Source organism: Streptomyces sp. NPDC039480 (genome assembly GCF_055597165.1).
On the sequence record NZ_JBVITX010000021.1, the window covers coordinates 57,672 to 104,623 of the forward strand.

Consider the following 46,952-nt stretch of genomic DNA (forward strand, 5'->3'; position numbering starts at 1 on the left):
ACGACGCGCGGCCCCGGCTCCTCGGCGGCGAGCCGCAGCAGTCCGGTGAAGTCGTCCTCGTCGGAGATCTCGGGCCCCGCGCACTCGTGCACGGAGCCGATGCCGAGGGACGCGGCGCGCCGGAGTGCGGCGCGCTGGGCCTCCGTGCGCTGGTGCGGGGTGATCGCGCCGAGCGCCGCGGCGCGCACGCCGTGGTGGGCGTCGGCGGTCAGCGGGGCGTCCGGGTGGTAGCCGGCGCGCTCGGTGACGCCGGGCACCAGGTCGAGGAGCGCGGTCGTGACCACGGCCGAGTGGACGTCGATGCGGGAGAGGTAGAGCGGCCTGCCGCCGGTCGCCTCGTCGAGCTCCGCGCGTGTGGGCGGGCGGCCGCCGGGCCAGCGGGCGGCGTCCCAGCCGTGGCCGAGGAGGACGGTGTCGTGCGGGTGCGCGGCGGCGTGTTCGCGTACGAGAACGAGTGCGTCGGCCAGCGAGCGGGCCCCGGTCAGGTCGAGCCCCGTCAGGGCGAGGCCGGTGGCCGTGGTGTGCACATGGGCGTCGGTGAACGCCGGGGTGACCAGCGCGCCTTCGAGGTCGACGACTTCATCGACACCGTCGGCGAAGGAATCGGCGGCGCCCTCGGAGCCGACCCAGGCGACGTGCCCGCGCTCGACGACCATCGCGGTGGCGAACGGGTCGGCGGGGCTGTGGATGTCGCCGCCGCGCAGCAGCACGGTGCGGTGGCTCTGCGGATCCTGGGCAGGGGTGTGCCGAGGGTCCTGCGGGGTGTTCCCGGGGGTGGTGCTCTCGCTCATGGGACCAGTCTCGCCCCTGCCGGCGGCGGGCCGGCGCGGGGGTCACACCTGGGGCGGGCGGGCCTCGTACGGAGTCGAGAGGACGACCGTCGTGCGCGTGGAGACGCCCGCGAGGGCGCGCAGGCGGCTGAGCAGGTGCTCCAGCTCCAGCGGGGTGGCGACGCGGACCTTGAGGATGTAGTTCTCGTCGCCCGCGACGCTGTGGCACGCCTCGATCTCCGGGACACCCGCGAGCCGTTCCGCGATGTCGTCGGGGGCGCTGGGGTCGAACGGCTTCACCGAGATGAACGCGGTGAGCGGCAGCCCGACGGCCTCGGGGTCGACGACCGCGGCATAGCCGCGGATGACGCCCCGCTGCTCCAGACGGCGCACACGCTGGTGCACGGCCGACGTGGACAGGCCCGTGGCCTTGCCCAGGTCGGTGTAGCTCATCCGCCCGTCCTTGACGAGCAGCTGCACGATCTGTCGGTCCAGCTCCTCCATGCGCCGAACCTACAGGGCTCTTGATCTCGCCGGATACCTGAGGGCCCGTCTTTACGGGTGGGCAACTCCATTTGGCATGTGACGAACGCCACACTCTCGTGACCGTGTCCGAAGGGATGCAACGATTACCTCTACGACGGGACGGGAAGTGCTTGCTGTGGTCGAGGCCGCAGCGCCTTGTCGGCCCACCCGAGGGGGAGATTCCCATGCAGAATTTGAAGCGCCCCGGCCGGTCTGTCCGCGCCAAGCAGCAGCCGGCCGCAGAGCCCGAGCCGGAGGGTGTCGAACCGGCAGACGCCTTCCTGGACGCCTACGACACTTTCGAGATGTACCGGGTGAACTGCCCGGACTGCGAGCAGCCCATCGCGCTCCTCGCGGACGAGGACGTGCTGCCCGAGCACGCCCTGTGCCCCACTCCGTGGAATCCGTTCGGGCTGACGGTCTGCGCCGGCACCGGCCGCGCGGCCACCGACGCCACGCCCGCCGACGAGTCGATGGAGGTTCAGGAGCAGGACACCGCCCTGCTGTTGACGCTCCCTCAGGGACTCGACTGGCGGACCCAGCCGTTCTCGCACGTGGGCGGTCCCGGCTCGCAGCCGTTCCGCGTGCCGCGACAGCAGCGGCCCGCCGCCTGATTCACCAGTAGGTGCCCTGCACCATGGCGGCCAGGCTGTCGTGGTGCAGGATCAGCGCGTCCGCGGCCGCCGCGCTCCCGGGCACGGCGGCCTCGCCGAAGTGGACCTGGCGGTAGGCGACGCGCAGCATGACGATCGCGTGCCGCAGCGCCGCGTACAGCGTGTAGAAGTCCATGTCGCGCGGCGTGTACCCGGTGAGCCGGGCATACGCCTCCTCGACACGGTCGCGGCGCAGGAAGTCCGGCAGCCCCGGCTGGCCGAAGCTCACCGTCAGGTCCTGGAAGAAGCGGTGCAGATAGACCGCCCAGCCGAGGTCGACCTCGCGCGGGGCGAGCGCCGCCATCTCCCAGTCGAGGACCGCGGCGGGCTCGAAGCCGTCGTAGATGATGTTTCCGATGCGCGCGTCACCCCAGTTGAGGACGGCGTCGCCCTCGTCCCGTGGCCACAGTTCCTCAAGGCAGTCGAAAGCGCTCTCTATGAGGGGCGAGCGGGCCAGTCCGCTCACCACCCATGCGTAGTAGGCGCGTTGGGCCGCGACATGGCGGCGCAGCGGGCTGCCCTCGCCCGGCAGGGCGAGGAACTCCGCCGCTTCGGGCGGCACTTGGTCGTGCAGCCGTGCGATGACGCCGACCGAAGCCTCTTCGAGGTGCGCGCGCTCGGCGTCCGTGGCAGCGTGCAGCCAATTGCCCTCGTACGTATAGGGCATGACGTCGGGTGGGACGCGTCCCTCGACGCGCTCCATCACGAAGAAGGGCGCGCCGAGCGGGCCCGGGTCCTCCTCCAGCCACAGCACGCGCGGCACCGGCAGGTCGGTGTGTTCGGCGACGAGTCGCATCGTGCGGTACTGGCGCGGCATGTCGTAGACGGGGAAGATCGTGTACGCCGCCGGGTCGGCCGCCACGCGCAACGCGCAGCGTTCGATGGGTGGTTCGGGGTGCTCGACGGTGAAGAGCAGGGTCTCGCTCGACATGCCGTTGGACTCGGGCACGGTCACGTCGACGGCTTTGGCGCCGGGCAGCCGGGTGTCGAGCCAGGCGCCGAGGCGGCGGGCGAGGTCTTCCGGGTCGCGGGTGGTGGTGCGGGGGCGGGGTGCCGTTGCCATGTCCGTACTCCTTCCTCCGGCCCGGGTCCTCAGGGCGCGACGGAGTCGAATCCGGTGAAGCCGCTCGGGTCGTGGCGGCCGAAGCTGCCGTGCTCGAAGATCCCGTAGCCCGTGAGCCCGTCGAGGGTGAAGCGCGCGGCGTGGTCGATGACGCCGTACGCGGCGAGCGGGTGGGCGGCGGGGTCCGACAGGTCGTAGGTGCGGCGGTCGGTCCAGTCGCGGCCGCGCCAGGTGCCGTGCTGCCAGTCGTCGGCGGGCGGATAGCCGGCGCCCACCGCCAGGGGCAGTGAGGCGAGCACCTGCACGCCGAGTTCCAGGGGCTTGCGGCCGTCGGGGTCGGTGAGGTGGATGACGGCGCTTTCGGGGTGGCGGGTGCCGGAGCGGTAGGTGATGTCGGCCTGGGGCCAGCCCAGTTGACGGTCCCGCAGGCCCGGGCGGACGAGGGTGGCGTCGTTGAGGGTGCGGTAGCCGTCCGCGTCCTCCTGGGAGATGACCATGAGGAAGCGGTCGTCGAAGCGGACCGGGCACCAGATCCAGTGGAAGCCCTCGGTGGCGAACTCCTCCTCCAGGCGCCCGCGTTCCTCGCCCGGGGTGGGCCGCACGCCCCAGCTGCGGTCGCGGGTGGCGGTCCACTCCCCCGCCGTGACGGCGATCTCCTCGCCGCCCGCGCGGATCACCCCTGCGGGCCGGCCCGCCTGCACGAAGCGGCGCCCTTCGAGGGTGAGCCGGTCGCCTCGGCGCTGGACGTGGTGCGGCTCCCACAGGGCGGGGAAGTCGGCGGTCCAGGTGAGGTCGTACGAGAGGGAGGCGGGGTCGTCGGGATCGGCGGCGCACCGCAGACGGAGGCGGTGGAGCGGTTCGTCGACGGTGATGTCCAGCGGGCCGACGCGGAGGTGCATACGGTCCTCGCCGAGCGCGTCACTGGCGCGTACGGCATGGAGCGTGTCCCCTGTGCGCAGGGTCGCGTACGCGTCGATGACACCGGCGTTCGGGTAGACGCCGAGCCCGAGGATGAGCAGGGCGCGGCCCCGGTGGTCGAAGAGGTGGAAGATGCACCGGTCGTAGGCGTTGCGGTCGCCCGTCGCGACGTGCTTCATCGACAGGGGAACCTGGTGTACGGGGTATTCGTCGAGCGGGACCGGACGGTCGTCTGCCACGGCAAACCTCCCTGGTCGCACGGCAGTTCAGGGTGGCGGGAGGCGGCGGAGCCCTCCGGCGCGGAGTTGACGGTACGTCAGTTCGCGGGACGGAGCCAGAGACGTGCCGGGCCGTTCCGGGGACGGAACCGGAGACGCGCCGGGCCGCGCGCGGTTCGGAGCCGGAGACGTGCCGGGCCGCACGCGGGACGGAGCCGGATACGCGCCCGCCCGTTCGCGGGACACAGGTTCGCGGGACACAGGTCGCACACCCGCCCGACCCTTCACCGCCCCCACGGGCACGCCGTGAACAGACGCCCTATTCGCCCGGGCGGTGACTTCGCCACGACCGTGCGCGTTGCCCTGGTATGACCCCCATGGAAACGGGTGCGGGCACGGGCCCGACGCACCTTCCCGGCGGGCGGCGGCGGCACACACTGGTGACGCTGCCCGTCGCAGAATCGGTTCCCCGGCACCCCCCGGATCCCCGGCACCCCCCGGATCCCCCACAGCACCAGCCGTCACCCCAGCCACCGGGGCCGCCCCAGCCACAGCAGCACGTGTACCAGCAGCAGCCACCCCAGCACGTCCACCAACAGCCGCACCAGCAGTACGGGCAGATGTACCAGCCCTACCAGCCGCCGCACTTCCAGGACCCGCACTTCCCGGATCCGCACTACCAGGACCCGCCGATCTACCGCGCCCTGCTCCACCACTGGGCCGACCGCGGCCGGACGCTGCCAGGGCGCCACGACCCGGAGTGGGCCAGGCTCCTGGCGCCGCCCGTGCACCGCGGCCAGTTCAGCGCGAGTCGGGACCCGCGAGGTGACGTGCGATGACCATGCGCTGGATCTGATTGGTGCCCTCGACGATCTGCAGCACCTTGGCCTCGCGCATCAGGCGCTCCACGGGGAAGTCCGCGGTGTAGCCGTACCCCCCGAGGACCTGCACGGCGTCCGTCGTCACCTTCATCGCGGCGTCCGTGCACAGCAGCTTGGCCATGGCCGCCTGCTTGGCGAACGGCCGGCCCGTGTCGCGGAGCCTGGCCGCGGCCAGATAGAGCGCCCGGCCCGCCTCGATCTGCGTCGCCATGTCCGCGAGCATGAAGCGCAGCCCCTGGAAGTCCGCGATGGGCCTGCCGAACTGCTTCCGCTCGGTGGCGTACGCGACGGCCTCGTCCAGCGCCGCCTGGGCCACGCCGATCGCACAGGCCGCGATGCCGAGCCGCCCCGAGTCGAGCGCGGAGAGCGCGATGGCGAAACCCTGGCCCTCGTCGCCGATGCGGCGGGAGTCGGCGACGCGCACCCCGTCGAAGTGAATCTGAGCCGTGGGCGAGCCCTTCATGCCCATCTTCTTCTCGGGCGCCGCGGCGCTCAGCCCCTCGGCGTCGCCCGGCACCAGGAAGGCCGTGACGCCACGGGCGCCCTCGCCGCCCGTGCGGGCGAGCACGGTGTAGAAGTCGGCGACGCCGCCGTGCGTGATCCAGGCCTTGGTGCCGGTGATGACCCAGTCGTCGCCGTCCCTGACCGCCTTGGTGCGCAGCGACGCCGCGTCGGACCCGGACGCGGGCTCCGACAGGCAGTACGCGCCGAGCAGACCGCCGCCGAGCATGGCGGGCAGATGGTCGGACTGCTGCTCCTTGGTGCCGTAACCGGCGAGGGCGTGGCAGGACAGGGAGTGGACGCTGACGCCGAGGCCGACGGTCAGGCGCGCGGCGGCGAGCTCTTCCAGGACCTGGAGGTAGACCTCGTACGGCTGGTCGCCGCCGCCGAACTCCGAGTCGTACGCCAGGCCGAGCAGGCCGGATTCGGAGAGCAGCGTGAAGACCTCGCGGGGAAAGCGCCCGGCGTCCTCCTCCTCGGCCGCCCGCGGGGCGATCTCGCGCTGGGCGATGTCCCGGACCAGCGAGAGCAGATCCCTGGCCTCATCCGTGGGCAGCTGACGCTCCACCGACTGCGTGATGTGGTCGGGCATGACGCTCTCCTCCCTGTGGGGCTGCGGCGGACGCCCGCGCTGGGTGGGGCGGCGCCGCCGGGAAACGATGCCGAGCCGGGGTCTGATTCCGGGTCTCGGAAGCAGCTGACCAGCGGCTGTGGCGCGTTGAGTATGCCCGATCCGCGGCACCCCGTCACTAGTTAACGACCGCTTACTCAAAACATAACTGAAGATCGCCGCCACGGGCGGGATTGGTCCGAACCATTGACCGCACTGGTCTAGTCCTCCTACTGTTCTTTTCAACGACTTAACGCGTTCATGCCAAGTCGCACCCGTAGGTCCACGGCACCACTTCCCCCTCCCGGTTTCCCCCCACGAGGAGACACGATGCTCAGACCGCACTCCCCTCGCGCCTCCTTCCGGGCGCTCATCGCCACCACCTGTGCCGCCGTCCTCGGCGCGGGCCTGCTGGCCGGCGCGGGCACCGCCGCCGCCGAGCCCGACAAGGCCACCGAGCAGAAGGCCGCCGCCGGCTCCAAGGTCGTCGGATACTTCACCGAGTGGGGCGTCTACGGCCGGAACTACCACGTCAAGAACGTCGAGACGTCCGGCTCGGCCAACAAGCTCACGCACATCAACTACGCCTTCGGCAACGTCCAGGGCGGCAAGTGCACGATGGGCGACGCCTACGCGGCGACCGACAAGGCCTACACCGCCGACCAGTCCGTGGACGGCGTCGCCGACACCTGGGACCAGCCGCTGCGCGGCAACTTCAACCAGCTGCGCAAGCTGAAGAAGAAGCACCCGAACCTCAAGGTCCTCTGGTCGTTCGGCGGCTGGACCTGGTCGGGCGGGTTCACCGAGGCGGCGAAGAACCCCGCGGCCTTCGCCCAGTCCTGCTACGACCTGGTCGAGAACTCCAAGTGGGCCGACGTCTTCGACGGCATCGACATCGACTGGGAGTACCCCAACGCCTGCGGCCTGACCTGCGACACGAGCGGACGCGCGGCCTACAAGAACCTGATGTCGGCGGTCCGTTCGAAGTTCGGCGCCAACAACCTGGTCACCGCGGCGATCCCGGCGGACGCCTCGACGGGCGGCAAGATCGACGCGGCCGACTACGCGGGCGCGGCCCAGTACGTCGACTGGTACAACCCCATGACGTACGACTACTTCGGCGCCTGGGACGCGAAGGGCCCGACCGCCCCGCACTCCCCGCTGACCTCGTACACCGGCATCCCGAAGGCCGGCTACAACTCCGACGCCACCATCAAGAAGCTGAAGGCGCTCGGGGTTCCGTCCCAGAAGCTGCTGCTCGGCCTCGGCTTCTACGGCCGCGGCTGGACGGGCGTCACGCAGAAGGCGCCCGGCGGCACCGCGACAGGACCGGCCGCGGGCAAGTACGAGCAGGGCATCGACGACTACAAGGAACTGAAGACCAAGTGCCCGGTCAACGGCACGGTCGGCGGAACCGCGTACGCGCACTGCGGGAACAACTGGTGGAGCTACGACACCCCGGCGACCATCGCGGGCAAGATGAACTACAAGAACCAGCAGGGTCTCGGCGGCACCTTCTTCTGGGAGCTCAGCGGAGACACGTCCAACGGCGAGCTGATCAAGGCCATCAACTGACCTGACGTATCAGCTCTGTTGAGGGGCGGGAGCCGGCGGGCTCCCGCCCCTCGCGTGCTTCCGTTCAGGGGCGCACCGGCGCCGGGTACGACGGCTCGAAGTCCTCGATGACCCGCAGGGTGTCCCCGAGCGTCCGCACCAGGAGCGAGCCGACCGTCTCGCGCGACAGGCCCCGGCCGCCGATCCAGTCGAGGGTGATGCCCTCCACGCTGCACAGCCAGCCGAGCAGGGCCGTGCGCGCCAGCTCCGGTATGTCCTTGCGGCCGTACGCCCCCTCGGCGATCGTCCCGATCAGCGCCTCGCGCACGCCGTCGCGTATGGCGTGCACCTCCGTGTCGAAGCCGACGCCGCCGCTGATGATCGTGCGGTACGCCGCCTGGTGGTGCTCGGCGTAGCGCAGATAGCCGTCGACGGTGCGCTGCACGCGCTCCACGGGCGGGAGGTCGTCGTGGCGTCCGGCCCGCGCGACCAGGTCCGCGACGGAGTCCTCGATGATCGCCAGGTAGTAGCCGCGCTTCGACTTGAAGTAGTAGTAGATCAACCCCTTGGCGACGCCCGCCTGCTTCGCGATGTCGTCCATCGACAGGGCGTCGTAGGACGTGTCGGCGAACAACTTCCGTCCGATGGCGATGAGTTCGGCACGACGAGCCGCCGAGCGGTCCGTGCCGCGCTGTTGACTATTATTCAATTTCGGCCCTAGTCTCCAACTGCCTCGGGATCGTCCGCAGTATGGCAGACCACTGCCGCCCGCGGTCCGGCTCCCGACGGCCCCGCGCACTCCCCTTACGCACGCCTACGCACGCGGAACGACGTACGGGAGGAAACAGTGAACGCAAGCCGCACCGCGTTACGCGAGGGCAGAACCTCCTGGAAGAAGACGGCCGCGGTGGCCATGCCCGCCGTCCTGGCCGTCGGTGTGATGGCCTCCGTGATGGCCGAGGGCGCGCTCGCCGCGTCCTTCGCCGTCTCCGGCACCAGCTTCCAGGTGTCGTCCGGCAAACTGACCAGCCAGGGCCTGTCCTCGTACGTACAGACGGACCGGGACATCGACGGCAAGGGGCACCCGGTGGCGCTCCTCGGGATCGGTGACGCGACCCTCTCCGACATCTGCCAGGCCGCCGAGGTCAAGACCCCGCTCGGGACCGTCGTCTTCAAGCTGACCGCGGGCGGTGACGCGGGCAACGTCACCGCGAGCAACCTCATCATCGACGGCGAGGACCTGGTCGGCGACGCCCGCTTCGGCACCGCGCAGATCGGCCGGGACGCCTCGACGCTCGACGAGGTGCCCGGCATCAAGGGCGAGCGGGGCAAGTTCGGGCTGCAGGCCGGTGACATCACCGTCTCCGGGGTGAAGTCGAACGCCTGGTCGGCGACGGGCGGCAACTTCCGGCTCAAGGGCATGCGGGTCGACGTCAGCCTCGGCGGCAAGAAGTGCTTCTGACCGGCGGCGGCAGAGGGGGCGTAAAACCCTTCCGCGGGGACGGCGGCGGCTGGCTCGACCGGCGGCTGCCCTGGCCCGACCAGCGCCGGGTGGTCCGCAGATGGCGGCGCACCCGGCCGTTCTGGGGCGGCCTTCTGCTGATCCTCGGCGGCGCCGAACTGCTCCTGATCCCGCTCTCGCCGCTGACCGTGCTCGTCAGTCTCGGCCTCGGCGGGATCGCGGCGCTCGGCATCGGGATCGCGCTGGTCGTGGCGGGGCTCTTCCTGTGGCTGCTGCCCCACACGCACCACTACGTGAGCGTCAACGCGCTGATCCTGTCGGTGCTCTCGTTCGCGGCCACCAACCTCGGCGGGTTCCTCGTCGGCATGCTGCTGGGCATCGCGGGCAGCGCCATGGGGTTCGGCTGGACCCCGGTGCCCGAGGACGCCGAGGAGGATCCGGCACGCCCGAAGGTGCGGGACGGGCAGGGCACGCGGACGCTCGGGGTGCTGCTGCCCGTGGTGATCGTCGCGGGCATCGTGAACGGCAGCCCGGCGAAGGCGACACCCGCGCAGGCGCCGTCCGCCGGGGCGATCGTGGCCGCGCGGGTGCCGCCGACGATCACCACGACGCTCTTCGCGCCGGAGGGCTTCATCGTGGCGGGCGTCCGCGAGATACCGACCGCCGACGGGCCGCTGAAGGTCATGGTGCTGCGGATGAAGGCCGCCTCCCTGACCGACTACGAGCTCACGACGCGCGACGGGAGCAGGGAACTCGCCCTGGGCGCCGACACGTTGGACCTCAGTGGTCAGGTGACGCTGTATCTGACCAAGTTCAGGGGCTGCATCGAGGGCATCCTCTGCCTCACCTTCACACCCGACCGGCTGCCGGTGCCGCCTCTCGTGCCGCCGTTCATCTTCATGACGGACGTGAGCGCCGAGCAGGCCCTGGTCACCTCGGACTCGATCGTGGCGGGCGGGCTGACACTGAAGGCCACGGCGTGAAGGGCGCGGGCATGCAGGGTTCGGTATGAGGGGCTCGGCGTGAGGGGCTCGGCATGATCCAGATCCAGGCCGCCCTCTTCTGGGCGTACGCGGTCGGCGCGACGTTCGCCCTCGCGGCGGGGCGTCAGCTCCAGGTGTGGGAGCGGATCAACGCCGGCGAGGGCCCGCGCACCCGCAGCCGGGCCGCCAACCCCTATCTCGCGCTGACCGCGCTCTTCGCCGCCGTCCTGATGGTGCCGACGGGGCTCTTCCTGCTCTGGCAGAACCCGTCCTGGTCGACCATGCACGTGGCGGACGGCCACGAGGGCGTGTGGGCGGGGTTCGTGCTGTTCTACGCGGGCGGTATCCCGGTGGCCGCGATCCTGGGGTTCCTGGTGGCGCAGGGCCTGGTGCTCGTGGGGGCCGACTACTGGGCGTACCTCCAGTGCGTCGGCGGGTATTTCCTGCTGTTCGGGACGTTGATCCACGGGTGGGACGGCCGGGGGTACGAGCGCTTCCTCTCACCCGGCGCGGAGGATTTCGCCGACTGGTCGCGGGACAGCGTCGTCAACCACGTACTGGACTTTCTGACGTCCGGGACGTTCCTGGCGCTGCTGCTGTTCGGCGCCGCGGTGATCGGCACCATGCTGGTGACCGAGATCGGCTGGCTCATGGAGGGCTGGTCGCTGCCGGGCGCCGACGAGGACCGCAGGGTGCCGAGGTTCCTGGGCATCGCCATCGCGGCGGCCGGGATCTACGGGCTGCCCTTCGTGGGCGCGCTCTTCGCGAGCGTGCTGGTGCGCCTCGTCGGCGGGTGGCTCGGCCTCCCGCTGTTCGCGGTGGTGGCGGGCCTCACACTGCTGCACGGGCGCTCGCCGGTGCGGTGGCTGTACGGCCTGGTGGGCGTGCCGGGGCGACACTGGCGGGCCGGCCTCGACGAAGCCGACGGTCAGGAGAGCGGGGGCCCGGGCGGCCGGGAGAGCGGAGGCTCGGGCGGTCAGGAGAGCGACGTCACAGCAGACCGGTCTGGGTGACGAGCATCGCGAGGACGACGACGAGGGTCCAGCCGGCGAGGTGCTCCAAGAGGGTGGGCCCGTCTTCGTCGGGACCGCCGGTGCGGGCCTTGGCGCGGACGGCGGTGGCAGAGGTCGCGGTCATGTGTGTCTCACTGACGTGTCGTATGGCTGTACTCCCCCACGAGGTCCCGGGCAGTGCCTGCACCCCCGCGGGACCCCCTCCACCTTGCCAGCCGGAAGCCCTTTTGCGGGCGAGACCTTGGTCACCCCGCAACTCGGACGTCACGTCGCGCGTCTAACCCCGGACGGCGGGGTCGTCTCCCCCGTCCGTCCGCCCGTGCACCGTACGACCGAGAGGTTTCCGATGAGCACGAACCGGACGACGTCCCGCCCACGCCGCAGGGGCCGGCTCGCCCTCACGGCCGCGATCACCGCCGCGACCGCCCTCACCGCACCCGTCTCCCAGGCCGCACCCGTCTCACGGGGCACACAGGACTCCCCGGCCACACCGGCCACCGCCGAGAAGCCGTCGCCGGGCGCGCCCGGTCTCGGTGACCCGATGTTCCCGCTGGACGGGAACGGCGGGTACGAGGTGGAGCGCTACTACCTGTACTTCGACTGGCAGGCCCCCAGGACGCCCTTCGAGGCAACGACGACGATCAGGGCCCGGTCCACCCAGGCACTGTCCCGCTTCAACCTCGACTTCGGCGGCAACACCCTGCACAAGGTCACCGTGAACGGCTCCGCCGCGGGCGCCTCGCGCGCGGGCGACGAGCTCACCGTCACACCCAAGTCCCCGATCCCCCATGGCAGTTCCTTCACGGTCAAGGTCACGTACACCGCCGACCCGACGCAGACCCGGCACCGCGACGACGCGATCGAGGACTACGGCTGGATCCCCACGCCCGACGGCACGGTGGTCTACCCGCAACCGAACGGCGCCCGGTTGATCTTCCCGGCCAACGACCATCCGAGCCGGCGCGCGCCGATCACCTTCCGCATCACGACACCGGGCGACCGCACGGCCGTCGCCAACGGGAAGCTGGTCTCCCGCACCGAACGCCCCGACGGCCGGGTGCGCTGGACGTACGACTCCGAACAGTCCCTCTCCACCCAGCTGGTGCAGCTGGCCGTCGGCAAGTTCCGGCTGGTCGACAGCGAGGGGCCCGGCGGGCTGCCGCTGCGCGACGTCGTCCCGGAGGAGCTGGTCGAGCCGACGGCCGCGTACCGCGCACTCACCCCGGACCACCTCGAGTGGCTGGAGGAGAAGCTCGGCCCCTACCCCTTCAACCGCTACGGCCTGCTGGTCGGCGACACCGACCTCGGCGTGGCCCTGGAGACGCAGACCCTGTCGCTCATACCCAAGGCGGACCTGCTCGGCACCCGGGTCGACGCCGAGCGGAACATGGTGCACGAGCTGGCCCACCAGTGGTTCGGCGACAGCGTGGCCCTCAAGAGCTGGTCCGACCTGTGGCTGAGCGAGGGGCATGCCCGCTTCTACGAGCGGGAGTACTCCGAGCAGCACGGCGGGGACAGCTTCGAGGCCGCCATGAAGACCGCGTACCAGAACCACGACATCTGGCGCCGCGACTTCGGCGCGCCCGCCGAGCCGACCGAGCCGAACCTCTTCAAGCGCATGCGGTACGACGGCTCGGCCCTGGTCCTGTACGCGCTGCGCGAGCGGGTCGGCGAGGCGACGTTCCAGAAGATCGAGCGTGCCTGGGTGAGCGGTCTCGAGGGGCGCACGGCGAGCACGCGGCAGTTCGTCGACCTCGCGTCGAAGGTCGCGGGCGAGGACCTGGAGGGCTTCCTGCACCCCTGGCTGTACGGCTCGAAGACACCGCCGATGCCGGGGCACCCGGACTGGGTGGTCGACCCGGCAAGCGGATGAACTCATTCGGTCCCACGGCGCGCGTTCCGCACCTATGATCACGTCGATCTCCAGGGGGGAGATCGTGATCGAGGAGGGGAACGAACATGACCGGAGTTTCCAGACGTGCTCTGCTGGGCTACTCGGGCAGCGCCGCCGCGGGAGCGGCGCTGGCGGGCGCGGGGACCGCCGCGGCCGCCGACGGCGCGGCGGGCGAGGGGGCCGCGGCGGCCCAGGCGGCCGACCCGGCCGTCGACGTCGCCAACGGGACCGAGTTCCGCGGGGACGCCAGCATCGGTGACATCGACGCGAGGATGGAGATCTCATTCAAGATCAACATCGAGAACGCGCCGGCGGGGAAGCAGATCAGGCCCACGGAGATCGCGAACGCTCTCAACGAGATCGGCATGTCCCGCGGCTGGCCCAAGGTGACCTTTTACTACACCACCTCGGCCCCGCTGAACTGAGCACGCCGCACTCCTGAAGCGCCCGAGATGCGGCTTTTCGCCGCCCCTCTTAGCGTGGGGGCATCCCCGACCAAGAGGAGCCGTCATGGGCGACAGCGCCATGGACAAGGCAAAGGGCAAGGCCAAGGAGATGGTGGGCAAGGCCACCGGCAACGACCGCAAGGTCGCCGAGGGCAAGACCGATCAGGCCAAGGGCAAGGCCAAGGACGCCGCCGACGACATGCGCGACAGGGCCGAGGGCGTTCGCGACTCGTTCCGCGACGACCGCTGAGCCGACGCGTGTGCCCGTCCCCGTGCGGGGGCGGGCACACGCGCGTCACGGACCGCCCGAGCCGCTTCGACCACCTCTCCTACAGGTGGGATCGACATGAGATCGACATCCCCTATAGCCGCGGTGGGGCCACGGTCGCCCGGCCGCGCACGCTGGCTAGGCTTGTCGCACACGCGGTGATCGCGCTGGTGCCGACCTGCGGGCGACATGAAGGGGACGGGCAAGTGCAGCCGGACGGGCAGGACTTAAGGGGCCGGACGCCGATGGGCGCGGCCTGGCGGACGGTCGTCGAGGGCGTCACGGGCTCGATGGCCTACATCGCCGACGAGCACTGGAACGTCGTGGCCTGCAACGACGAGTTCAGGGCCCTCTTCCCGGACGGCCGGCCACCGGCCAACATCATGCGGTGGATGCTCCTCGACGACCAGGCCCGGCACGACGTCCTCATGAACTGGGCCGAGGACTGGGCGCGCGGCGCCTGCCCCGCGCTCCGGCGGGCCGTCACGAACCACCCCACCGACCCCGCGCTCATCGACCTGGCGGACGATGTCCGGCGCGACCCGCTCGCCGGCCCCATCTATCTGGCGACCGCGAGCTCGCACCCCCTGCACCCGGACGGTGCCGTGCGCCAGGTCAACCACGCCACGAAGGGGCCCGGCTGGGTGATCGCGTCCGCCGCCAGCCCTCTGCCGGAGACGGACGCGCTGTTCGTGATGATGCAGTACCGGCCGGGCACGACCCGCCCTCATCAGCCGCCGCCCCTCAGCACGAACGCCCGCTGACGGGCGCACCCCGAGGAGCGTCGGCTCAGCGGATTCCGACCGCGGCCAGCGCGCTCCGCTGGTGTTCGGACAGGGTCGTCGGGAAGTACAGGTAACAGACGCCTCCCGTGCCCGACACGACCTTTCCGGTGGAGTTGTAGCGCTTCGTCCGGAGCCAGATGTTCTCCCACTCGCGCCTCTTGTAGACGCGGCGCACCTCCGGGTTGCTGGGCGACGCCGGGTCGTTGGCGATCACGTCGCCGTCCGCCGTGAAGCCGATGACGGTCATGAGGTGGCCCGCCGTGCCGTAGCCCGCCCCCGTGAGCTCCTCCTTGAGGAACGACTGGGACGTTATGGCCGGGATGCCCGCGGCGATCAGCGACTCCAGCTCCGTCAGCGAGGCGAGCCGGGTCACGACGCCCTGGAGATCCTTGTACGTCGACGCGTACGCGGCGTTGAAGGGCCAGTTGCCGCAGCCGTTGTACTGGTAGTCGAACGTGAAGCGGGCCGCGTGGCAGACCTGCGGATCGGCGTAGGTGGGGTCGACCCAGGCCAGGTCCTCGGCCGTCGGCCCGCGCCCCCAGTACTCGATGATCATCTGCGAGGAGGTCGGGCTGCACCAGGCCTCGCCTCCGTTGTCGTACTCCGGATACTGGCCCTTGTGGATGTCCTGCGAGTAGCGCGGGACCGTCAGCTCCCCGGCGTGGCCCGGCTGCGACGCGGGGACCGTGAAGCGGTCGGGGACCGCCGAGGCCATCGCGCCGAGCCGCCAGACCGTGGGGGTCGCGGTGGTGCCCGGCTTGCGGTGGAGCGTCAGGCGCAGCTGGTACGAGACGACGCGCAGACCGGTGGTCGTGTCGTCCACGGAGAGCGTGTCCGTCCAGACCGTCGACTTGTCGTCCGTCTGGTCGTCGACCGAGGTCCGCCGGATGTCGGCCTCCGCGTCGTCGCCCGAGGCCCAGCGGCCCATCACGTACCAGGGAGTCTTCGTCTTGTCGGAGTACGTGCCGCGCAGCTCGACCTGGAGCCAGGTCCCGGCCGGGGTGTGGGCGTTCCAGGAGGCGATGAGCTCCGTGGCGGGGACGGTGGAGCGGTGTGTGGGCGAGGTCCACCTGGCGTACTCGTAGGTGGTCGTCCTGCCGGTGTGCGGGTCGGCGTAGTCGGTGCGGCCCGCGGACTCGGCGATGCGCAGGCCGGGGCGGCGGGCGCCGGTGACGAGGGCCGTGCCTTCCGCGGTGCCGGTGCGCCAGTCCTTCGACGAGCTCCAGAAACGGTTGTCCACGAAGCGGTCCTCGCGCGGGGTACGGCCCTGGGCCGCCGTCGGGCCCGCGGCCAGGGCGGGCGTGGCATGCGTGGCGGTCGCGGCGAGGGCCGCCGCCGCTGCGGCGGTGGCAGCGGTGGCGAGCACGGATCTGCGCGATACGCCGTCGGCGCGGCCGGCCGCGTCCGTACCGCCCGCCCTGTCGGGTCGCTCTGCTCGGCCGGCCTGGTCTGCTCGGCCGACGCGGTCTGCTCGGTCTGCTCGGTCTGCTCGGTCTGTCTTGTCTGCTCGGTCTGCTCGGTCCATGGGAGGGACCCCCAGTCGACATGGGTTCCGGCGGGATCCGGAAGGGTGGGTCAGGTGCACGGAAGTGGGCCAACTATGGCCGGTCCCGGCCGACTTCTGCCAGCGCTCGGGCACTGTCGCGCGCAACAATATTGGCCTCAACCAATGGCACGACCTGCGGCGGCGCGCGGAACACATCCTTCCGCGGTCGTACCCTTGCCGGTGATGACCGGACACCCGCCCACCCCGCTCCCCCGCCTCGCCGACACCCTGCGCCGCCTGCCGCCCTCCTGCGGCCCCGTCCGTCTGATCGCCGTGGACGGGCACGCGGGCTCCGGCAAGTCGACGTTCGCCCGGCGCCTCGCCGAGGCGGCCGGCGGCGCGCCCGTCCTGCGCCTCGACGACATCGCGAGCCACACGGAGCTCTTCGACTGGACGGAGCGGCTCGGGCGGCAGGTCATCGGGCCGCTCTCCCGCGGCGAGACGGCGCACTACGCGACGTACGACTGGCACGAGCGCCGCTTCGGTCCCGCCGAGGAGCCCCTGCCGCCCGCGCCCGTGGTGATCGTCGAGGGCGTCGGGGCGGGCCGCCGGGCGCTGCGGCCGCACCTCGCCGCGGTGCTGTGGATGGATGTGCCGCGCGAGGAGGCATGGCAGCGGGGCCGTCGGCGGGACGGGGCGGTCCAGAGTGACTTCTGGGACGGCTGGGAGCCCGAGGAACGCCGGCACTTCACCGAGGACCCCTCCAAGCCCTTCGCGCACTTTTTGGTACGACAGCGTCCAGAGGGATACGAGGTACTTCAGGGGCCCGGTGTGACGCTTACAGAGGCCTGAGCCGTCACGCAGAGTGAAGGGCCGTGGGCGGTCCGCTGAACCTCCGGAAAAGCGCTTCCAGTTGGCCTCACGAGTTTTCGCCAGTGCCCCAACTATGCTTGACCCAGGGCCCTTACAGGACTTACGTTCTGAATGTGCGGTGTTGCGACGCCGCCCGCAGACGCGAAGCCCCCGGTTGTTCCCCCGTGATCGGGGGCTTCGTTCTGCCTCAGGAGCCCGATTTCCGACCGCCGCGTGCCGCCATTCGCTCACCCTCGGTCACCGTCGGGCCACCCTTCAGCGGCCCTTTTCCGGCCGATCCGCCGGTGCGGCACCCTACGGCCCACCGCTCCCCCGCAGGTACGATGCATCTCGGTGCGCCTTTTCGGACGGCTGCTCTGCGCATCGAACCAACTCCCGTCCGCAGCACAGTGGTTCAGGCAGTGGTTCAGCGCGGTGGTTCAGCGCAGTCGCCGGCGGGCACCGGTCCGGCGGTACGCAAACGGGGGCACGGTTTGTGGGGGACCTGATGGACTTCGACGCGATGGGCTCACCCGCTCCGGCCGACCTCGCCTGGCTGAGGGGCGTCGACGCCTACACCATGGGCGCCTATCCGCAGGCGGAGGAGGAATTCCGGACGGCGGTGCGGATGGATCCCGGGATGGCCGACGGCTGGCTCGGGCTGCACGCGCTGCGCATCGACACGACGACGGCGCTGCTGCGGATGTTCCAGCACCGGGACCGTTTCGGGGAGCAGCGCACCCGGCACGCGCGCGCCCTCAACTCCTGGTACTGGCTGGGCTGGTGGGTGCAGCCCGTCCTGGAGAGCACCCGTGACCTGCTCCTCGCCCACGCCTCGCACTGGCTCGACGGCCGCCATGTCCCGGAGCTCGACCGGGCGTTGGCGGGCCTGCCACCCGTCGACGCGGACCCGCAGGTTCGCTTCCTGCACGCCTGCCGCTCCTATCTGGTCAAGGACTGGGAGCAGTTGGTGCGCCACACGGACCCGCTGATCGACGACCCGATGCTGGGCATCGAGGCCGGGCTCTTCGGCGGCATGGCCCGGGTCCGCCTGGAGACGTACGGCCAGGCGGAGCCGCTGCTGTCCGCAGCCCTCATGCGCTGCCGCAGCGAACAGCCGCAGCGCAAGGAGCTGCGCTACTGGCTGGCCCGCGCGCACGAGGGCACGGGACGCTCGGCGGCGGCCCTGCCGCTGTACCGCGCGGTGCACCGGGTCGACGCCTCCTTCATGGACACCTCGGCGCGGCTCGCGGCGATCTCCGAGGGCGACGGGTACGACGAGGCGGCCGACCTCGCCGCCGCGATCAGCCTGACCGGGGCGGGGCAGGACGTGCTGGAGGGGCCGGACGGCATCGACGTGCTCTTCGGTACGGAGGGGCGTGACGTGAAGGTCACCGACCCCGATCCGCCGTCGGGCGGCGGCTCCTCGACCACCGGCGGCCCCACCGGCCCCGGTGGCCCCGGCGGTCCCCCTGGGCCCGCAGGCCCCACCGGCTCCTCGAATCCCTCCGAGGCCGACGCCGTCCGCGAGAAGGCGATCATCCCCATCAAGGCGGGCCCCGCGCAGCTGCCCCCGGGCCCCACCGACCCCGCCCTCCTGGAGGCCGCCCTCTCCGAGCTGGAGGGCATGGTGGGTCTGGAACCGGTGAAGCGGCAGGTCAAGGCGCTCTCCGCGCAGCTGAACATGGCGCGGCTGCGGGCCGCGCAGGGCCTGCCGGTGCAGCCGCCGAAACGACACTTCGTCTTCTCCGGCCCCTCGGGCACCGGCAAGACCACCGTGGCCCGCATCCTCGGCCGGGTCTTCTACGCGCTCGGCCTCCTCGGCGGCGACCACCTGGTGGAGGCGCAGCGCGCCGACCTGGTCGGCGAGTACCTGGGCCAGACCGCCGTGAAGGCCAACGAACTGATCGACTCGGCGATCGGCGGCGTCCTCTTCGTGGACGAGGCCTACTCCCTCTCGAACTCCGGCTACGGCAAGGGCGATGCCTACGGAGACGAGGCCTTGCAGGTCCTCCTCAAGCGCGCCGAGGACAACCGCGACCACCTCGTCGTCATCCTCGCCGGCTACCCGGAGGGCATGGACCGGCTCCTGGCGGCCAACCCCGGCCTGTCCTCGCGCTTCACGACCCGCGTCGACTTCCCGTCGTACCGCCCGCTCGAACTCACCGCCATCGGCGAGGTCCTCGCGGCCGACAACGGAGACGTGTGGGACGAGGAGGCGCTCGAAGAGCTGCGCTCCATCAGCGGGCACGTCGTCGACCAGGCCTGGATCGACGAGCTCGGCAACGGCCGCTTCCTGCGCACGCTGTACGAGAAGAGCTGCGCCTACCGCGACCTGCGGCTCTCCGGCTACCCCGGCGAACCGGGGCGCGACGACCTGTCGACCCTGCGGCTGCCCGACCTGATGCAGGCCTACGGAGAAGTGCTTTCGGGGCGGGGACCGCAAGACGCCCCGGGGATCTGACCATCCCCGGGGCGCCCCTCAAGCGATCCGTGAAGCTCAGCCCACGCGGCTGCCGGCGAGCGCGGAGTCCCTGGCGTCCCCGGCGTCCTCCGGCGGCGTCCGCTGCACCGTGACCCGGTGCGCCGGGTCACGGACCTCGCCGACCAGCATTTCCAGGACGTCCTCCAGGGCGACCAGGCCGAGCACCTTGCCGGACGCGTCGGCGACCTGCGCCAGATGCGTCGCGGCGCGGCGCATCACGGTCAGGGCGTCGTCCAGCGGCAGTTCGGACCGCAGGGTCGTCATCGGGCGCCAGACCTGCTGCGGCACGGCGCGGTCGGTGTCCTCCAGATCCAGTACGTCCTTCACGTGGAGGTAGCCCATGAAGGCGCCGTTCTCCGCGCGGACCGGGAAGCGGGAGTAGCCGGTGCGTCCGGTGAGCTCGATGACGCGGGCCGGGGTGACCGAGGGGCCCACGGTCACCAGGGACGCCCGGTCGAGCAGGACGTCGGTGACCGGGCGCGAGCCCAGCTCCAGGGCGTCCTCGAGGCGCTCCTGCTCGACGGGGTCGAGGAGGCCCGCCTGGCCGGAGTCCTCCACGAGGCGGCCCAGCTGCACGCTGGTGAACACCGCCTCGACCTCGTCCTTGGGCTCCACTCCGAAGAGCCGCAGGACGACCCGGGAGCACGCCCCGAGCGCCGCGGTCACCGGCCGGCAGAGCCGCGCGAAGGCGACCAGGCCGGGGCTGAACCAGAGGGCGGTCTTCTCGGGGGCGGCCATCGCGAGGTTCTTCGGGACCATCTCGCCGATGACGAGGTGGAGGAAGACGACGACGGCGAGCGCGATCACGTAGCCGAGGGGGTGGATCATGCCCTCGGGCAGGTGGACCGCCTCGAAGACCGGTTCCAGGAGGTGGGCGACGGTCGGCTCGGCGACCGCGCCGAGCGTCAGCGAGCAGACGGTGATGCCGAACTGGGCGGCCGCCATCATCTGCGGCAGATGCTCCAGGCCGTACAGGACCTGCCGGGACCGCTTGGTGTCCAGGGGCTCGATCTGGCTGCGGCGCACGGACACGAGCGCGAACTCGGCGCCCACGAAGAAGCCGTTGGCGAGCACGAGCAGAAGGGCGAAGAGGAGTTGCAGCATGCTCATCGCAGGGCCTCCGCGGGGGCTGCGGCGACGGGGGTGCCCGCCGTTCTTGCGATCCTGACCCGCTCGGCGCGGTAGTGGCCGACCTGGCGGACCGAGAGCCGCCAGCCCGGGAGTTCGGCCCGGTCGCCGGGGGCCGGGATGCGGCCGAGCAGATCCGCGACGAGGCCGGCGACGGTCTCGTACGGGCCCTCGGGCACGGCGAGTCCGATGCGCTGGAGCGTGTCGACGCGGCAGCTGCCGTCGGCGTCCCACGTGGGCCTGCCGTCCTCGGCGGGTGCCACGCAGAGCTCGGGCAGGTCGAGGAGGTCGTGCTCGTCGCGGACCTCACCGACGAGTTCCTCGACGATGTCCTCCAGGGTGACGACACCCGCCGTGCCGCCGTACTCGTCGACGACGACGGCGATGGGCTGCTCGCTGCGCAGCCGCTCCAGGAGGGGCTGCACGGGCAGTGTCTCGGGGACGAGCAGCGGGGGCCGCGCGATGCGCCGCACGGGCGTCCTGAGGCGCTCGTGGGCGGCGACGGCGAGGGCGTCCTTGAGGTGCACCATGCCGACGACCTCGTCGATCCGCTCGCTGTAGACCGGGAAGCGGGACAGGCCGGTGGCACGGGTCAGGTTCACCACGTCCTCGGCGGTCGCCGACGACTGCAGCGCGCTGACCTTCACGCGGGGCGTCATGACGTGCTGCGCGGTCAGCTCGCCGAGGGAGAGGGTGCGGACGAACAGGTCGGCGGTGTCCTGCTCCAGGGCACCGGCTTGCGCCGAGTGCCGGGCCAGGGAGACCAGTTCGCCGGGGGTGCGGGCGGAGGCCAGCTCTTCGGCGGGCTCGACGCCGAGGGCGCGCACCAGCCGGTTGGCCACGGCGTTCAGGAGGGCGATCACGGGCCGGAAGAGCCGTGCGAACACGTGCTGCGGGCCGGCGACGAACCGCGCGACCTGCAGCGGCCTGGACACCGCCCAGTTCTTGGGCACCAGCTCGCCGATCACCATCTGTACGGCGGAGGCGAGCAGCATGCCGACCACTACGGAGACACCGCCCACGGCACCTTCAGGGACGCCGACCGCCGTGAACGGGCCCGCGAGCAGATGCGCGAGGGCCGGTTCGGCGAGCATGCCGACGACGAGCGAGGTGATGGTGATGCCGAGCTGGGTGCCGGAGAGCTGGAAGGACAGCTCCTTGAGGGCGCTGACGACCGTGGCGGCCCTTCGGTCGCCGTCGGCCGCGGCCTTCTCCGCGTCCGGCCGCTCGACGGTGACGAGGCCGAACTCGGCCGCCACGAAGAAGCCGTTGGCGAGAATCAGCAGGAATGCCGCCCCGAGAAGCAGCAGGGGCACTGTCATGCCGCCGCCTCTCCGGTCGTGCCGGTCCCGGTATGTCGGGAGGGGGCGGCGCAGGTACTACAGGACGATCCGTCCATCGCCGGAGGGAGTCACTCCTCGGATAGCAGGAGCCCCTGCGAGCCGGGCGGGCCCGTCAGGAGCGGGGCGGCACTCACGCACGCCCCGCCAACAGATTAATCAAGACCGGGCGCGGAACGTCCAGAGCCTAGGACTCGCGAGCCGTGCGGGCCTCGGCGAGGGCGCGGAGGCTGCGGGCGTCGGTGACGGCCTGCTGCCTGCCGATGCCCGGCTGGATGCCCAGGGCGGGCAGGCTGGTGCCGTCGCTGAGGTTGAGGAACACCCACGGGTCGCCGGGGCGGAGGTTGACCTGCACGATCTCGGCCCACACCAGACGGCGGCTCGTCGCGATGTTGACGACGGTCACGCCGGACTCGTCGGCGACGACCTTGGGCCTGCTGAGCAGCACGAGCACGCCGAAGAGGAGCGCGCCGGTGAAGACGAAGCTGGTCCGCTCCCCCGGGCTGAGCTTGGGCAGCAGGAAGGCGATCACCGTGATCACCACGAAGATCGTGGCGCCCGCGGTGAGCAGGACGGCCCGGGTCCGCGTCGGCCGGAAGGTGACGGGCAGCGCGGGGAGGGCGGGGCTTTCGGACATGCGGCGGGTGCTCCTGCCGGGTCGGGGGCCGGTCAGAGGCGGCAGGCGTGGATGGCCGTGGTCAGGATGGCCCGGGCGCCGATGGCGTACAGGTCGTCCATGATCCGCTGGGCCTCCTTGGCGGGGACCATGGAGCGCACGGCCACCCAGCCTTCGTTGTGCAGCGGGGAGATGGTCGGCGACTCCAGGCCCGGGGTGAGGGCGACGGCCTGCTCCAGGTGCTCGGCGCGGCAGTCGTAGTCCATCATCACGTACGACCTGGCGACGAGGACGCCCTGGAGGCGGCGCAGGAACTGCTGCACCTTGGGGTCGTCGGTGTCGGCGCCGGTACGGCGGATGACGACCGCCTCGGACTTCATGATCGGGTCGCCGAAGACCTCCAGGCCGGCGTTGCGCAGGGAGGTGCCGGTCTCCACGACGTCCGCGATGACCTGGGCGACGCCCAGCTCGATGGCGGTCTCGACGGCGCCGTCCAGGTGGACGACGGAGGCGGCGACGCCCTGCTCGGCGAGGTGCTTGGCGACGATGCCCTCGTAGGAGGTCGCGACGGTCTTGCCCGCGAGGTCCTTGATGTCGCTCGCCGTGCCCGGCTTCGCGGCGAAGCGGAAGGTGGAGCGGGCGAAGCCGAGCGGCAGGATCGCCTCGGCGTCGGCGCCGGAGTCGATCAGCAGGTCCTCGCCGGTGATGCCGATGTCGAGCCGGCCCGCCGAGACGTAGATCGCGATGTCCTTGGGGCGCAGGTAGAAGAACTCGACCTCGTTGTCGGGGTCGACGAGGACGAGCTCCTTCGACTCCTTGCGCTGCTGGTAGCCGGCCTCATGGAGCATCGCCGACGCAGGTCCGGACAGTGAACCCTTGTTGGGGACGGCAATGCGCAGCATGAGGTCAGCTTCCTTGGTGTCGGTTGATGCGAATCGATTGATACGGGGATGAGTCGCCGGTGCGGCTCAGAGGTGGGCGTAGACGTCGTCGAGGGAGATGCCGCGGGCGACCATCATCACCTGCACGTGGTACAGGAGCTGCGAGATCTCCTCGGCGGCGGCTTCCTTGCCCTCGTACTCGGCGGCCATCCAGACCTCGGCGGCCTCCTCGACGACCTTCTTGCCGATGGCATGGACGCCCTTGTCGACCAGCTCGGCGGTGCGGGAGGTCGCGGGGTCGCCGTTGGCGGCCTTGTGCTGGAGCTCGGTGAAGAGCTCCTCGAAAGTCTTCTTGGACATGATGGTCGCCACTCTACGCGGCCGGGCGGTCCCCCTCAGCGCCAGGGTTCGGAGACGGTGCGCAGCGTGGTCGCGGTGGCCACGGCGGCGGTGACCGCTTCGTGGCCCTTGTCCTCGCGGGAGCCCTCGATGCCCGCGCGGTCCAGGGCCTGCTCCTCGGTGTCGCAGGTCAGCACGCCGAAGCCGATCGGGACTCCGGTGTCCACGGAGACCTGGGTGAGGCCCTGGGTGACGCCCTGGCACACGTACTCGAAGTGCGGGGTGCCGCCGCGGATGACGACGCCGAGCGCGACGATCGCGTCGTAGCCGCGCCCGGCGAGGACCTTGGCGACGACGGGCAGCTCGAAGCTGCCGGGCACGCGCAGCACCGTCGGCTCGCTGATGCCGAGTTCGTTCAGGGCGCGCAGGGCGCCGTCGACGAGGCCGTCCATGACCTTCTCGTGCCACTGCGCGGCGATCACCGCGACCCGCAGGTCGCCGCAGTTCTTCACGCTCAGTTCGGGTGCACCCTTGCCGCTCACGCGCTTCTCCTCTGACTCACGGGACGTACTGGATCTACTGGTTTCCGCAGGCGGACACTTCGGTGGCGTCCAGCCAGGGCAGGTCGTGCCCCATCCGGTCCCGCTTGGTGCGCAGGTACCGAAGATTGTGTTCGCCGGCCTCGACGGGCATGGGCTCGCGCCCGGTGACCTTCAGGCCGTGCCGCAGGACCGCGTCGGTCTTGTCGGGGTTGTTCGTCATCAGCCGGACACCGCGTACCCCGAGGTCGCGCAGAATCTGCGCGCCCGCGCCGTAGTCCCTGGCGTCGGCGGGCAGGCCGAGCTCCAGGTTGGCGTCGAGGGTGTCGCTGCCCTGTTCCTGGAGGGCGTACGCGCGCAGCTTGGAGAGCAGGCCGATGCCGCGTCCCTCGTGGCCGCGCAGATAGACCACGACGCCGCGCCCCTCTTCCGTGATGCGCCGCATGGACGCCTCCAGCTGCGGGCCGCAGTCGCAGCGCATGGAGTGGAAGACGTCGCCGGTGAGGCATTCGGAGTGGAGGCGGGCGAGGACGTCCTCGCCGTCGCCGATGTCGCCGTGGACGAGGGCGACGTGTTCGACGCCGTCGACGGTGGAGCGGTAGCCGTACGCCGTGAAGTCGCCGAAGGCGGTGGGCAGGCTGACCTCGGCCTCGCGGCGGACGGTGGGCTCCGAGGAGCGGCGGTAGGCGATGAGGTCCTCGATGGAGATGATCGTCAGGCCGTGCTTGCGGGCGAAGGGGACGAGCTCGGGCAGCCGGAGCATCTTCCCGTCCTCGCCCGCGATCTCCACGATGGCCCCGGCGGGGCGCAGTCCCGCGAGGCGGGCGAGGTCGACGGCGGCCTCGGTGTGGCCGTCGCGGGCGAGCACACCGCCGGACTTGGCGCGCAGCGGGAAGATGTGCCCGGGGCGCACGAAGTCGTCGGGCACGGCACCGCCGCTCGCCAGGAGCTGCAGCGTGGTGGCGCGGTCGGCGGCGGAGATGCCGGTGGTGACGCCGTGCGCGGCGGCCGCGTCGACGGAGACGGTGAAGGCGGTGCTCATCGACTCGGTGTTGTGCTCGACCATCTGCGGGAGCCGGAGCCGGTCGAGTTCGTCGGCCTCCATGGGCGCGCAGATCAGGCCGCGGCACTCGCTCATCATGAAGGCGACGATCTCGGGGGTGGCCTTCTCGGCGGCGACGACGAGGTCGCCCTCGTTCTCGCGGTCCTCGTCGTCGACGACCACGACGGGGCGGCCCGCCGCGATGTCGCGGACGGCCTGCTCGACGGGGTCGAGGGAGAGGTCCAGGGGGTCTTCGTTGCTGGCGGTGCTGTGCCAGACCGGTGCCACAGTCATGCCGGGGCTCCTTCCATGACGGGCTGCGAGGCGGCCGCGCGGGAGCGCAGCCACCAGTCGCGCATGCCCCAGAGGACGAGGGCGAGGTAGACGACGTAGACGAGTCCGGAGAAGGCGAGGCCGCTGCTGAAGGCGAGCGGCACGCCGACCACGTCGACGAGCAGCCAGGCGAACCAGAACTCGACGAGTCCGCGGGCCTGGGCGACCATCGCGGCGAGCGTGCCGACGAAGATGTACGCGTCGGGCCAGGGGTTCCAGGACAGCGAGGGGACGGCGCTGAACAGGGCGCCGACCGCGAGGGTGCCGACCGCGGTGCCCGCGAGCAGGATCCCCCGCTCCCGCCAGGTGGCGAACCGGATGGCGATGGAGCCGTCCTGCGCCTGCTGCCTGCCGCGGGTCCACTGCCGCCAGCCCCACAGCGCGACGCCGATGACGAGGAGCTGCTTGCCGACGCCGCCGGAGAGCTGCGCGGAGGCGTACGCGGCGACGAGGATGACGCCGGAGAGGAACTGGGCGGGCCAGGTCCATATGGAGCGCCGCCAGCCGAGCGCGAGGGCGATGAGGCCGACGGTGTTGCCGATCATGTCCGACCACAGGATGTGCTGGTCGAAGGCCGTGAAGGCTTCGGAGTTGAGCCAGTTCACTTGGTGGCCTCCTGAGCGGGCACTTGAACGCGGTCGCCGAGCAGGCGCTCGACGTACTTGGCGATGACGTCGACCTCGAGGTTGACCGGGTCGCCGGGCTGCTTGATGCCGAGCGTGGTCAGCGCGAGAGTGGTGGGGATGAGGCTGATGGTGAAGTGGTCGGGGCCCGCGTCGACCACGGTGAGGCTGACGCCGTCGACGGTGATGGAGCCCTTCTCGACGACGTAGCGGGAGAGGCCGGCGGGGAGCGAGACCTTGACGATCTCCCAGTTGTCGGACGGCTTGCGCTCGACGATCTCGCCGGTTCCGTCGACGTGGCCCTGCACGATGTGTCCGCCGAGGCGCGCGCCGACCGCGGTGGGGCGCTCCAGGTTGACGCGGGAGCCGACCGTGAGCGCGCCGAGGCTGGAGCGGTTCAGGGTCTCCGCCATGACGTCGGCGGTGAACTCGTCGCCCTCGTGCTCCACGACCGTCAGACAGACTCCGTTGACGGCGATGGAGTCGCCGTGCTTGGCGCCCTCGGTGACCACGGGGCCGCGCAGACGGAAGCGGGAGGCGTCGGGGAGGTTCTCGACGGCGGTGATCTCGCCCAGCTCTTCGACGATTCCGGTGAACACTTCAGTGCTCCTTCGCTACGAGGGTCGCGGTGATGCGCAGGTCGGGGCCGATACGGACGGTCTCGCTCACGTCGAGCCGCAACGCTTCGGTGATCGTGGTGATTCCGCCGCCGGTCAGGGCGGCGGGCCCGGCGCCGAGCAGGACGGGGGCCAGATAGCCGACGACCCGGTCGACGGCGCCGGCGGCGATGAAGGCGCCCGCGAGTGTCGGGCCGCCTTCGAGGAGGACGGACCGCACGCCACGCGCGTGGAGCACGTCCAGGAGGGTTTGGATGTCCAACCCGCCCTCCGTGCGCGGGAGCCGGACGGTGTCCACCGCGAGCTGCGGCTGTACGTCGTCGGCGACGGCGATCAGGGTGGGCGCCGCGTCGTCCAGGACGCGGGCGCCCGGCGTGACGGCGGTGCCGTTCGTGTCGACGACGACCCGCAGCGGCTGCACGCCGCCGTCGATGCCGCGGGCGGCGAGGTGCGGGTCGTCGGCGCGCTGGGTGCCGGAGCCGACGACGACGGCGTCGCACTCGGCGCGCAGCCGGTGCACGTCGGCACGGGATTCGGCGGAAGTGATCCAGCGGCTGGTGCCGTCGGCGGCGGCGATGCGGCCGTCGAGCGTGGCGGCGTACTTCCAGGTGACGTGGGGGCGGCCGAGGCGCACGGAGGTCAGCCAGGCGGCGTTGACCTCGGCGGCCTCGGGCTCCAACAGACCCTGCTCCACCGCGATCCCGGCCGCGCGCAGGGTGTGCGCGCCACCGGTCGCGGCAGGGTTGGGGTCGCCGACCGCGTAGACGACGCGGGCGATCCCGGCGTCGATGAGGGCCTGGGCGCAGGGTCCGGTGCGGCCGGTGTGGTTGCAGGGTTCGAGGGTGACGACGGCGGTGCCGCCACGGGCCCTGTCGCCCGCCGCGCGCAGGGCGTGGACCTCGGCGTGCGGGCCGCCGGCGCGCTGGTGCCAGCCCTCGCCGACGGGCTCGCCGGAGGCATCGAGGACGACGCAGCCGACGACGGGGTTGGGGCTGGTGGAGCCGAGGCCGCGGGCGGCCAGCGTGATGGCGCGCCGCATGGCGGCTGCTTCGGCTGTGGCGGTGGCCACCGGGTCCTCCTGCCTCTTCGGGCACGGACTCCGGGGCCTGTCGATGACGACAGAAAGGACGGACAACGACATCCAGGGAACGCCTGCGCCGGATGACACCTGTCCCCGGGAAAACCCAGGAACCGTCCCTGACCGAGGCCAGGAACAAGCCATTACGGCGGCGTGCATGGATGCCCGCCCGCCGCGCACTGCCTCCCATCCGGACTTTCACCGTCGGTCCAGGAATTTCACCTGGTCAACCGGCCACTGGAGGTGGCCGGGTCGCGGACTGTAACCGCCGGTTCGGAATTACACCGACCCCGGAGTGCGCTGCTTCTGGTACGAGGCCAGTGTGCCATGGCTGGTTGCGGGCCATACGGGTGACTCACTGTGGGCTGGCTCACAACATCACCGTTCAACATCATGTTCAACCAACTTGGTCCAGACCTATTGACGCACTGGTCTAGTCCTCTTAATCTCTGCGTCACCTCCGAGGAGCCGGAGCCGACGGTGTGCGCACACCGGGGCCCCAGAACGATTCACATCTGTGCCAGTTGTGTTGTTCCGCCCCGTCTCTGCCCCGCACCCGCGTGCCGACCGCCCCCAGGAGGTCCCCTTGCCGTCCCTCATCCGCGCGAGACCCACGCTGCTCGCGTCCGGCGCGGCCGTCGCCGGCCTGCTGATCAGCCTCGTCTCCGGCGGGGCCACCCCGGCCGCGGCCGCCGACGACGCGTCCTGCCGCCCCGACGGCCTCTACAAGACGCCCGGCGTCGACGTGCCCTACTGCTCCGTCTACGACAGCGAGGGCCGCGAGAAGATGGGCGCCGACCACCAGCGGCGCGTCATCGGCTACTTCACGGGCTGGCGCACCGGCAAGAACGGTGAGCCCGCCTACCTCGCCTCGGACATCCCCTGGGAGAAGGTCACCCACATCAACTACGCCTTCGGGCACGTCGACAAGGGCAACAAGCTCTCCGTCGGCTCCGACAGCGACACGAACCCCGCCACCGGCATGACCTGGCCGGGCGTCGCGGGCGCCGAGATGGACCCGGCGCTGCCCTACAAGGGCCACTTCAACCAGCTCAACAAGTTCAAGAAGAAGCACCCGAACGTCAAGACGCTCATATCGGTGGGCGGCTGGGCGGAGACCGGCGGCTACTTCGGGGACGACGGCAAGCGCGTGAACTCCGGCGGCTTCTACTCGATGGCCACCAACGCCGACGGCTCGGTGAACCACGCCGGCATCGACACGTTCGCGGACTCGGCGGTCGCCTTCATAAAGAAGTACGGCTTCAACGGCGTCGACATCGACTACGAGTACCCGACCACGATGAAGGACGCGGGCAACCCGCTCGACTACTCCATCTCCAACGCCCGGCGCGGCGGCCTCGTCAAGGGCTACGCGGCGCTGATGAAGTCCCTGCGCGAGAAGCTCGACAAGGCGGGCGCGGCCGACGGCAAGCACTACATGCTGACCGTGGCGGCCCCCTCCTCCGGCTATCTGCTGCGCGGCATGGAGACCTTCCAGGTCCAGAAGTACCTGGACTACGTCAACATCATGTCGTACGACCTGCACGGCGCCTGGAACGAGTACGTCGGCCCGAACGCCGCGCTCTTCGACGACGGCAAGGACGCGGAGCTGGCGGCGGCGAACGTCTACGGAAGCCAGCAGTACGGCGGCATCGGCTATCTGAACACCGACTGGGCCTACCACTACTTCCGCGGCTCGATGCCCGCCGGGCGCATCAACATCGGCCTGCCGTACTACACCCGCGGCCACAAGAACGTGCAGGGCGGCACCGACGGACTGTGGGGCAAGGCCGCGGCCACCAGCTGTCCGGCAGGATCCGGCCTGACCAAGTGCGGTGACGGCGCCGTCGGCATCGACAACCTCTGGCACGACAAGGACGACAACGGCAAGGAGTCCCCCGCGGGCTCCAACCCGATGTGGCACGCCAAGAACCTGGAGAAGGGGATCGTCGGCGACTACGTCACCAAGTACGGCTTCCCCGCCGACACCAGGCTCACCGGCACCTACGCCCGCAAGTACAGCTCCTCGCTGGTCGCGCCCTGGCTGTGGAACGCGGACAAGAAGGTCTTCCTGTCCACAGAGGACGAGGAGTCGGTGGCGAAGAAGGCCGACTACGTGGTCGACCGGGGCATCGGCGGCACGATGGTCTGGGAGATGGCCGGCGACTACGACTGGAACGCGGCCAAGGGCCAGTACGAGATCGGCGACACGCTGACCTCGCTGATGTACGACAAGTTCAAGGCCGCGAAGCCGTACGGCGCGAAGGTCTCGAACAAGGAGCTGCCCACCAAGGCCGTCGACATCGGCGTGGACTTCGGGGACTTCAAGCTGGGCGACTCGAACTACCCGATCACGCCCAAGGTGAAGATCACCAACAACACGAAGACGGCACTGCCGGGCGGCACGGAGTTCCAGTTCGACTACTCCACCGCAGCCCCTGGCAACGCCTCCGACCAGTCCGGTTTCGGTACGAAGGTGATCAGCAGCGACCACACGGGCAGCAACGCCGGCGGCCTGAAGGGCGACTTCCACCGGGTCTCGCTGAAGCTCCCGGCCTGGCAGTCGCTCGCGCCCGGCGCCTCCGTGGACCTGTCCTTCAACTACTACCTGCCGGTCTCCACGCCGTGGAACTGGACGGTGAACATCAGCGGCACGACGTACGCGCTCGCCGGTGACCTGGCGCGCGGCACCACGCTCGTCGAGCCGGGCGGCGGCACCGGACCGACCGACCCGCCGGGCCCGACGGACCCGCCGACGCCGGGCAAGTGCACGGCGCCCGCGTGGAGTTCGTCCGCCGAGTACGGCAGCGGGACCAGCGTGTCCCACAAGTCCCACACGTGGAAGGCCAAGTGGTGGACGAAGGGCGATGAGCCCGGCGCCGGCGGCCAGTGGGGCGTTTGGCAGGATCTCGGCGCCTGCTGACCGTCGTGCGTGCTCACGCCCGTGGGATTTGGCACCCTATGGGCGTGAGCACCGCAGCGGCACTGGCCGAGGAGTTCGAGTCCCACCGCCCCCGGATGTTCGGCCTGGCCTACCGCATACTCGGCTCCGCGCAGGAGGCGGAGGACGCCGTTCAGGACGCGTATCTGCGCTGGAGCGGCGCCCGGCGCGAGGACATCGCGCAACCGGCCGCCTGGCTGGCCAAGACCGTCACGAACCTCTGTCTGACCAGGCTCACCTCGGCCCGCGCCCGGCGCGAGCAGTACGTGGGGACCTGGCTGCCGGAGCCGGTGATCACCTCCGGCGGCACTCTCGGACCGCTGGAGTCGGCCGAGCAGCGCGAGGCGGTGTCGATGGCGCTGCTCGTCCTCCTGGAGCGGCTCACGCCCAAGGAGCGTGCCGTGTACGTGCTGCGGGAGGCGTTCGCGTACAGCCACCAGGAGATCGCCCGCGTCCTGGACGCCAGCGAGGCCAACTGCCGCCAGCTCTACCGCAGGGCGGTACGGGCGGTCGCCGACGCGCGGTCCCGCTTCGAGCCGGGGCACGAGCTGCGGCAGCGGTTCGTGGAGTCGTTCGTCGCGGCGGCCCGCGAGGGCGATGTCGCGCGCCTGGAGAAGATACTGGCCAGGGACGTGACGTGGTGGGGCGACGGCGGCGGCAAGGCCGCCGCGACCCGCACCCCCGTCCTCGGGCGCGACAACGTACTGCGCTTCCTGCTCGGCGTCATGACGGACTTCGCGGCCGACGAGGTGTCGTACGCCGAGGTCAACGGCGCCCCCGCGCTGGTCGTGCGCGCGGCGGGACACCTGACGGCCGTCGCCGCGTTCGAAGGGGGCGACGGGGTGGTCACCGGGGTGCGCTCGGTCGTCAACCCGGACAAGCTGGGGTTCGTGGAACGCCAGCTGGCCGCCGCCTGACGGCAAAGGAGCGCCCCCTCCCCCGCCTCAGTGCCCCGGCGGCGGTCCGAACAGCTCGTCCTGCGCCGCGTCCCGCGCGGCGAGCAGCGCGCCGCGCAGCACCGCGGCGCCGCCGAGCGTGCTCGCGCGGACCTCGGTGCGCAGGGGCGACATGGCGGTGACGCGGTCCTCGACACGGGCGGCGAGCGGGGCGCCGCCCGCCCGGCCCACCTCGCCGCCCAGGACGACACAGCCGGGGTCGAGGATCGCCGCCATCGCGGCCGCGCCGACGGCGATCCGGTCGGCGACGGCGTCCAGGAAGGCGTCCTCACCGGCCCCGACCGCGTGCCGCACCAGGTCGGCGGCCGACATACCGGGGTCCAGGAGGCCGTGCGCCGCGCCGAGTTCGCACAGGGCGGCGGCGCAGGCCAGCGAGTGGAAGCCGCCCTCGCAGCCGGTGGCCGACGGCAGGGAGCCCGTGCCGGGCACCGGCAGGAAGCCGATCTCGCCGGTGCCGCCCGAGGCGCCCCTGCGCAGCACGCCGTCGAGCACGACGGCGGCGCCGACGCCGTCGCCGAGCCAGAGCAGCACGAAGGTGTCCCGGTCGTGCGCGGCGCCGTCGCGGCGCTCGGCGCGGGCCGCGAGGTTGGTCTCGTTCTCCACGAGGACGCGGGCGCCGAGCCGGTCGTGGAGGCTCCCGGCGAGCCGGCGGTGCCAGACGGGCAGCGAGGTCGTGTCGTGCAGGTCGCCGGTGGCGGGGTCGATGAGGCCGGGGGCGCCGATGCCGACGGTGTGCAGCCGCTGGACGCCGCCCTCGCGCGCCGTGCGCCCCACGAGGTCGAGGACGCCCCCGAGGGCGGTCTCCGTGTCGCCGCCGACGGGCGCGGAGGCCTCGGCGAGCACCGCGCCGAGCAGATCGGTGACGACGACGGAGACGCTCTCGGTGCGCACATCGAGGGCGGCGAGGTGGGCCCGGTCTGCGACTATGCCGTAGAGCCGGGCGTTCGGACCGCGCCGCTGGGCACCCGCCTCCCCGACGACGGTGATGAGCCCGGAGCCCTGGAGCCGCTCGACGAGGTCGGCCACCGAGGGCCTCGACAGACCGGTGAGCTGCTTCAGCTGGTTCGCGGTCAGGGGCCCTTCGCGCTGCAGGAGCCCCAGGGCGAGCCGGTCGTTGATGGCCCGGGCGGTCCTCGGTGAGGCAGGCGAGACAGGCATGTCCGGGATCCTCCCACAGAAAGTCTTCTATTTATCAGGCAGGGTTCCTGATAGTTTACGTCGCCGTATCGGTGCGGCACTCGGGAGGGGCGGAACGTCATGAGTGAAGTGGTCTACGACAAGCGCCGGTTGAAGCGGGCACGGCTCGCCGTGGCGGCCGTCTTCTGCGCGCACGGCGCGGTCGCGGGTTCCTTCGCGACCCGGGTGCCCTGGATCCAGGAGCACGCCGACGTCAGCGCGGGCATGCTCGGCCTCGCGCTGGCCTTCCCCGCGATCGGCGCCTCCGTCGCGATGCCGCTCGCGAGCCGGATCAGCCACCGCTTCGGCTCCAGGCCCGCGCTGCGCGGCCTCCTCGCCCTGTGGACGCTGGCCCTGATCCTGCCGTCGCTGGCGCCGAACCTGCTGACGCTCTGTCTGGCGCTCTTCGTGTACGGCGCCACTTCCGGCATGTCGGACGTGGTGATGAACGCCCTCGGTGTCGAGACCGAGACCCGCATGCGGAAGTCGATCATGTCGGGCCTGCACGGCATGTGGAGCGTCGGCGCCCTGATCGGTTCGGCGGCCGGCACCGTCGCCGCCCACCTGGGCTCCGACGCCCGTCTGCACCACGCCCTCGCCGCCGCCGCGCTCACCGCGCTCGGCCTCGTGGCCTGCCAGGGCGTGCTCGACGTACAGGCGGAACCGGAGGAGGAGGCGCCGCCGCGGTTCTCGCTGCCGCCCAAGTCGGCGCTGCTCATCGGCGCCGTCGGGTTCTGCGCGGTCTTCGCGGAGGGCGCGAGCCTGGACTGGTCGGCGGTCTATCTGCGGGACGTCCTGGACACGTCGGCCGGTGTCGCCGCCGCGTCGACCACCGGCTTCACACTCACCATGGCGATCGCGCGGCTCGCGGGCGACGCCGTGGTCGACCGGTTCGGCGCGGTGCGCACGGTGCGGGCGGGCGGCGTCCTCGCGGTGCTCGGCGGGCTGCTCGTGGTGCTGGCGTCGCATCCGGTCATGGCCATGGGCGGCTTCGCGCTGCTCGGTCTCGGCATCGCGGTCGTGGTGCCGCTCGCCTTCGCCGCCGCCGGGCGCAGCGGCCCGAACCCGAGCCAGGCCATCGCGGGCGTCGCCACCATCACGTACACCTCGGGCCTGGTCGCCCCCTCGGCGATCGGCGGCCTCGCGGACGCCACGAGCCTGGTGACCTCCTTCGGCCTGGTGACGCTGCTCGCCTTCGGCCTGGTGCTCTTCGCGGGCGTGCTGCGCACGGACGGCCGCAAGGCGGCCGGGGCCGGCAGCCCGCAACCCACCGGAGAGAAGTCGCACTGACGTCGCACTAACATGGCGTCGATCATTTCGGGCCACGCACCACTGGAAGACGAACCACTGGAACGGCCCGGCCCGGCGCACAGAAAGCGACACTCACCATGGATCTCGGCGTGCGCTGGAAACTCCACGGCGACGGCCGCACCCCCGCCCCCGGCGCCGTCGTCCGGCCCGACGAGCGCCTCTCCTGGCCCCGCACGTTCGGGCTCGGGGCGCAGCACGTGGTGGCCATGTTCGGGGCGTCTTTCGTAGCACCCATCCTCATGGGTCTCGATCCGAATCTGGCCATCATGATGTCGGGCGTCGCGACCGTCATCTTCCTGCTCGCCACTCGCGGCCGGGTGCCCAGCTATCTGGGCTGCTCGCTCTCCTTCGTGGGCGTCGCCGCCGTCATCCGGGCGCAGGGCGGCTCCAGCGCGACGGTGACCGGCGCGGTCTTCGTCGTCGGCGCCGCGCTGTTCCTGGTGGGCCTCGCGGTGCAGAAGTTCGGGGCGCGGATCATCCACGCCGCGATGCCGCCCATCGTGACGGGCGCGGTCGTCATGCTGATCGGCTTCAATCTGGCGCCGGTCACCGCGTCGACGTACTGGCCGCAGGACCAGTGGACGGCGCTCCTGGTGATGCTGTTCACCGGGTTGGCCGTGGTGTGCCTGCGCGGCTTCTGGTCGCGCGTCGCGATCTTCCTCGGCCTGGTCTTCGGATACGGCATCTCCTGGGCCTTCGACCGGATCTTCGGCAGGATCCACTCGGCGGACGCCTCGGGGAAGGTCGTCGACCACTGGCGTCTCGACCTGTCCGCCGTGGGCAAGGCCGACTGGATCGGCCTGCCGTCCTTCCACGCGCCGAGCTTCGAGTGGTCGGCGATCCTGGTGGCGCTGCCCGTCGTCATCGCGCTCATCGCGGAGAACGCGGGCCATGTGAAGGCCGTCGGCGAGATGACCGGCGACAACCTCGACGACAAGCTCGGCACGGCGATCTCCGCCGACGGCGCCGCCTCCGTGCTCTCCACCGCGGTCGGCGGCCCGCCCAACACGACGTACTCCGAGAACATCGGCGTGATGGCCGCGACCCGCGTCTACTCCACGGCCGCGTACTGGGCCGCCGCGTGCTTCGCCCTGCTCTTCGGGCTCTGTCCCAAGTTCGGCGCCGTCGTGGCCGCGATCCCCGGCGGCGTGCTCGGCGGCATCACCGTCATCCTGTACGGCATGATCGGTCTGCTCGGCGCCCAGATCTGGATCAACGCCAAGGTCGACCTGCGCAATCCGCTGAACCTCGTGCCGGCCGCGGCGGGCATCATCATCGGCGTCGGCGGCGTCTCCCTGAAGATCAGCGACAACTTCGAGCTCAGCGGCATCGCGCTCGGCACGATCGTCGTCATCACGGGCTACCACGTGCTGCGCGCCTTCGCCCCCGACCACCTCAAGTCGCAGGAACCGCTGCTGGATTCGGGCACGTCGACGTACGACAAAGAAGAACGTTAATCGGTTGGACGTGGTGTGTGACGCCTGATTAAGGTGCGCACCATGTCCAGCCCCGAGTCCGACAGACTCCCGCCACCGGTCGTCCGGTGGCTTCTCGCACCGCCGCGCTGACGCGCCCGCGGCACCACCACCGGATCACCGCTCCCGTGTCCTGATCGTCTCGATCGATCCACACCGTGGTTGCGGAGTCTTGCTGTGCCCTTTGCCCTTTACCTCCTCGGACTCGCCGTGTTCGCGCAAGGCACCTCCGAGTTCATGCTGTCGGGACTGGTCGCCGACATCGCCGCGGACCTGGATGTCTCCATCCCGTCCGCGGGCCATCTGACCTCGGCGTTCGCCGTGGGAATGATCGTCGGCGCGCCGCTGATGGCCGTCCTGAGCCGCCGCTTCTCCCGCCGGAGCGCGCTGCTCGTCTTTCTGATCACCTTCCTGCTCGTCCATGTCGTCGGCGCGCTCACCATTAGCTTCGCCGTGCTGCTCGTGACGCGCGTCGTGGGAGCCCTCGCCAACGCCGGATTCCTCGCGGTCGCCCTGGTGACCGCGACGGACATGGTCGAGCCGAACGCCAAGGGGCGCGCGACCTCCGCGCTGCTCGGCGGCGTCACCCTCGCCTGTGTCGCGGGCGTGCCCGCGGGCGCGCTGCTCGGCGAGGTGTGGGGGTGGCGCTCGGCGTTCTGGGCCGTGGCCCTGATCTCCCTGCCCGCCGTCCTCGCCATCGCGCGGGCCGTGCCCGCCGGCGCGCCGGACGCCGCGGGGCCGAGCGCGCTCGGTGAGCTGCGCGCGCTGCGCCGCCCGCGGCTCCTGGTGACGCTGCTGCTCGGCGCGCTGGTGAACGGCGCGACGTTCTGTTCGTTCACCTACCTCGCCCCGCTGGTCACCGATGTGACCGGCGTCGGCTCCGGCTGGGTGCCCGTGCTGCTCGCGCTGTTCGGCATCGGCTCCTTCGTCGGTGTCACCGTGGGCGGTCGCGTCGCCGACGCACGGCCCGTGCCGCTCCTGGTGTGCGGTTCGCTCGCGCTGCTCGCTGGCTGGATCCTCTTCGCGGTGACCGCCGCGCACCCGGTGGCGGCGGTCGTGCTGGTCCTCGTCCAGGGCGCGCTGTCGTTCGGCGTCGGGTCCACGCTCATCTCGCAGGCGCTGTACGCGGCGACCGACGCGCCGCACCTGTCGGGCGGGTTCGCCACGGCCGCGTTCAACGTGGGTGCCGCCCTCGGCCCGTGGCTCGGCGGCCTCGCGATCTCCGCGGGGTTCGGCTACCGCTCGCCGCTCTGGCTCAGCGCGCTCCTGGTGGCGGTGGCCCTGGTCGTCGGGGCCGTGGCGGCCGGCCTGAGCCGTCAGGCCCCGCGCGGTGGCCGTTCCCTCGTTTCGGGGAAGCGGCCGGTGCGCTGACGCCCGGGCGCGCCCGGGACTGGGACCCTGCCCCCATGGCGCAGCTGGAGCGGTTCGCAGAGTTCGGGGCACCGGCCCGTGGGGACGACGACGTCGACGCCGTGGCGGCACGGATGCGTGCGCTCGGCGCCGACTGGCCGCCGCGCGACGGGGTCGCCGTCTTCAACCGCGTCTATCTGTCGGTGACCGAGGAGGTCGGCCGGTGCCTCGACGGCGGCGCGTTCCCCGACGCCCGCGCCGCGCGGACGCTGGCCGTCCGCTTCGCCGGACGCTATCTGGCGGCCGTCGACGCGGCGGCCGACGGGCATCTGGACGGGCACCGCCCGCCCGCCTGCTGGCGGCCGCTGTTCCAGTACCGCAGGCATCCGGGCGTCAGTCCGCTGCAGTTCGCGCTCGCGGGCATCAACGCGCACATCGGGCACGATCTGGCGCTCGCCCTCGTGGACAGCTGTCGCGCGCTGGGGTGTGAACCGGCCGATCTGGAGGACGAGTTCGACCGCGTGGGCGATGTCCTCGCGTCCCTGGAGGAGCGCATTCGCGAAGAGCTGATGCCCGGCCCCGATCTGCTCCAGGTCGGCGATCCGCTGACGCATCTGGCCGGTTCCTGGAGCCTGGAGCGCGCCAGGGACGGCGCGTGGGCGTCGGCGCGGGCCTTGTGGGCGCTGCGTGAACTGCCCGCTGTCGCCGAGGAGTTCGTGGAGCGGCTCGATGGTGCGGTCGGGTTGGTGGGACGCATCCTGTTGACGCCCCTTCCGGACTGAGGTCGTTGTACGTTGAATGCACTGACCCCCGACGCGAAGGAGCACCGGAATGGCGACGCGACTCGGACTGAGTCTTCCGCAGGGCCGGCAGTACACCATCGGGCGTGACGTCCCCGCGGTCGCCCAGGCCGCCGAGGACATCGGCTACGAAAGCCTCTGGGTCTACGAGCGCGTCCTCTACCCCGAGCCCGCCACCCAGGGTCTCTACGGAATACCGGGCCGCCCCTGGCCCGACTCGTACCGCTCGGTCGCCGACCCTCTGATCACCCTGACGCTCGCCGCCGCGGCCACGGAGCGCGTCCGCCTCGGCACCAGCGTGCTCGTCGCCCCGCTGCACATCCCGTTCCAACTCGCCCGCGCGCTGGCCTCGTTGGACGCGGCGAGCGGCGGCCGGGTCGTCGCGGGCCTGGGCACGGGCTGGTCCCACGACGAGTACGCGGCCGCCTCGGTCGCCCCGTTCGAGCGGCGCGGCAGGGTCCTGGACGAGCTGATCGACGTCTGCCACGCGGTCTGGGGCCCGGACCCGGTGGCGTACGAAGGGGAGCTGACCACCATCGCGCCCTCCGTGGTGGGCCCCAAGCCCGCGGGTCCGATCCCGATCCTGCTGCCTGCCAACAGCCCGCGGGCGCTGCGCAGGCTGGTGGACCGCGCCGACGGCTGGATGCCGGTGGCGACGGGCGCCGACGCACTCGCCGAGCAGTGGGCCACGGTGCGCGAAGCGGCCTCGGAGCGGGGCCGCGAGCGGCCGGTCCAGAGCGTGCTGCGGGCCAACACGCGCTACTCGCGCAAGGCGTACGACGGCCCGGACCGCGCCCCGTTCCGCGGCAACGTCGAGCAGATCGTCGAGGACCTAGCGGCACACGCGGCGGTGGGCGTCGACGAAATCCTGATCGACCTCGCAGGCTCGGCACGAGACGCCCAGGAACTCAAGGATTTGGCCGCCCAGGTGTACGAGGAGGCACGGGCGGCCGGGCTATAGGGCAGGCCCGGGGCCCAGCCCCAGGGCATGCCCTAGGGGCGCGGGGAACTGCGCGACCAGCCACAACGGCCCGGCAGCTTCCCACGCGCCCCACCCCCAACGGCGCTATCAGTCCTCAGGCAACTCGACGGGCGCGATCTCCTCGTACACATCCCCGGGACCGGGATTCGTGTCGTCGGTCGCCCCACCGAAGTGGTGCATCACGCCCCACACCGCGTTGAGCGCGGTCTGAATCGCCCCTTCGGCCCACCCGGCCGTCCAGGAGATGTCGTCCCCGGCAAGGAAGATGCCCCGCTTGTCCTCGGGCAGCGACTCCTGCATGAAGTGGGTGAACAGCCGCCGCTGGTAGCGGTAGTGACCCGGCAGGTTCGCCTTGAACGCGCCCATGAAGTAGGGCTCGTTCTCCCAGGACACGGTCACCGGGTTGCCGATGATGTGCTTGCGGATGTCGACCTTCGGGTAGATCTCGCCGAGCGACTTGAGCATGACCTCCATGCGCTCGTTCGCCGACAGCGGCAGCCACTTCAGGCTGTCGTCGCACCAGGTGTACGAGAGGCAGATGACGGCGGGCTTGTCCGGCCCGTCGTCGAGCAGATAGGTACCGCGCGTCATCCGGTCGGTGAGCGTCATCGACATGACGTCACGCCCGGTCTCCTCGTCCTTGTCCAGCCAGAACGGCCGGTCGACGGGCACGAAGAGCTTCGAGCTCTCCATGTAGTGGGTGCGCTCCATCGCCGTCCAGTGGTCGATGGGGAAGAGCGAGTCGTCGCACTCGATCTTCGAGAGCAGCATCCAGGACTGGGCGGTGAAGATCGCCGCCTGGTAGGTGCGGATGTCACCGGAGGCGTCCGTGACGGTGATCCGGTTGCCGGCGGTGCGGTTCAGGCGCGTGACGGCCGGCTTGGGGGTGCCCTCGTGCAGCGAGGACAGCGACGTGCCCGGCGCCCAGTGCACGATCTTCTGCGGCTCGCGCTCCCACAGGCGCAGCGGCAGCTGCTGGCTGCCGCCGACGATGCCGCGGTGGTGGTCGTCGGCCTCGGTGTAGACGACGCGCAGGATCTCCAGGATGGAGTTCGGGAAGTCGGTGTCCCAGCCGCCCGTGCCGAAGCCGACCTGGCCGAAGATCTCGCGGTGCCGGAAGGACTTGAAGGCCTCGGAGTCGCAGAGGAAGCCGTAGAAGGTCTGGTTGTCGAGCTTCTCGACGAGCTTCGACCAGATCTCGCGGATCTTCGGCACGTCGCGCTCGCGCAGGGCGCGGTTCATGTCGGAGAAGTCCGCGCCCTCCTCCAGGCAGTCGGCCCACGCCTTGGCGACGTCGCGGTAGACCTGCGGCAGGTCCGCCACGGTCTCGGCGTAGTGCGACTCGCCCTTGAGGTCCACGACCGTGGAGGGCGTCGCCTCGGCGAGCGGGTTGGGGAACGCCCTGGTCTTCAGGCCGACCAGGTCGATGTAGTGCTGCAGGGCCGTCGACGACGGCGGGAAGCGCATCGCGCCCATCTCGGCGGTGAGGTCGCCGTCACAGCCCTCGAAACCCACCGTCCGCAGCCGGCCGCCGATCTGGTCGGCCTCGTACACGACGGGCTTGAGGCCCATCTTCATCAGCTCGTACGCGGCGACGATGCCGGAGAGACCGCCGCCGATGACGGCGACCTCGGTGCCGTGCTCGGTCGCGGGTATCTGGCCGAGGCCCGCCGGGTGGGCGAGGAAGTCGTCGTAGGCGTAGGGGAAGTCCGGACCGAACATGGTGATCGGCGGCTGCGCGTCGGTGTGCTGGATGGCGGTGGGCACCGTGGACGTCATGGGGTACGGACTCCTTGCACGGAACTGAAAGACAGGTGAGGGGGGCGCGGGCCGGGGTGCGGGCTCGGCGCGGTCAGACGAGGGACGCGTACAGGCCGGGCCGCCGGTCGCGCAGGTAGGGGTTGGTCGCGCGGGAGGCGCTCAGGAACTCCGGGTCGACGTCACCGAAGACCAGCTCCTCGCCGCGGCCGGCGCGGGCCCGCGCCACGCCGTCGGGACCGGCCAGCGTGGAGAGACCGACGAACTCGAACTCCCCCTCGGGCCCGACGCGGTTGACGTACGCGACGTACATCTGGTTCTCGAAGGCGCGCACCGGCACGACGGACTCGGCGACGAACTGGAAGGGGTGCATCTGCGCGGTGGGGACGACGAGGAGGTCGGTGCCGGCGAGCGCGTGCGCGCGGACGTTCTCCGGGAACTCCACGTCGTAGCAGATCATCAGGCCGACCCGGACGCCGCCCAGCTCGGCCTGCACGACGGTCTGTTCACCGGGGGTGAAGGCGTCGCGCTCGAAGCCGCCGAAGAGGTGGGTCTTGCGGTAGTTCGCGAGGCGGACCCCGTCCGGGCCGACCAGCTGGACGGAGTTGTAGACGACATCGCCCTCGCGCTCCGGATACCCGTAGGCGACGCCGACCTCGTGACGCGCCGCGATCCCGGCGACGGCCTTCGCGGACTCCCCGTCGACGGGCTCGGCCAGCCGGGCGATGTCGTCACCGATCGCGTACCCGGTGAGGAACAGCTCGGGCGCGATGAGCAGCCCGGCACCCGCCGCGGCGGCGCGGGCCGCCGCACCGTCCAGTGCCGCGAGGTTCTCGGCGACGGATCCAAGCTGCCCGGAGCTCTGGAGCAGGGCGGTGCGCAGCGCAGGCATGGCGGAACCTCAAAGGGTACGAAGGGGAAGGCGGGATCGATAAGACGGTACGGTCGTCAACCACCCCCGGACAAGCTCAGACCGTTGCGCCCAGCCACACGATCCGTTGCGCATACACACCCCGACCCAGCGATTCATTGCGCCCGACCCAGGGGCGCGGGGAACTGCGCAAAACCCACACTCGACCCGCAGCCGAAGACTTACGCCGGCGACCCCGAAGAAAACCTCCGCATAAGCGGCGAAAGCACAAGCACAGACTTCGTCCGCTCCACGAACGGCTCCCCCGCGATCCGCTCGAGCACCCGCTCAAAGTGCCGCATATCAGCAGCGAAGACCTGGACGATCGCGTCCGCGTCCCCCGTGACGGTGGACGCGGACGAGATCTCCGGATACCGCTCGAGCCCCCGCTGAATCGCCTCCGGCGAGGTATTCCGGCGACAGTAGATCTCGATGAACCCCTCGGTCTCCCACCCGAGCGCCGCGGGGTCCACCCGCACCGTGAAGCCGGTGATGGCGCCCGTGGCCCGCAGCCGGTCCACGCGCCGCTTCACGGCGGGCGCGGAGAGTCCGACCAGCTGGCCGATGTCGGCGTAGGAACGGCGGGCGTCCTCGGCGAGGGCGTGCACGATGCGTTCGTCGAGATCGTTCAGTCGCACGGGGGGTGGATCACTTCTCTGCTGTGGCCAATCGGGAGCGGCTCATGCCGTACAGGAAGTAGAACACGAGGCCGACGGCCATCCAGACACCGAAGACCGTCCAGGTGGTGGAGTCGAGGCTGAACATGTTGTACGCGCAGAAGCCGAAGCCGAGGACCGGGAAGAGCCAGCCGAGCGGCACCCGGAAGGTGCGGGGCATGTCCGGACGGGTCCGGCGCAGCACGACCACGGCGATGTTGACCAGGCCGAAGGCGAAGAGCGTGCCGATGCTGGTGGCGTCGACGAGCTTGCCGAGCGGGATGACGGAGGCGAGCGCGCCGCAGAAGAGCGACACGATGACCGTGTTCACGCGCGGCGTGCCGGTCTTCTTGCTGACCTTGCCGAACACCTTGGGGACGAGGCCGTCGCGGGACATGGCGAAGAGCACGCGGGTCTGGCCGTACAGCACGGTGAGGACGACGGACGCGATGGAGATGACGGCGCCCGCGGCGAGCGTCGTGCCCCAGAAGCTCTGGCCGCTGACGTCGTTCATGATCGCGGCGAGCGTGGCCTCGGAGCCCTCGAAGTCCTTCCAGTTCCAGGCACCGACGGCGACGGCGGCGACCAGGACGTAGAGCGCCGTGACGATGATCAGCGAGAGCATGATCGCGCGGGGCAGGTCGCGCTGCGGGTTCTTGGCCTCCTCACCTGCGGTGGAGGCGGCGTCGAAGCCGATGTACGAGAAGAAGAGGCTCGCGGCGGCGGCGCTGACGCCTGCCGTGCCGAGCGGCATGAAGTCCTCGTAGTTGCCGGACTTGAAGCCCATGAAGCCGATGGTGCAGAAGAGCACGAGCGCGGCGATCTTCACGATGACCATGATCGTGTTGGCCGTCGCCGACTCCTTGGCGCCGCCGAGCAGGAAGACCATGGCGAGCAGCACGACAATCAGGCCGGGCAGGTTGATGATCGCGCCGTCGACCTCGCCGGGCGCCGCGGAGAGCGCGTCGGGGATGGTGACGCCGATCGTGCCGTCGAGAAGTTCGTTGAGGTACTCGCCCCAGCCGACCGCGACGGCGGCCACGGACACGCCGTACTCCAGGACCAGGCACCAGCCGCACACCCAGGCGATGAGTTCGCCCATCGTTGCGTACGCGTACGAGTAGGAGGAGCCGGCGACCGGGATGGTGCCCGCCAGTTCGGCGTACGAGAGGGCCGAGAAGAGGGCGGTGAGGCCGGCGATCACGAAGGAGACGGTGACGGCGGGGCCGGCCTTGGGGACGCTCTCGCCGAGGACGACGAAGATGCCGGTGCCGAGCGTGGCACCGATGCTGATCATGGTCAGCTGCCACATGCCGAGGGAGCGCCTGAGCGAGCCTCCCTCACCCTGGCCACCCTCCTGGACCAGGGCTTCGACCGGCTTGCGGCGCATGAGCCGGCTGCCGAGGCCGGGGGTGCCCTTGGGGCGTGGGCGGTTCTGCGGGGGTGCGCCTTGGTCGAGCACGCGCTGGCTCCTTCATCGCTGCCGGTCAGGGCGGCGAGGACCTCGGGGGGAGTCGCGCCGGGCGACGGGAACCACCGAGCAGGCAGTCCCCGCCACACCACGTTCAGGGCCTGACTCTAGAGTCCATGGTTCCCGACCGTAATGCAGCAACCTTGCGTACCGGCGGATGATCATTGCGCACTTCCGTCATATACGTCTCATCGTTGCGCCGTCCGTTTCGTCCGTTGCGTTCCACGCCTTCCCGAGCGCTGTTGACACTTCGTCAGATCTGCCGCATCGTGCACGCCTCTCGCCCGAGACGGAGGCACGGCATGGACCTCGACGTCCTGTACGAGATCGACGTACCGAAACCGTGGGACGGGCCCCACCCGCACGGTCAGCGCGCCGCCGAGCAGCGCGCCTACCTCGAGGCCGTCGAGCAGATCCGGCTCGCCGACCGGATGGGCTTCCGCACCGTGTGGGCGGTCGAGCACCACTTCCGCGAGGGCCGCTCGCACTGCCCCGCGCCGGAGGTCCTGCTCGGCCACCTCGCGGCGCTGACCGAGCGCATCCGCCTCGGCTTCGGCGTCACGCTCACCCCCTTCGGCTTCACGCCGCCGCAGCGGATCGCGGAGAAGGTCGCGGCGGTGGACGTGCTCTCCGAGGGCCGCGTGGAGTGGGGCACGGGCCGCTCGACCCCCATGGAGCAGACGGCCTTCGGCGTCGACAGGGAGCGGTCGCGCGCCGACTGGCGCGAGGCGATCGAGATCGTCGCGGGCATGTGGCGCGAGGAGTACTTCGCGTACGAGTCGGAGCGCTTCAGCTTCCCCCGGCGGATGGTCACTCCGAAGCCGGTGCAGGATCCGCACCCGCCGTGCTGGATGGCCGCCACGTCGCCCGGCTCGGCGGAGGTCGCGGGCGCGGCGGGCCTCGGGCTGCTCTCCTTCTCGATCATGCAGCCGCTGGAGGCGATGGCGCGCCAGGTCGCGGCGTACCGGAGCGCGGCGCGCACCCCGTCGCCGATCACGGACGTCACCACGGACCGCGTCGCCGCGTACACCCTCGTGCACGCGGCGGACCGGCCGTCCAAGCGCGTCTGGGACTCGGTCGCCTGGTGGTACCGCAACCTCGCCCAGTTCACGCTCGACTGGGAGCTGCCGCACCTGACCCCCGAGGAGCGCGAGCGGACCTTCCCGTTCCTCACGCCGATCATCGAGGGCAGCGTGCCCGTCGAGGAGTTCGACGCCGGGGACATGATCCTCATCGGCGACGCGGAGACCATCGTCCGCAAGGCCAAGCGCTACGCCGATCTCGGCATCGACCAGCTCATCTGCTACGTCCAGTGGGGCTATCTGGAACACCGCGAGATCCTGCGGACGATCGAGATCCTCGGCAAGGAAGTCATCCCGGAGCTCGCGTCGTACGTGCCGAGGGGAACGCCCGCATGACGGAGCCCCTGGACACCTCCCCCGTCCCCGACTACGCCGCCCTGCACCGCCTGGACGGCCGCGCCTTCGTCCTGCTGGGCGCGGGCAACGGCATCGGCCGTCAGACGGCGCACGCGCTCACGGCGGCGGGCGCGCGGGTGCTGTGCGTCGACGTCGACAAGGCGCGGGCGGAGGCGGTGGCCGCCGAGACGGGCGGCGTCCCGTACGTCGCCGACGTGACCCGGCGCGAGGAGGTGCGGGACCTCTTCGCGCACGCGCGCCGGGAGTGGGGGCCGGTCGGCGGTGTCGTCGACATCGTCGGCATGGCCCGCTACGCGCCCCTGGCCGACCTGGACGACGAGGGGTGGGACTGGCACTTCTCGATGGTCCTGCGGCACGCCTGGCTGGCCGTGCGGTACGGCGGCGAGGCCCTCGCCGACGGGGGCGGCGGCGCGATGGTCTTCGTGGCGTCGGTGTCGGGGCTGACGGCGGCGCCCCTGCACGCCGCGTACGGCGCGGCCAAGGCGGGCCTGGTCTCCCTGGTCCGCTCGGCGGCGGTGGAGTACGGCCCGCGCGGCGTGCGGGTGAACGCGGTGGCGCCCGGCGTCGTGTGGACCCCACGCGTGGCCGCCCTGGTCGGCGACGAGGGGCGCGAGCGCAACGCCCGGAACGCGCCGCTCGGCCGCGTCGCCGAGACCTCGGACATCGCGTCTGCCCTGCTGTTCCTCGCCTCGCCGCTCTCGTCGTACGTCACCGGGCAGACGCTCGTAGTGGACGGCGGGGTCGGCGTGAAGTTCCCGTACCCGACGATCGGCGGCGCGCGGTGAAGGAGTTCGTGCGGGGCGCGCCCTGGTGGACCGAGGACGGCCGGGTGGTGCGCGCCGACCCGGCCGACCGGGAGCGGCTGCCCTGCGACACATGGGACCGTGCGGGCCTGCCCGCCGGGGTGCGCCTGGAGTTCACGGCGCGCGGAGTGAGCGCCGTGGAGATCGCGTACACCGCGTCGCCCGCCACGGGAGCGGACGCGCACCGCGCCGCGCCCGCGCTGTTCACACTCCTCGCCGGCGAGGAGGCCATCGACACACCCGCCTCCCCGGGCGAGCACCGGACACTGATCCAACTCCCCACCCCAGACGGAGAGTTCACCCTGCACCTGCCGGAAACCCTGCGGCCCGTCCTGCACGGGGTGCGCCCGGTGGACGGCACCCTGACGCCCGCCGCCCGCCGGCCGCGCTGGCTCGTCCACGGCGACTCCGTCACGGAGGGCTGGTCGGCCTCACGGCCCCACCTCGCGTGGCCCGCGCTCGCGGGCCGGGCCCTCGGCGTGGAGACGGTGAACCTCGGCTACGCGGGCGCGGCACGCGGAGAACTGGCGACGGCCGCGCAACTCGCCTCGCTGGACGCCGACTTGATCACCCTCGCCTTCGGCACCAACTGTTGGTCACGGGTGCCGCATTCGGCGAGGCTGCTGTACGAGACGCTGCGGGCGTTCCTGGATCTGGTGCGCCGGGGCCACCCGAGCACCCCCGTCCTGGTCGTCTCCCCCGTGATCCGCCCCGACGCCGAGGCGGTGCCGAACGTGCTCGGCGCCACGCTCCGTGACCTGCGGACCGCCGTGGAGCGTGCCGCCCTGGACGCGGGGACCGAGCTGCTGCCCGGCGGTGCGCTGCTGGACGCCGGACACCTGGTGGACGGAGTGCATCCGGGCGACGCGGGCCACCGCGTCCTCGCGGAGGCGGTGGCGTCGGCGGTGCGGAAGTTCTATGACACGGGCTCTCACTGAGCGTTTCGCCCTGTCTGATGGCACTATGGGGAGGTTTGTGGAGGCTGTCCGACTGACGCTGAAGTGAGAGGCGAGCCATCAGT

At 71.3% G+C, this 46,952-nt stretch carries 45 protein-coding genes and 1 riboswitch (1 of these 46 only partly in view); of the genes, 22 read left to right on the forward strand and 23 right to left on the reverse strand.

What is annotated here, in order from left to right:
• Both ACZ56E_RS39855 and ACZ56E_RS39860 read right to left on the reverse strand, forming a co-directional pair.
• On the reverse strand, positions 1–791 hold the 5' portion of the coding sequence (locus tag ACZ56E_RS39855; RefSeq protein ID WP_471221875.1) for an amidohydrolase. The gene continues 889 nt to the left of window position 1, outside the view; 791 of the gene's 1,680 nt are visible here — the first part of the coding sequence; it begins with the start codon at positions 789–791; its stop codon lies off the left edge, out of view.
• 42 nt (positions 792–833) lie between these two features.
• Positions 834–1,274 (reverse strand): Lrp/AsnC family transcriptional regulator, encoded by a 441-nt coding sequence (locus ACZ56E_RS39860; RefSeq protein ID WP_030789227.1) that lies wholly within the window; start codon positions 1,272–1,274, stop codon positions 834–836.
• 206 nt (positions 1,275–1,480) lie between these two features.
• Between ACZ56E_RS39860 and ACZ56E_RS39865 the strand changes: the two genes are divergently transcribed.
• Positions 1,481–1,909, forward strand: a complete 429-nt coding sequence (locus ACZ56E_RS39865; RefSeq protein WP_362994870.1) for a hypothetical protein — start codon at positions 1,481–1,483, stop codon at positions 1,907–1,909.
• Between the two features lies 1 nt (position 1,910).
• On the opposite strand, the gene ACZ56E_RS39870 is transcribed toward ACZ56E_RS39865, so the two are convergent.
• Together ACZ56E_RS39870 and ACZ56E_RS39875 are read right to left on the reverse strand one after the other, a co-directional pair.
• Entirely contained in the window at positions 1,911–3,011 is a 1,101-nt protein-coding gene (locus ACZ56E_RS39870; protein WP_471221876.1) for a phosphotransferase family protein, read from the reverse strand.
• A gap of 29 nt (positions 3,012–3,040) precedes the next feature.
• Positions 3,041–4,168 (reverse strand): Rv3169 family protein, encoded by a 1,128-nt coding sequence (locus ACZ56E_RS39875; RefSeq protein WP_471221877.1) that lies wholly within the window; start codon positions 4,166–4,168, stop codon positions 3,041–3,043.
• Positions 4,169–4,767: 599 nt separating this feature from the next.
• Here ACZ56E_RS39875 and ACZ56E_RS39880 point away from each other — a divergent pair.
• Complete coding sequence (locus tag ACZ56E_RS39880) at positions 4,768–4,986, forward strand: hypothetical protein (protein WP_471221906.1); 219 nt, start codon at positions 4,768–4,770, stop codon at positions 4,984–4,986.
• Here ACZ56E_RS39880 and ACZ56E_RS39885 read toward each other — a convergent pair.
• Positions 4,949–6,121 carry an acyl-CoA dehydrogenase family protein gene (locus tag ACZ56E_RS39885; RefSeq protein WP_468092786.1) on the reverse strand — a complete coding sequence of 391 codons (1,173 nt, stop codon included), beginning with the start codon at positions 6,119–6,121 and terminating at the stop codon, positions 4,949–4,951. The two genes, ACZ56E_RS39880 and ACZ56E_RS39885, sit on opposite strands and share 38 nt — an antisense overlap.
• Before the next feature lie 348 nt (positions 6,122–6,469).
• On the opposite strand from ACZ56E_RS39885, the gene ACZ56E_RS39890 reads away from it, so the two are divergent.
• On the forward strand, positions 6,470–7,714 hold the full coding sequence (locus ACZ56E_RS39890) for a glycoside hydrolase family 18 protein (RefSeq protein ID WP_471221878.1): 1,245 nt from the start codon (positions 6,470–6,472) through the stop codon (positions 7,712–7,714).
• A 64-nt stretch (positions 7,715–7,778) separates the two neighbouring features.
• On the opposite strand, the gene ACZ56E_RS39895 is transcribed toward ACZ56E_RS39890, so the two are convergent.
• Positions 7,779–8,402 carry a TetR/AcrR family transcriptional regulator gene (locus ACZ56E_RS39895; protein ID WP_468612988.1) on the reverse strand — a complete coding sequence of 208 codons (624 nt, stop codon included), beginning with the start codon at positions 8,400–8,402 and terminating at the stop codon, positions 7,779–7,781.
• 204 nt (positions 8,403–8,606) lie between these two features.
• On the opposite strand from ACZ56E_RS39895, the gene ACZ56E_RS39900 reads away from it, so the two are divergent.
• Genes ACZ56E_RS39900 through ACZ56E_RS39910 form a run of 3 tightly spaced genes read left to right on the forward strand, consistent with a single transcriptional unit; the run spans position 8,607 to position 11,151 of the window.
• Positions 8,607–9,155: a DUF6230 family protein gene (locus ACZ56E_RS39900; protein ID WP_471221907.1), complete on the forward strand. Its 549-nt coding sequence runs from the start codon at positions 8,607–8,609 to the stop codon at positions 9,153–9,155.
• Positions 9,146–10,138, forward strand: a complete 993-nt coding sequence (locus ACZ56E_RS39905) for a DUF6114 domain-containing protein (RefSeq protein WP_468612985.1) — start codon at positions 9,146–9,148, stop codon at positions 10,136–10,138. The genes ACZ56E_RS39900 and ACZ56E_RS39905 overlap by 10 nt, the downstream gene beginning before the upstream one ends.
• 53 nt (positions 10,139–10,191) lie before the next feature.
• On the forward strand, positions 10,192–11,151 hold the full coding sequence (locus ACZ56E_RS39910) for a hypothetical protein (RefSeq protein ID WP_471221879.1): 960 nt from the start codon (positions 10,192–10,194) through the stop codon (positions 11,149–11,151).
• On the opposite strand, the gene ACZ56E_RS39915 is transcribed toward ACZ56E_RS39910, so the two are convergent.
• The gene (locus tag ACZ56E_RS39915; RefSeq protein ID WP_362994854.1) at positions 11,129–11,275 is read right to left on the reverse strand and encodes an SCO1431 family membrane protein; all 147 of its coding nucleotides are present in this window, start codon (positions 11,273–11,275) and stop codon (positions 11,129–11,131) included. The genes ACZ56E_RS39910 and ACZ56E_RS39915 overlap by 23 nt on opposite strands.
• 222 nt (positions 11,276–11,497) lie before the next feature.
• Here ACZ56E_RS39915 and ACZ56E_RS39920 point away from each other — a divergent pair, with 222 nt between their 5' ends.
• From ACZ56E_RS39920 to ACZ56E_RS39935, 4 genes are all read left to right on the forward strand, one after another.
• The gene (locus ACZ56E_RS39920) at positions 11,498–13,024 is read left to right on the forward strand and encodes a M1 family metallopeptidase (protein WP_471221880.1); all 1,527 of its coding nucleotides are present in this window, start codon (positions 11,498–11,500) and stop codon (positions 13,022–13,024) included.
• Between the two features lie 86 nt (positions 13,025–13,110).
• On the forward strand, positions 13,111–13,470 hold the full coding sequence (locus tag ACZ56E_RS39925; protein ID WP_471221881.1) for a hypothetical protein: 360 nt from the start codon (positions 13,111–13,113) through the stop codon (positions 13,468–13,470).
• 85 nt (positions 13,471–13,555) lie between these two features.
• Positions 13,556–13,741 carry a CsbD family protein gene (locus tag ACZ56E_RS39930; RefSeq protein ID WP_471221882.1) on the forward strand — a complete coding sequence of 62 codons (186 nt, stop codon included), beginning with the start codon at positions 13,556–13,558 and terminating at the stop codon, positions 13,739–13,741.
• A gap of 263 nt (positions 13,742–14,004) precedes the next feature.
• Entirely contained in the window at positions 14,005–14,523 is a 519-nt protein-coding gene (locus tag ACZ56E_RS39935; RefSeq protein WP_471221883.1) for an MmyB family transcriptional regulator, read from the forward strand.
• A gap of 25 nt (positions 14,524–14,548) precedes the next feature.
• Here ACZ56E_RS39935 and ACZ56E_RS39940 read toward each other — a convergent pair whose 3' ends face one another.
• Positions 14,549–15,910, reverse strand: a complete 1,362-nt coding sequence (locus ACZ56E_RS39940; protein WP_471221884.1) for a peptidase C39 family protein — start codon at positions 15,908–15,910, stop codon at positions 14,549–14,551.
• 363 nt (positions 15,911–16,273) lie between these two features.
• On the opposite strand from ACZ56E_RS39940, the gene ACZ56E_RS39945 reads away from it, so the two are divergent.
• Together ACZ56E_RS39945 and ACZ56E_RS39950 are read left to right on the forward strand one after the other, a co-directional pair.
• The gene (locus ACZ56E_RS39945; protein WP_471221885.1) at positions 16,274–16,882 is read left to right on the forward strand and encodes a uridine kinase family protein; all 609 of its coding nucleotides are present in this window, start codon (positions 16,274–16,276) and stop codon (positions 16,880–16,882) included.
• A 508-nt stretch (positions 16,883–17,390) separates the two neighbouring features.
• The gene (locus ACZ56E_RS39950) at positions 17,391–19,346 is read left to right on the forward strand and encodes an AAA family ATPase (protein WP_471221886.1); all 1,956 of its coding nucleotides are present in this window, start codon (positions 17,391–17,393) and stop codon (positions 19,344–19,346) included.
• Between the two features lie 36 nt (positions 19,347–19,382).
• Here ACZ56E_RS39950 and ACZ56E_RS39955 read toward each other — a convergent pair whose 3' ends face one another.
• The 10 genes from ACZ56E_RS39955 to ribD all read right to left on the reverse strand — a co-directional run bounded on the left by ACZ56E_RS39955 (position 19,383) and on the right by ribD (position 27,864).
• The gene (locus ACZ56E_RS39955; RefSeq protein WP_471221887.1) at positions 19,383–20,477 is read right to left on the reverse strand and encodes a hemolysin family protein; all 1,095 of its coding nucleotides are present in this window, start codon (positions 20,475–20,477) and stop codon (positions 19,383–19,385) included.
• Positions 20,474–21,817, reverse strand: coding sequence for a hemolysin family protein (locus ACZ56E_RS39960; protein ID WP_471221888.1), 1,344 nt, complete (start codon positions 21,815–21,817; stop codon positions 20,474–20,476). Before ACZ56E_RS39960 ends, ACZ56E_RS39955 begins: the two co-directional genes overlap by 4 nt.
• A 205-nt stretch (positions 21,818–22,022) precedes the next feature.
• On the reverse strand, positions 22,023–22,472 hold the full coding sequence (locus tag ACZ56E_RS39965; protein ID WP_471221889.1) for a PH domain-containing protein: 450 nt from the start codon (positions 22,470–22,472) through the stop codon (positions 22,023–22,025).
• A 32-nt stretch (positions 22,473–22,504) separates the two neighbouring features.
• Complete coding sequence (hisG, locus tag ACZ56E_RS39970) at positions 22,505–23,353, reverse strand: ATP phosphoribosyltransferase (protein ID WP_398312276.1); 849 nt, start codon at positions 23,351–23,353, stop codon at positions 22,505–22,507.
• Positions 23,354–23,419: 66 nt separating this feature from the next.
• On the reverse strand, positions 23,420–23,692 hold the full coding sequence (locus tag ACZ56E_RS39975) for a phosphoribosyl-ATP diphosphatase (protein WP_030951748.1): 273 nt from the start codon (positions 23,690–23,692) through the stop codon (positions 23,420–23,422).
• Between the two features lie 35 nt (positions 23,693–23,727).
• On the reverse strand, positions 23,728–24,213 hold the full coding sequence (gene ribH / locus ACZ56E_RS39980; protein WP_362994831.1) for a 6,7-dimethyl-8-ribityllumazine synthase: 486 nt from the start codon (positions 24,211–24,213) through the stop codon (positions 23,728–23,730).
• 34 nt (positions 24,214–24,247) lie between these two features.
• On the reverse strand, positions 24,248–25,546 hold the full coding sequence (locus tag ACZ56E_RS39985) for a bifunctional 3,4-dihydroxy-2-butanone-4-phosphate synthase/GTP cyclohydrolase II (RefSeq protein ID WP_471221890.1): 1,299 nt from the start codon (positions 25,544–25,546) through the stop codon (positions 24,248–24,250).
• Entirely contained in the window at positions 25,543–26,130 is a 588-nt protein-coding gene (locus tag ACZ56E_RS39990) for a nicotinamide mononucleotide transporter family protein (RefSeq protein WP_468613065.1), read from the reverse strand. Before ACZ56E_RS39990 ends, ACZ56E_RS39985 begins: the two co-directional genes overlap by 4 nt.
• 56 nt (positions 26,131–26,186) lie before the next feature.
• Positions 26,187–26,807 (reverse strand): riboflavin synthase, encoded by a 621-nt coding sequence (locus ACZ56E_RS39995; RefSeq protein ID WP_398312267.1) that lies wholly within the window; start codon positions 26,805–26,807, stop codon positions 26,187–26,189.
• Between the two features lies 1 nt (position 26,808).
• Entirely contained in the window at positions 26,809–27,864 is a 1,056-nt protein-coding gene (ribD, locus tag ACZ56E_RS40000; protein WP_471221908.1) for a bifunctional diaminohydroxyphosphoribosylaminopyrimidine deaminase/5-amino-6-(5-phosphoribosylamino)uracil reductase RibD, read from the reverse strand.
• A gap of 211 nt (positions 27,865–28,075) precedes the next feature.
• Positions 28,076–28,206, reverse strand: a riboswitch (FMN riboswitch).
• Positions 28,207–28,489: 283 nt separating this feature from the next.
• Between ribD and ACZ56E_RS40005 the strand changes: the two genes are divergently transcribed.
• The gene (locus tag ACZ56E_RS40005) at positions 28,490–30,826 is read left to right on the forward strand and encodes a chitinase C-terminal domain-containing protein (protein WP_471221891.1); all 2,337 of its coding nucleotides are present in this window, start codon (positions 28,490–28,492) and stop codon (positions 30,824–30,826) included.
• 44 nt (positions 30,827–30,870) lie between these two features.
• Complete coding sequence (locus ACZ56E_RS40010; protein WP_471221892.1) at positions 30,871–31,761, forward strand: RNA polymerase sigma-70 factor; 891 nt, start codon at positions 30,871–30,873, stop codon at positions 31,759–31,761.
• A gap of 27 nt (positions 31,762–31,788) precedes the next feature.
• Here the strand turns inward: ACZ56E_RS40010 and ACZ56E_RS40015 are convergent, their stop codons facing one another.
• On the reverse strand, positions 31,789–32,958 hold the full coding sequence (locus ACZ56E_RS40015; RefSeq protein ID WP_471221893.1) for an ROK family transcriptional regulator: 1,170 nt from the start codon (positions 32,956–32,958) through the stop codon (positions 31,789–31,791).
• A 99-nt stretch (positions 32,959–33,057) separates the two neighbouring features.
• On the opposite strand from ACZ56E_RS40015, the gene ACZ56E_RS40020 reads away from it, so the two are divergent.
• From ACZ56E_RS40020 to ACZ56E_RS40040, 5 genes are all read left to right on the forward strand, one after another.
• Entirely contained in the window at positions 33,058–34,266 is a 1,209-nt protein-coding gene (locus ACZ56E_RS40020) for an MFS transporter (RefSeq protein WP_471221894.1), read from the forward strand.
• Positions 34,267–34,364: 98 nt separating this feature from the next.
• Entirely contained in the window at positions 34,365–35,744 is a 1,380-nt protein-coding gene (locus ACZ56E_RS40025) for a uracil-xanthine permease family protein (protein ID WP_471221895.1), read from the forward strand.
• Positions 35,745–35,939: 195 nt separating this feature from the next.
• Complete coding sequence (locus ACZ56E_RS40030; protein ID WP_471221896.1) at positions 35,940–37,133, forward strand: Cmx/CmrA family chloramphenicol efflux MFS transporter; 1,194 nt, start codon at positions 35,940–35,942, stop codon at positions 37,131–37,133.
• A 35-nt stretch (positions 37,134–37,168) separates the two neighbouring features.
• On the forward strand, positions 37,169–37,894 hold the full coding sequence (locus ACZ56E_RS40035; RefSeq protein WP_471221897.1) for a DUF5995 family protein: 726 nt from the start codon (positions 37,169–37,171) through the stop codon (positions 37,892–37,894).
• A gap of 49 nt (positions 37,895–37,943) precedes the next feature.
• Complete coding sequence (locus tag ACZ56E_RS40040) at positions 37,944–38,873, forward strand: LLM class F420-dependent oxidoreductase (protein WP_471221898.1); 930 nt, start codon at positions 37,944–37,946, stop codon at positions 38,871–38,873.
• Between the two features lie 108 nt (positions 38,874–38,981).
• Here the strand turns inward: ACZ56E_RS40040 and ACZ56E_RS40045 are convergent, their stop codons facing one another.
• From ACZ56E_RS40045 to ACZ56E_RS40060, 4 genes are all read right to left on the reverse strand, one after another.
• Complete coding sequence (locus tag ACZ56E_RS40045) at positions 38,982–40,673, reverse strand: flavin monoamine oxidase family protein (protein WP_471221899.1); 1,692 nt, start codon at positions 40,671–40,673, stop codon at positions 38,982–38,984.
• A 73-nt stretch (positions 40,674–40,746) separates the two neighbouring features.
• A complete protein-coding gene (locus ACZ56E_RS40050) occupies positions 40,747–41,544 on the reverse strand; it encodes a carbon-nitrogen hydrolase family protein (RefSeq protein WP_471221900.1) in 798 nt (265 codons plus the stop codon).
• Positions 41,545–41,744: 200 nt separating this feature from the next.
• Positions 41,745–42,200, reverse strand: coding sequence for an Lrp/AsnC family transcriptional regulator (locus ACZ56E_RS40055; RefSeq protein WP_268770070.1), 456 nt, complete (start codon positions 42,198–42,200; stop codon positions 41,745–41,747).
• A 10-nt stretch (positions 42,201–42,210) separates the two neighbouring features.
• Positions 42,211–43,680 carry an amino acid permease gene (locus ACZ56E_RS40060; RefSeq protein WP_471221901.1) on the reverse strand — a complete coding sequence of 490 codons (1,470 nt, stop codon included), beginning with the start codon at positions 43,678–43,680 and terminating at the stop codon, positions 42,211–42,213.
• A gap of 311 nt (positions 43,681–43,991) precedes the next feature.
• Here ACZ56E_RS40060 and ACZ56E_RS40065 point away from each other — a divergent pair, with 311 nt between their 5' ends.
• From ACZ56E_RS40065 to ACZ56E_RS40075, 3 genes are read left to right on the forward strand one after another with little or no spacing between them, the layout of a single operon-like run.
• The gene (locus ACZ56E_RS40065) at positions 43,992–45,107 is read left to right on the forward strand and encodes an LLM class flavin-dependent oxidoreductase (RefSeq protein WP_471221902.1); all 1,116 of its coding nucleotides are present in this window, start codon (positions 43,992–43,994) and stop codon (positions 45,105–45,107) included.
• Positions 45,104–45,913 (forward strand): SDR family NAD(P)-dependent oxidoreductase, encoded by an 810-nt coding sequence (locus tag ACZ56E_RS40070; protein WP_471221903.1) that lies wholly within the window; start codon positions 45,104–45,106, stop codon positions 45,911–45,913. The genes ACZ56E_RS40065 and ACZ56E_RS40070 overlap by 4 nt, the downstream gene beginning before the upstream one ends.
• The gene (locus ACZ56E_RS40075) at positions 45,910–46,869 is read left to right on the forward strand and encodes a GDSL-type esterase/lipase family protein (protein WP_471221904.1); all 960 of its coding nucleotides are present in this window, start codon (positions 45,910–45,912) and stop codon (positions 46,867–46,869) included. The genes ACZ56E_RS40070 and ACZ56E_RS40075 overlap by 4 nt, the downstream gene beginning before the upstream one ends.
• Positions 46,870–46,952: the final 83 nt, after the last annotated feature.

Excerpts from the sequence above, each read along its gene's own strand:
- ACZ56E_RS39960 (WP_471221888.1), bottom strand. The coding sequence starts at position 21,817 with ATGACAGTGCCCCTGCTGCTTCTCGGGGCGGCATTCCTGCTGATTCTC.
- ACZ56E_RS40035 (WP_471221897.1), top strand. The coding sequence starts at position 37,169 with ATGGCGCAGCTGGAGCGGTTCGCAGAGTTCGGGGCACCGGCCCGTGGG.
- ACZ56E_RS40045 (WP_471221899.1), bottom strand. The coding sequence starts at position 40,673 with ATGACGTCCACGGTGCCCACCGCCATCCAGCACACCGACGCGCAGCCG.
- ribD (WP_471221908.1), bottom strand. The coding sequence starts at position 27,864 with ATGCGGCGCGCCATCACGCTGGCCGCCCGCGGCCTCGGCTCCACCAGC.
- ACZ56E_RS39955 (WP_471221887.1), bottom strand. The coding sequence starts at position 20,477 with ATGAGCATGCTGCAACTCCTCTTCGCCCTTCTGCTCGTGCTCGCCAAC.
- ACZ56E_RS39965 (WP_471221889.1), bottom strand. The coding sequence starts at position 22,472 with ATGTCCGAAAGCCCCGCCCTCCCCGCGCTGCCCGTCACCTTCCGGCCG.
- ACZ56E_RS40040 (WP_471221898.1), top strand. The coding sequence starts at position 37,944 with ATGGCGACGCGACTCGGACTGAGTCTTCCGCAGGGCCGGCAGTACACC.
- ACZ56E_RS40070 (WP_471221903.1), top strand. The coding sequence starts at position 45,104 with ATGACGGAGCCCCTGGACACCTCCCCCGTCCCCGACTACGCCGCCCTG.
- ACZ56E_RS40015 (WP_471221893.1), bottom strand. The coding sequence starts at position 32,958 with ATGCCTGTCTCGCCTGCCTCACCGAGGACCGCCCGGGCCATCAACGAC.
- hisG (WP_398312276.1), bottom strand. The coding sequence starts at position 23,353 with ATGCTGCGCATTGCCGTCCCCAACAAGGGTTCACTGTCCGGACCTGCG.
- ACZ56E_RS39975 (WP_030951748.1), bottom strand. The coding sequence starts at position 23,692 with ATGTCCAAGAAGACTTTCGAGGAGCTCTTCACCGAGCTCCAGCACAAG.
- ACZ56E_RS40065 (WP_471221902.1), top strand. The coding sequence starts at position 43,992 with ATGGACCTCGACGTCCTGTACGAGATCGACGTACCGAAACCGTGGGAC.
- ACZ56E_RS39910 (WP_471221879.1), top strand. The coding sequence starts at position 10,192 with ATGATCCAGATCCAGGCCGCCCTCTTCTGGGCGTACGCGGTCGGCGCG.
- ACZ56E_RS39935 (WP_471221883.1), top strand. The coding sequence starts at position 14,005 with ATGGGCGCGGCCTGGCGGACGGTCGTCGAGGGCGTCACGGGCTCGATG.
- ACZ56E_RS39900 (WP_471221907.1), top strand. The coding sequence starts at position 8,607 with ATGCCCGCCGTCCTGGCCGTCGGTGTGATGGCCTCCGTGATGGCCGAG.
- ACZ56E_RS39945 (WP_471221885.1), top strand. The coding sequence starts at position 16,274 with ATGACCGGACACCCGCCCACCCCGCTCCCCCGCCTCGCCGACACCCTG.
- ACZ56E_RS39990 (WP_468613065.1), bottom strand. The coding sequence starts at position 26,130 with ATGATCGGCAACACCGTCGGCCTCATCGCCCTCGCGCTCGGCTGGCGG.
- ACZ56E_RS39985 (WP_471221890.1), bottom strand. The coding sequence starts at position 25,546 with ATGACTGTGGCACCGGTCTGGCACAGCACCGCCAGCAACGAAGACCCC.
- ACZ56E_RS39880 (WP_471221906.1), top strand. The coding sequence starts at position 4,768 with ATGTACCAGCCCTACCAGCCGCCGCACTTCCAGGACCCGCACTTCCCG.
- ACZ56E_RS40025 (WP_471221895.1), top strand. The coding sequence starts at position 34,365 with ATGGATCTCGGCGTGCGCTGGAAACTCCACGGCGACGGCCGCACCCCC.
- ACZ56E_RS40050 (WP_471221900.1), bottom strand. The coding sequence starts at position 41,544 with ATGCCTGCGCTGCGCACCGCCCTGCTCCAGAGCTCCGGGCAGCTTGGA.
- ACZ56E_RS39890 (WP_471221878.1), top strand. The coding sequence starts at position 6,470 with ATGCTCAGACCGCACTCCCCTCGCGCCTCCTTCCGGGCGCTCATCGCC.
- ACZ56E_RS39925 (WP_471221881.1), top strand. The coding sequence starts at position 13,111 with ATGACCGGAGTTTCCAGACGTGCTCTGCTGGGCTACTCGGGCAGCGCC.
- ACZ56E_RS39915 (WP_362994854.1), bottom strand. The coding sequence starts at position 11,275 with ATGACCGCGACCTCTGCCACCGCCGTCCGCGCCAAGGCCCGCACCGGC.
- ACZ56E_RS39870 (WP_471221876.1), bottom strand. The coding sequence starts at position 3,011 with ATGGCAACGGCACCCCGCCCCCGCACCACCACCCGCGACCCGGAAGAC.
- ACZ56E_RS39930 (WP_471221882.1), top strand. The coding sequence starts at position 13,556 with ATGGGCGACAGCGCCATGGACAAGGCAAAGGGCAAGGCCAAGGAGATG.
- ACZ56E_RS39865 (WP_362994870.1), top strand. The coding sequence starts at position 1,481 with ATGCAGAATTTGAAGCGCCCCGGCCGGTCTGTCCGCGCCAAGCAGCAG.
- ACZ56E_RS39885 (WP_468092786.1), bottom strand. The coding sequence starts at position 6,121 with ATGCCCGACCACATCACGCAGTCGGTGGAGCGTCAGCTGCCCACGGAT.
- ACZ56E_RS39950 (WP_471221886.1), top strand. The coding sequence starts at position 17,391 with ATGGACTTCGACGCGATGGGCTCACCCGCTCCGGCCGACCTCGCCTGG.
- ACZ56E_RS40020 (WP_471221894.1), top strand. The coding sequence starts at position 33,058 with ATGAGTGAAGTGGTCTACGACAAGCGCCGGTTGAAGCGGGCACGGCTC.
- ACZ56E_RS39920 (WP_471221880.1), top strand. The coding sequence starts at position 11,498 with ATGAGCACGAACCGGACGACGTCCCGCCCACGCCGCAGGGGCCGGCTC.
- ACZ56E_RS39860 (WP_030789227.1), bottom strand. The coding sequence starts at position 1,274 with ATGGAGGAGCTGGACCGACAGATCGTGCAGCTGCTCGTCAAGGACGGG.